We start from the raw sequence: 57671 nt of genomic DNA on the forward strand, positions 1-57671 counted from the left end.
TCTGCCACGTGCGCCTTGCCCGCTTCCAGCAGGATGTCGCCGGCAGAATCCAGGCTGAGTGTGTTGCCTGCGCTCAGGTTGCCCTGCACTACGTGGATGTCGCCCGTGGTACTGGTCAGGTTGACGTTGCCGCCGCCCTGGATGGTCGAACCTCGCGAAACCATGCTGCTGCCGTCTGCACTGCTGTCGGCGGTCTTGAAGCCGATGCCTGCCTCGGCCCGGAACAGCTCGCCGCTGCCGGCACGGCCGGACAGCGCCGAGATCGCACTGGCCGCTTGATACGCGTTGGCGCCGGCGGCCATGCCCTGCATCTTCTGCAGGCGGTCATCGGACTGACGGGCCGCGTCCACGTTGTTGATCAGGTCGATCAGCGGCGACTTCACCCGTGCGAACACGCCGATCTTCAGGTCCTTGTCGCTTTGCGAGTAATGACCGCTTTCATCGGCGGTCAGCAGCTCGATCTCGGCGGCAGTGATGTTCACGTCCTTGGCGGCCACTACGTTGCTGGCCGTCTGCGTGTACTTGCCGCCAGCCGTCAGGTTCACGCTGCCGCCCAGGCTGCCGATGCTGCTGGCCACCTGGGACACCTGCGCGCTGTCGTCCTGGTGCTGCTCGCGGTGCCAGCCGGAGAACTTTTCGGTATCAGAAATCTGCACCGAGCCGATCGCCTTGCTGTCCGACGTATTGGCGTTGCTGACCGTGTCCTGCCCGCTACGCACCAGCAGATCACCGGCAGCACGGATGTTCACGTCCTTCTCGGCGGCGATGTTGGCCGCGGTCAGGCTGATGTTGCCTTCGGTGGTGGCCATGCGCACGCCACCTCCCACCGACAACTGAGTGCCGGTGATGGTGTCGCTGCTGCCGCTGCCGTCGCTCTGCGAGTTGTTGGTGCCAAACGGCAGGCCACTGGTGTTGTTGGCCAGGCCCCAGCCCTTGCCCCGGCTGCTGCTGTCGCTGCGCTCGGTGTTGTGGGCAACGTCGAACACGATGTCCTTGGTGGCCAGCAGCACGGCATTGCCCTCGGCCGACATCTGCGTGCCCTGGCTGAGGATCGAGCCTCCGTTGGCAATCAGCGTAAGATCGCCACCGGCAGCCAGCTGGCTGACACGCGCGTCACTGGTCGAATGGCTCTGCTCGCTGTTGGACCGCTGGCTGCCGGCGGTCACCACGGTCGACGTGGTGGCTGCACGCAGGCCGGAGGCCGCACCTTCAGCGGTGCGGGTGATCCGCCCCATCGCCGAGCCACTGTCGGCCATGCCGTCGGTGGTCGAGTCGCGGGCGCTGCGGTAGGCCTTGGTCGGGTCGTAGGTCACGCCCACCGAGAAGCCGCTGGACTTGCTCGCCTGGCTGGATTGGCTGTCCGTGGTATCCTGCCGCGCCAGCAGCGCGATGTCCTTGCCCACCAGCGTCAGGTTCTCGCCAGCGGCGACGTCCGAAGCGGCAATGGTCAGCTGGTTGCCGGCATTGATCAGCACATTACCTTCGCGTGAGGCGATGGCCGAGCCGACCTGGGTGGTGGACTGCTCGGCGCTGGTGCTGCTGTTCTTCGCGCTGCTGTAGCCCACCGACGCCACGCCATTGCCAAAGCCTCCGGTAATGCCGGACTTCTTTTTGCTTTCGCTGGACTCACTGCTGTGATGGTCTTCGGCGGCCGTGATCAGTACGTTGTTGGCCGCCCCCAGAATCACGTTGCCAGTGGCATCGACCACCGCACCGACTGCGGTCAGGTCGCGACCGGCAGTGATGTTGATGCTCTCGCCCTGAATCGCCGTGCCGATGGCATAGCTGTCGCTGTTGTCGACGCTGCGCGTGGTGGTGGTGCTGGAGAGCGTCTTCTTTTTCTTCTCGTAGCTGTCCAGGCTGTAGTCGTGCGTCTCGTTGGCCGAGAGCAGGTTGACGTCGCGACCAGCGGCTACGCTGACTGCGCCATCGCTGCTGTCGATCAGCGCGGCCGTCAGGTTCACGTCGCGGCCAGCGCTCAGCAGCAGATTGTCCCCTGCCTGCAGCGTGCTGCCCCGCACCGTCTCATCACTCTGGCTGACCTGCAGCGAGCTGCGCTTGCCCGCATTGGCGAAGTCGCGGCTCTCACTGTCCACCAATGCCTGGCTGTTGATGTCACCACCGGCCTGCAGCGCCAGTCCACCACCGGCCTTGATCTGCGCGGCGGCCAGGTTGATGTCCTTGCCAGCAGCCAGCACTACATCGCCACCACCCTGTACCGACGTGGCAGCGTGCGTTGTCTTGCTGCTGCGCTGGTGGTTGCGGTCGTCGAAGGTGGCATCGCGGCGCTCGTCCAGCGCAATCGCGCCGACATCCAGATTCCCACCTGCCGCCAACTGGGTAAGACCATCGGTGCCGGCATTGCGGATCTGCGCGGCCTGCAGGCTGATGTCACCGCCGGCCACCACCGACAACATGCCGTCGCCGCTGGGGTTGGTCACATACAGGCCGGCGACGCGATCGATGCGGTTGGTCTCGAATTGGTAGGTACCACCGCCCCGCTGTGTTTCCACCGTGGAGGTCACCGTGACATTGCCCGCCGCCTGCACCGAGAGCGCATCGGTCGCCGTCACGGATGCACCGGCAATGCGGATGTCCTTGTCCGACGCCAACCCGACGTATTGGCCTGAGATGCTGCCGCCCAGGTGTTCGATGTTGCCGGCATCGATGGTCACCAGCTTGCGGCCAGCGATGTCACCGGTGTTGACCAGGCCATTGGCCAGTTTGATATCGACATTGGCACCGGCCAGCAGTGCGCCCTGCCCATCCAGGTCACCCGGGCGCAGGCGCAGGTAGACCTGCGGCACCAGTGCGGTGGTGGTACTGCCGTCGGCCAGGGTCACGGTCTGCTCGACGAGCCAGACAATGTCACTGGTCAGCTGCGCCATCTGCGCCTCGGTTAGCGCCACGCCCGGGCGCAGGCCCCATTCGCTGGCCACGGTAGCGCCGGCTTCCAGCAGCGCGCGGTACTGCGCCTCATCGCTGGCGTAACCATCAAGGAAGCGGCGGCCGGTCAGCTCGCCGATCTGCTCGCGCACCAGCTTCTGTTCGTAGTAGCCGTCACCCAGCCGCTTCTGCACGGTATCGGGCGAGTAGCCCATCTGCCCCAGTAGGTGGTCCGAGCTCAGCCACGTCTTGTGGTCGGTGAAGCGCGGATCGGTTTCAACCAGATAATTGCCACCGTTGCGGTTGACGTTGAACAGGCTGGCCGTGGGTGCGCGGGTATCCGGCGCGCCCATCGCGATGCGGTCCGACGAGCCGCCGGCGGCGGCGACCACGCGCGAACCGGATGCGGCGCCATTGCCGGCGATGCCCCCGACCGTGCCGCCCTGCTGCGTGCCGGCGGCAACGGCCGCCTGCGCCAGCGCGCGTTCCGCCCCCGTCCCTACGCTGTGGCCCGGTCCCTGCGCACCGTTATGGCCAGGGCCGTCCGGCAGCGTCTTCGGCCCCTGCACGTTGAGGTTGGCCATTGCCGCGCCATCCTGCACGTTGGGTGCGTTGCGCCCCTGGTTGAGGTTGCTGAGATCGCCAACGTCGATGGTCAGGGTGCCGCCGCTGGTGATGCTGCCGCCGATCTTCCCGGTCACTTCGGAGATCGCCGGGTTGCTCCAGGTGACGAGGTCGCCGGAGAAGGTGTGCCCCACGTTGTTGAAAGCATGGGTGCGATACAGCGTCGCAGCCAGGTTCTCCACCTTGGCGGTGCCACCCAGGCCAACGATGTCGAGATTGCCGCCGGCGGCAATGCTGCCGTAGTGATTGCGCAGATCATCGGTACGCAATCGCATTGCACCACCGGAGCGGATGACCGCATCGGCGCCTACGCCTGGCCCCAGAACATCCTCGGTCACCGTCTGCGTGGCGATGCGGTACTGCTCGTTGCTGCTGACGTTGTTGCCGCCGGAACCGCGCGGATTGGTCAGGTGCTGGTCCGGGGCATAGTCCTTGTAGGTCCACAGCTGCACGCAGTTGGTGGTGCAGGTGCCATAGGCCGGTGAATAGGTCAGCTTGTCATCGACATAGCGGAATGCCGGCGAATCCGGGTGCAGATGGGTCAGCTCGGCAAAGGGATCGTCGGCGCCACTGCCGGCCTGGTCCGGGTTGGCCTGGTTGTCCTGGCGCCCTACGTAGTACAGCACCACGGTGCCATCCTGCAGGTTGAGGCGCGAACGCTCACCCAGCGCGGCATACAGGCCACCACGTCCAAAGAAGTACGCGCTGGTCTGCGCGGTAAGGCGCACCACCGCCCGGTGTACGGTGAAGCCGTCGGGGGTGATGTGCGGCGTATCTTCCAGGATATCGGCCGGGTTGAGGTAATAGACCTCCTGGGCGATGTAGTGGCTGGTACTGCGGATGTTCTCGGTGCCGTTCTTGCCGTTGCGCCACCATGCCGGCCGATCCATGCGCACCGGCGCGTTCACCGTGGTGGTCTGGGTGATGACCACGTTCTCACGGATGTTGTTGATCACGCCCGCATCGATCGCCAGGTTGCCGCTCACATCAATGATCGAACCGATGTTGTCGATCCTGCCGGCCGTGCCCGCAGCAATGCGATCAGCCCCGAGCGATCCACCGATGGCCGCATCGCCGCCGCTGTAGATCAGGCCCTTGCCGGTGTTCTGCAGTTCGCGCACGCCCAGGTCCAGGCGCTCGCGCGCGGCCACGGTGCCGACGCGGGTGGCACCGTTGGCATCCTCGGCATGGTTCTTCAGCACGCCGGCCGAGATCGCCACGTGGTCGCCATAGATACGGCCGGTGCCAAGGTTGTCCAGCACGTCGGCTTCGAGGTGGGTCACCTTGCCGTCGATCAGGCCGCGATTGGTCAGCTGGCCGCGTGCATTGAGATGGGTGATGCCTTCGCTGGAGATCTCGCCGTTGGCCGCGTTGGTGATGTTCTGCGCGTTGAGATCGAGGTTGCCGCCACGCAGTACGCCCTGGTTGTCCAGGTCGCCGGACAGATGCAGGGCCAGCGTGCCGTTGGCCACCCATTCACCGCGGTTGCTCAGGCCCTGCTGCAGGGTCAGGCTCAAGTCGCGCTGGGCGTGTACCTGGCCGTCCTCGCTGAGCGCGCGTGCCACCAGGGTCTGGCTGCCATCGGCCCGCAGCAGGCCGCCACTGTTGGCAACGCTGTCGGCACTGCTGTCGAGGTTGCCGCCGGTGGTGATGACACCCCCGTTGTTCTGCAGCTGGCCGTTGACCTGCAACCGCGCGCCGCCATCGGTGACGATCTGTCCCTGGCTGTTGTCCAACCACTGCGTTCCGAACTGCAGCTGGCCTGCCTGCAGGCCGCGGGTGCCATCGCCGCCGCGGGTATTACGGTTGTCGACGCTGGCTGCGGTGAGGGTCAGCAACTGGCCGGCGGCGATCGCGCCGGCAGTGTTGTCCAGGTGCCCGCTCAGGGTCAGGTCGAGATTGCGCCCGGCCTGCACGCGCCCGGCGCCGTTGGCCAGCGTCGTCGCCTGCAGCGACAGGCCCGCCGCGCTGGCAAGCGTACCGCCGGCGCTGTTGTCGGCACTGGCCAGCACCAGCCGCGCATCGCCCTGTGCGTTCAGCGTGCCACCTCGGTTGTCCAGCGCACCAGCGTCCAGCTGCAGTGTGCCCGCCGCCAACAGGCCACCACTGCTGGCGGTGTCCCGGTTGTCGATGGTCTGCGCTGCGGTATCGATCAGCAGATCGGCGGCCGACTGCACCCGGCCGCCCTGGTTGAGCAGCGCGCCACTGTGCACGGTCAGCGCACCCTTCTGCGTACCCAGCGTACCTGCGCTGTTGTCCAGCCGCTGGCCGCGGGTATCGACGGTCAGCTGCCCCCCCAGCAGCGTGCCGCGTTGGTTGTCGAGGCCAGTGGCCTTCAGTTGCAGCAGCTCGCCGGCCTGCATCGCGCCATCGCTGTTGTCCACGCCTGCAACCGTGGTCAGCAGCAGGTCCTTGCCTGCCACCACCGTGCCGTGCCGGTTGTCGAGGCTGGCAGCGTCCAGCGTCATCGAACCAGTGCTGGACAGCAGGCCCTGGCTGCCATTGTCGAGACGACCGTCGATGCCCAGCACCAGTTCGCTGCCGCCGGCATGGACAGTACCGCCGAGGTTGTCGAGGCTGGCGGCATTGATCGTGCCCGCGCCACCCAGCAGGATGCGCCCGCTCTGGTTTTCCAGTGCCTCGCCGATGGCCAGGGTGGAACGGCGGCTGCCGGCGCCCTGCAGGGTGCCCTGCGCATTGATCAGCTGCCGCGCGGAAACGTCGAGCACGCCATTGCTGGCCAGCGACCCGCCGCGATTGTCCAGCAGCCCCTGCACCCGCAGGCGCAGCGCTTCTTCGCCGGTGGCAGTGAGCGCACCGCCGGCGGTGGTCAGGCTGTCGGCAGTGACGTCGATGCGGCGCGCCGAGGTGGTCGCCTTCGACAGGTCAAGCGTTTTGCCCTCCAGCACCAACGTGCCATTGCTGAGCACGCTGCCACCCGCACCCAGCAGGGTCTGTGCGAGCACCTGCAACTGGCCGCTGCCGGCGTGCTGGATCTTGCCTGCGCTGTTGTCCAGCGTCTGCGCCTGCAGCGTCAGGTCACCATTGCTGGCCAGCGTACCGCCGGCATTGCCCAGCGTGGTGGCATGGATGCGGCTGGCACCCTCGCCACTTGCGATGATGCGGCCGCCGGTGTTGTCCAGCGTTCCGGCCTCGAGGTCGAAGCGATCAGCCCCCAGCGTTGCGTCGCGATGGTCTACCTCATCCGCGCGCAGGGTCAGCGTCGCCGCAGAGACCAGCGTGCCCTTGCTTCCATCCAGGCGGGCCGTGGTGATATCCAGGCCCTGGTTGCCGGCCTGGCGGATGGCACCGGCGGTATTGTCCAGCTGTGCGGCAGTGAGGATCAGCCGGTTGGCATTGCTGGCGATGGTGCCTTCATGGTTGTCCAGCGTACCGTTGACCTGCAACGTGCTGTCGGCTGCACCGGCAGCACTGAGCGTGCCCTTGCGGTTGAGCAGTTCACCGGCCTGCACGTCCAGCGCGCCGTTGCCAGCAATCGTGCCGCCGCTGTTGTCCACGGCCTGCGCCACGCGCAGCTGCAGTGCGTCGCTGCCGGTGGCGCTGAGGTTGCCGCCGGCGTTGTCCAGGCGCTCGGCATTGATCGCGATGCGCTCGGCCTGGGTGGTGCTGCCGGCACCCAGTACCAGCTCGCCCCCCTCAAGCGTCAGCGCCGACTGGCTGAGAATCCGGCCCGCCGCGCCCTGCAGCGCATCGGCACGGATCTGCAGCGTGCCACTGCCCGCGTGCTCGATTGCACCGCTGCGGTTGTCCAGCCGCGCCGCCTGCAGCAGCACGTCGCCCGTGCCGGCCAGGCGGCCGCCGTTGCTGTTGTCCAACAGTTCGCGGGCCTGCACCTGCAACAAGCCGCTGCCCGCCGCAAGCACCTTGCCGCCCTGGTTGAGCAGGCTGCCGACGTGCAGCTGCAACTGGCCGTTGCCAGAGATCGCACCGGCGCTGTTGTCCAGATCGTCGCGCACGGTCAGTGTCGCGCCCTGGCTACCGGCCGACTGCAGCGTGCCCTTCTGGTTGTCGATGCGGCCCGCATCGATGCGCAGGCCCGCATTGCCAAGCACCTGCCCGCCTTGGTTGTCGAAGGTGCCACCTAACTCCAGCGCCAACTCGGAATTGCCGAGCGACACGATCTGGCCACCGGCGTTGCGCAGGCCGTCGGCCTGGATCTGCACGCTCTGCGCCGAGGTGATGCCGCCACTCACATCCAGCTGGCCACCGGTCAGCGACAGGTCGCCGTTGCTGAGCAGGCGGCCTTCGCTGCCTCGCAGCGTATCGGCGTGTACACGCAACGCGCCGTTGCCGGCCTGCTGCAGCAGGCCCTTGCTGTTGTCCAGCGTGGTCGCTGTCAGGTGCAGCTCGCCATTGCCGGCCACGGTGCCACCGGCACTGTTGTCCAGCGTACCGGCGCGCAGCGCGCTGCCCTGGTTGCCCAGCGACAGCAGGCTGCCGCCGCGGTTGTCCAGCGTGCCGGCGACGATCTGGAACTGCGCTGCGGTGAGCGTGCCATTGCGCACGTCCGCATTGCCCACCGTCCAGTCCAGGCGACCGAGCGTGCTCAGGCGACCGCCGGCACCGGTCCAGTCGCCCGTGGTCAGCAACAGGCCGCCGTTACCGGCGTGCTCGATGCGGCCACCGGCGTTGAAGACCCGACCTGCCCCCAGCGTCAGGCGCTCGGCATTGGTCGCCAGCAGGCCGCCCTCGTTGTTGAACGCGCCTTGCACTGTCCAGGCCGACTCGGCACTCCCGGCATGGCGCAGCTCGCCTGCCCGGTTGTCCAGCGACTGTGTCTGCAGCTGCAGCGCACCGGCCACACTCAGCGCGCCATTCTGGTTGGACAGCGTGCCCAGCTGCAGCGCAGCGTCACCGTGCACCTGCAGTGTGCCGCCATCGTTGTTCAGATCGCCCGTGGCGCGCAGCGAGGCCACACCAAGGCGGCCTCCGCTGTTGTCCAGACCATTGCCCGCAACCAGCGAAACACGACCGCCGTTGCTGATGCTGCCGCCGTCGTTGTCGAGCGTGCCGGCGATGTCCAGCACACCGGCTGCCAACGGAACAGCCGGCGTCACCGGCGTACCGCCGCCAGTGCCGGTACCCGGTGTATCCGGAGTACCCGTACCGGGCGTGCCGGTTCCGGGCGCACCGGTACCTGGCGTTCCGCCGCTTCCCGGCGAGGTGCCACTGCCGGGGGTACCGCCGGAGCCGCCCGACGCCACCGCATCCAGCGCACCGATCAGGCCTTCGCTGCGATTGCTCACGCTGCCCGCGTTGAGGCTCAACGCCTGCACGCCGGTCTGCTCGATGGCGCCGCCATGGTTGCGCAGGGCCTGTGCCTGCAGCTGCAGGCGCTGTGCATTGAGCTTGCCGCCACTGTTGTCCAGCGTGCCACCGGAGGTGATCGCAGCTTCACGCGTGGCAGCGATGGTGCCGGCATTGGCCAGATCGCCGCTCGCCTGCACGCGCACGTTCTGCAGTGACTGCAGCGCGCCGGTGTTCTCCAGCCGGCCATCCACCGTGACCACGAGTTCGCCGGCCTGGGCACCGATGCTGCCGGCATTGCGCACGCCCACACCGTGTTCATTGCCGACCAGCCAGATCTTGTTGGCGAACATGCCACCCAGCGCGCCCACATCCAGTGCAAAGGTCGGCGCATCGCCGCTGGCCGCCGCAGCGTTGACCTGGCTGTGGTCGGCACTGACCACGTTGTTGCCGAGGGTCGCCTGCAGCTGGTTGGCCCAGATGCCGGCGTTGACCTTCAGCGATCGGGTGATCAGGTCGGTGTAGTCGGCGCGGCTGGCATCGAGGCCATCGCCGTTGACCTCGATTGCCCCACCACTGACCCGATAACCTTCCAGCGAACCGCTGCCGCTGAACACCGGCGTGCCGGTGGTGAGCGTGACGCGGCTGGCATTGAGGAAACCACCACCGTTGACCTGGATACCGGCCGGATTGGCGATGATGACCTCGGCGCGCTGTCCGGCCACTTCCACATAGCCATTGAGTCGGCTGGCCGGGCCGTTGACCTCGTTGAGGATGACCCGTGCGCTGCCGGTGGCCAACCATGGATTGCCCTGCACCCAACCGCCCAACTGCGTCTGCACCTGGCCACGCGCGTTGTTGAGGATCACGCCCTCACGGCCGACATCGAACTGCGAGTAGCGGTTGCGTGAGACACCACCGGCCGACGGCGTGGTGATGTTGACCATCGGCACACCGTTCGGCGCGGTCACCACCGTGGGGCGCTCACGGCCGGGCGCGTTGGGATCGGAGACGATGTGGCCGACCGATTGCGCTACAGCTACGGGCGCCAGGCTGACCCATCCCAACGCGCACATCAGCGCGAAGCCGAGCGGCGACACGGCCGCCGTCTGCCGGCCGGCGACCTGGCCGACCAGGCCGCCACCGCCTTTCACCAGTTCCGAAGCGACCTGCCACACGCGCAGCGCGCGGTTGAAAACCAGGCGATAGATGCTGTTCATTTCACGAATCCTTGTGCCAGATCAGTAGCGCCACGCCAGGCTGAAGCCGAAGGTGGTGTAGTCAGTCGGGAAGTTGGAGGGCTTACGCAGGGCCGAGCCCACGAAGCCGTCCCAGGAAAGCTGCTGCCAGCCGCCGCGCAGGCCCAATGCCATTCCGGCCAGATCCCGGCCGGATTGCCATTGCGCCGATGGCCCGCCGATGCGGCCGTAGTCGGCGGCGACGTAGAACTCCTGGCCGCCGCCGATGCCCAGCGACAGGTCGTTGCGCAGCGACCAGCCGCGCTCACCGCTGAGCGAGCTTTCGCCATCGAAGCCACGCACCGTGTAGCGGCCGCCGATCGCAAAGCGATCCTGGGGCGACAATGGTGTGCGGTTCCACTGCGCGCGCCAGGCAGCGGTGTAGCGCAGGCGCTGCTTGCCCAGCTGGAACGGCACGCTCAACTGCGCGTCAGCCGTGATCACCTTCATCCGCGAGGTGCCTTCCAACGGCAGGGTTGGATCCCACGCCTGGGCCATCTCTTCCGGGGAGCGCAGTGCATGGAAGGCGCCGGTGCCGCGCCGGTATGCCAGCGTGGCATCAAGCGTAGCCGCGCCGATGAACTGCTTGTGGGTCAGGCCGAGCTCCCAGCCCGAGGTACGGCGACGCTGTACCTCGATCTCGGTATCGTCGATGTAGTTCTTCGACGTGCGCTGCCAACCGCGACCGTAGATGCCCAGCTTGGTCTTGGCATTGCGCAGCAGCAGGCGATCCACGCGTGCCTCGGCGTTGCCGCTGCGGCCGCTGTAGTCATAGCTTTCGTACGCGCCCACCACGGTCTGGCTGTAGTCGTAGGCACTGGCCGTGGCGCCGAACAGCCAGTAGCCGTAGGGCACGTCGTAGTGCGCGGTCCAGCTGTTGGTGTCCTTGCCTTTGCCATTGAACACCCCGCGCCCCGCGCTGACGTAGAACAGCTCGTTCAGGCCCAGCGGGTTGTCCAACGACAGCGTGGCGTTGGCCTGCAGCTTGCCGGTGCCCTGGCTGCCTGCATCGTCCAGGGTCAGGCTGGCACGCACCGGCGAACGCTGTTTCCAGTCGATGTTCAGGTCGCTCTGCCCGGGCGCGGCGCCTTCGCCGTCTGCAGGTGCGATCTTGATGTCAGCAGTGACAGTGGGCACGCGCTGCAGGTTCTCCAGCCCCTGCTCGATGTCGCGCAGGTTCAACAGGCCGCCACTGCGGATCGGCAGCGCATTGGCGATGGCCGGATGCCGCCCATCCGCCTCGGTGAACACCGCCTCGCGGAATCGCCCGGGCACCACCGACAGTGTCAGCGTGCCGGTATTCAGATCCTGCGGTGCCGACAGCACACGGGTGGTGACATAGCCTCGCGCGATGATCGCGTTCTGCACGCGCTTCATCACCACGTTGATGCCTTCAGTGCCCAGGCAGCGGCCGCTGGCGGGATCTTCGCGCGGATCGGCTGCGGCCAATGCCCACTGGAAGCCCTTGGCACCCTCCCCCTCCAGCACGATGCGGTCGATGCGCACGCAGGGCTGCTCCTGCGTTGGCAGACGCTCCCCCTGTTCACCCTGGCTGCTCTCCAGGCGTACATCGGGCCGGCTTTCCTGCTGCTCGCGCAGCACGCGTTCTCGTTCCTGCTGGCGCAGCAGCTCGTGCGCGCCCGGGTCACCCACCTGCTGGGCAGCAACACTGAAGGCCATGCCCAGAAGCACCAACCCTCCACCACTGCGGCGCGCACCGCGCACAGACATCTTCCTTGCTTGCACAATCAATTCCACGTGTTGATGCCACGCGTCAGCGGTCCTGCTCCCGAAAAGGAGAAGGGCCAACCCAATGGCTTGAATCGAGGTTCGCCGGGGGTATGCAACGGCATGCCACTGCGCCCGACGCGAAGTGGCGCATAGGCTATCGGCCGCCCGGAGGATTTCTATAGGGCAATTTTCAAATGCCCAGGACTACGGGACAGAACACCGCAGGCAGAGATCCAGAGTATGCGTACGCACGCGCCACGTCGCAAAGCAACGGCGTTCAGCACAACGCCTTTCGCCCGCCCACGCTACAGTCGGCGCATGACCGTATTCCTGCAGATCGAAGGCACCGCCATCGTTGACATCCCCAGCCTCTATGCGGAGATCAACCGGATATTCATGGCCGACGCGGACTGGCAGCTCGGGCCCAGCCTCGATGCACTGGACGATCTGCTGTACGGCGGCCATGGCGCGCTGGCCGGGCATGAATCCGCCACGGTGGTCTGGCGCGACATCGACCACAGCCGCGAGGCACTGGGATTGGAGACCACGCGCGCGTGGCTGGAAGACAAGCTGCGGCAGCCGGGTACGTTCAATGCCGAAACCATCGGCCGCCAGCTGGACGCCCTGCAACGCGGCGAGGGGCAGACCTACTTCGACATCGTGATGGAGATCTTCGCCAGCCACCCGAACATTGCGCTGCTGCCGGCCTGAGGCCGGCGTCGACACCGATGCGCGCAACCGGTTCTGCGCGCCACCATCTCCGTGCCCACGGGCCGTACCTGCCACGGCACCTGTTCGTATGGGCCGGGTTCCCTCTGGCAATCGAGGCACCCCGGGCCCCTAGCCGTTACCATGGACGTCCCTGTACCCGCTCCGTTGCCGCAGCCTTCCGGCGCGAACGGACGCCCCTGATCCACGAGTCCCATGTCCAAAGACAAGTCCGCCGAACACACCCCGCTGATGAAGCAGTTCTTCGCAGCCAAGTCCGACTATCCGGACCTGCTGCTGTTCTTCCGCATGGGCGACTTCTACGAGCTGTTCTACGACGACGCGCGCAAGGCCGCGCGCCTGCTCGACATCACCCTGACCCAGCGCGGCAGCTCCGGTGGTGCACCGATTCCGATGGCCGGTGTACCGGTACACGCCTACGAGGGTTACCTGGCACGACTGGTCGCGCTGGGCGAATCGGTGGCGATCTGCGAACAGATCGGCGACCCGGCACTGGCCAAGGGGCTGGTCGAACGCAAGGTGGTGCGCATCGTCACCCCCGGCACGGTCACCGACGAAGCGCTGCTGGATGAGCGCCGCGACACCCTGCTGATGGCCCTGTCGCGCAACAAGAACGGCTATGGGCTGGCCTGGGCCGACCTGGCCGGCGGCCGCTTCCTGGTCAACGAAGTGGACACCGATGACGCGCTGGAGGCCGAACTCGCGCGTTTGGAACCGGCCGAACTGCTGGTGCCGGATGAGGAGAACTGGCCGGAGTTCCTGCGCCAGCGCAGCGGGGTGCGTCGCCGCGCACCGTGGCTGTTCGACGCCGACAGTGGCCGCCGCCAGCTGCTGAACTTCTTCAAGCTGCATGACCTGAGCGGCTTCGGCATCGACGACAAGCCGCGCGCCACCGCCGCTGCCGGCGCCCTGCTCGGCTATGTCGAGGAAACCCAGAAACAGCGCCTGCCGCACCTGACCTCCATCTCGATGGAAACCGCCGGCGAAGCGATCGCGATGAACGCGGCAACGCGGCGCCATCTGGAGCTGGACACCCGCGTCGACGGCGATACCCGCAATACCCTGCTCGGCGTGCTCGACAGCACGGTGACGCCGATGGGCGGCCGCCTGCTGCGCCGCTGGCTGCATCGGCCGCTGCGCCTGCGCGAGGTGCTGGTGCAGCGCCACCACGCGGTGGAAACACTGATCGACCGTGGCGCGGACGCAGATATCCGCGAACAGTTCCGCCGCCTCGGCGACCTTGAACGCATCCTCACCCGCGTTGCCCTGCGCTCGGCACGGCCGCGCGACTTCTCCACCCTGCGCGATGGCCTCGGCCTGCTGCCGGCCGTACGTGAGGTGCTGGCACCACTGGATTCACCGCGCCTGCAGACCCTGCACGCCGCGCTCGGCGAACACGACGAATGCGCCCACCTGCTGGCCAGCGCGATCGCCGACATGCCGCCGCTCAAGCTCAGCGATGGTGGCGTGCTGGCCGATGGCTTCGACGCCGAGCTGGATGAGCTGCGCCGCCTGTCGACCCACGCCGACCAGTTCCTGGTCGACCTGGAACAGCGCGAGCGCGAGAGCAGCGGCATCGCCACCCTGAAGGTCGGCTACAACCGTGTGCATGGCTACTACATCGAAATCAGCAAGGGCCAGTCCGACCGTGCGCCGGTGCACTACACCCGCCGGCAGACACTGACCAACGCCGAGCGCTACATCACCGAAGAACTGAAGGCATTCGAGGACAAGGTACTGTCCGCCCGCGACCGTTCGCTGTCGCGCGAAAAGTACCTTTACGAGCAGCTGCTGGACACGCTGGGCACCCAGCTGGAGCCGCTCAAGCAGTGTGCTGCCGCACTCAGCGAACTGGACGTGCTGGCCGCCTTCGCCGAACGTGCGCAGGCGCTGGACTGGGCGCGCCCGGAACTGCAGGCCGAGCCGTGCCTGAAGATCGAGCGCGGCCGCCATCCGGTGGTGGAAGCGGTGCGTGACCAGCCGTTCGAGCCCAACGACCTGGACCTGCACCCGGACCGTCGCATGCTGGTCATTACCGGCCCGAACATGGGCGGTAAATCGACCTACATGCGGCAGAACGCGCTGATCGTGCTGCTGGCCCACATCGGCAGCTTCGTGCCGGCCAGTCGCGCGTTGATCGGCCCGATCGACCGCATCCTGACCCGCATCGGCGCCGGTGATGACCTTGCCCGCGGGCAGTCGACCTTCATGGTCGAGATGGCCGAAACCAGCTACATCCTGCATCACGCCACTGCGCATTCGCTGGTGCTGATGGACGAGATCGGCCGCGGCACGTCCACCTACGACGGCCTGGCCCTGGCCGACGCGGTGGCGCGCCACCTCGCCTACGAAAACCGCTGTTACACGCTGTTTGCGACCCATTACTTCGAACTGACCGCGCTGGCCGACGAACAGCACGAAGGCGGCCGCAGCGGCATCGCCAACGTGCATCTGGATGCCGTCGAGCACGGCGAAGCGCTGGTGTTCATGCATGCAGTGAAGGACGGTCCGGCCAACCGCAGCTTTGGCCTGCAGGTGGCTGCCCTGGCCGGCCTGCCGCGTGCCACCGTGGCACAGGCGCGCCGACGCCTGGCCGAGCTGGAACAGCGCGGCGGCGAAAGCCATGCCGCCGAACTCGCCCCGCAGGCGCTGGATGCCCCGCAGCAGTTCGGGCTGTTTGCCGCTCCGCCGAACAAGGCGCAGGAGGCGCTGGCCGCGATCGACCCGGACGAGCTGACCCCTAAGCAGGCACTGGAAGCGCTGTACCGGTTGAAGGCGCTGCTGTAAGGCAGGCCGCATGTTCCGCCGGCCCTGCCCGGCGGACGCCCGCCATGAAGCCTTCGCATTGCCGTCGTGTACACGGCGTTATGCTCGGGCGGTTCGTCCTTCACAGACCGGAGACCGCCATGAACACCGAATCCCTCGCTGCATCCCTCTTCCAGCAGCTGCAGCGGGGCCAAGGCCTGCAGCAGGTGTCGCAGCAGCTCGGCCTGGACAGCAGCCAGGCCACCCAGGCCGTCGGCAGCGCCCTGCCCCTGCTGCTCGGCGCAATGGGCCAGAACGCCAGTGAGCCGCAGGGTGCGCAGTCCCTCCTCAATGCCCTGCAGCGCGACCACCTTGGCTCGGCCGGCGGCGGTGGTGGCGGTTTCGACCTCGGCAGCATCCTCGGCGCGGTGATGGGCGGTGGCGGCGGCAACGCCACCAACGGTGCCGGCATCCTCGGCCACGTGTTCGGTGGGCAGACCTCGCAGGCGGCCGAAGCGCTGGGCCAGAAGACCGGCCTGGACAGCGGCAAGTCCAGCCAGCTGCTGGCAATCCTTGCCCCCATCGTCATGTCGTTCCTGGCCCAGCGGTTTGCCCAGAGCGGCAACGCCGGCCAGCTCAGCCAGGCCCTGGGCCAGGAAGCACAGCAATCCGGCGGCGGCATCGGCAGCCTGCTCGGCGGTGCGCTCGACCAGGACGGCGATGGCCAGTTCGGCGCCAGCGATCTGTTCAAGCTCGGCGCGGGCCTGCTCAAGCGCTGATCGCGCACAACGGTGCAAGCGCTGCCGGCCATAGGCAGCCACTATCGCATCGGTTGAATCAATCGAATTTACCCATCATTAGGCGATGCCTATGGTGGGTAAGCGATCTGATTCCCTCATTCGCCAGCCCACAGGTAGAGACCCATGAAAAGCGAAGCGAAGTGCCCGTTCAACCATGCCGTCGTCGGTGATGCGACGACCAACCGCGACTGGTGGCCGAACCAGCTGCGCGTGGACCTGCTCAACCAGCACTCCACACGCTCCAATCCCCTTGATGCGGGCTTCGACTACGCCAAGGCCTTCAACGGGCTGGACTACAGCGCCCTGAAGGCCGACCTGAAGGCGTTGATGACCGACTCGCAGGACTGGTGGCCAGCCGACTTCGGCCACTACGGCGGCCTGTTCATCCGCATGGCGTGGCACAGCGCCGGCACCTACCGCATCGACGATGGCCGTGGTGGCGGTGGCCGCGGCCAGCAGCGCTTCGCTCCGCTCAACAGCTGGCCCGACAACGTCAGCCTGGACAAGGCACGGCGCCTGCTGTGGCCGATCAAGCAGAAATATGGCCAGGCCATTTCCTGGGCCGACCTGCTGATCCTGACCGGCAACGTCGCACTGGAGTCGATGGGCTTCAAGACGCTCGGCTTTGCCGGCGGCCGTCCCGATACCTGGGAGCCGGACCAGGACGTGTACTGGGGCCGCGAGACCACCTGGCTCGGCGGCGACGTGCGTTACAAGCACGGCTCGGAGGGCGTGCAAGAGAACCACGGCGTGCTGGTGTCCGATGACGACGCTGATGGCGATGTGCACTCGCGCAAACTGGAAAACCCGCTGGCCGCGGTGCAGATGGGCCTGATCTATGTGAACCCGGAAGGCCCGGATGGCAATCCCGATCCGGTGCTGGCCGCGCATGACATCCGCGACACCTTCGGCCGCATGGCGATGGACGATGAGGAAACCGTCGCCCTGATCGCCGGTGGCCACAGCTTCGGCAAGACCCACGGTGCAGGCCCGGCCGACAACGTCGGCAAGGAACCGGAAGCAGCGGGCCTGGAAAGCCAGGGCCTGGGCTGGGCCAACAGCTTCGGCAGCGGCAAGGGTGGCGACACCATCACCAGCGGCCTGGAAGTCACCTGGACCCGCACCCCCGCGCAGTGGAGCCATGACTTCTTCGAGATCCTGTTCGGCAACGAATGGGAGCTGAGCAAGAGCCCGGCCGGCGCCCACCAGTGGGTCGCCAAGAATGCGGATGCGGTGATTCCCGATGCGCACGATCCGTCGAAAAAGCACCGCGCGACGATGCTGACCACCGACCTGTCGCTGCGCATGGACCCGGCCTACGAAAAGATCTCGCGGAAATTCCTTGCTGATCCGCAGGCGTTCGCCGATGCCTTCGCCCGCGCCTGGTTCAAGTTGACCCATCGCGACATGGGCCCACGTGCGCGCTATCTCGGCCCGGAGATTCCAGCCGAGGAATTCATCTGGCAGGACCCGGTGCCGGAAGCCAGGCACCCGTTGATCGACGCCAAGGACATCGCCGCGCTGAAGCAGAAGATCGCAGCGACCGGCCTGAGCGTGGCCGAGCTGGTGTCCACGGCGTGGGCCTCGGCCTCGACCTTCCGCGGTTCGGACAAGCGCGGTGGCGCCAATGGTGCACGCGTGCGCTTGGCACCGCAGAAGGACTGGGCGGTGAACCAGCCGCAACAGCTGGCCAAGGTGCTGGCCGCGCTGGAAAAGGTCCAGGCCGAGTTCAACGGCACGGGCAGCAAGCAGGTGTCGCTGGCCGACCTGATCGTGCTGGCCGGTGGCGTCGGCATCGAGCAGGCGGCAAAGGCCGGCGGCCATGACCTGAGTGTGCCGTTCACCCCGGGCCGCACCGATGCCAGCCAGGAACAGACCGACGTCGAATCGTTCGCGGTGCTGGAACCGGCTGCCGATGGTTTCCGCAACTACCTCAAGGGCGCTTACAGCGTGCCGGGTGAGGCGTTGTTGATCGACAAGGCGCAGCTGCTGACCCTCACCGCACCGGAAATGACCGCGCTGGTCGGTGGCCTGCGCGTGCTCGGCACCAACGTCGATGGCGGCAGGCACGGCGTGTTCACCAACCGCCCCGGCACGTTGAGCAACGACTTCTTCGTCAACCTGCTGGACATGGGGACGACCTGGAAGGCGACCGGCCGCGAAAGCTACGAAGGCCGCGACCGCAACGATGGCGCTGCGCGCTGGACCGGCACCCGTGCGGATCTGGTGTTCGGTTCCAACGCCGTGCTGCGCGCGTTGGCCGAGGTGTATGCCAGTGCCGATGGCGAGAAGAAGTTCGTGCAGGATTTCATCGCCGCCTGGACGCGGGTGATGGAACTGGACCGCTACGACCTGCACGGTTGACCGTATATGGTAGGTGCCCACCTTGGTTGGCACTTGGCAAAGCGCCCACCAGGGTGGGCGACTACCAAAGCGCTACCGCGGGGTCATGACTTGGTAGATGCCAACCTTGGTTGGCACCGGACACAACGCCCACCAAGGTGGGCGACTACCGAGGCGCCCCTTCCTTCAACCGCTCCAGGATCGGCGCGAACAGCGGCGCCTGCATCGAACGCGGCGGCTGCGCTGCTTCGCCCTTTTCGATAGCCTGCCAGTACGATCCCGGCAGCGGCTTGTCGCCCAGTTCGTAGTCCATGCCATCCCAACCGTCTTCGCGGAATGCGTAGAACGCCCAGTGCACCTTCTGCTGCTCGGCCACGTCCAGCACGTCGCGCAGGTAGCGGCCGCAGTCCGGCCAGCGGCGCATGCAGCCGAACTCACCGATCACCATCCGGTTGGCACCAATGCCATGTGTCTTCGCCCAGTCCATCGGCTGCTGCAGGTAGCTGCGTACGCGCGCGGCGTCCCAGCGCTCGCTGCGGTCGCCAAACGGCACTTCGGCGGGATAGCGGTACGGTTTGCTGCGCTTCTGGTTCGGCGCACTGGTGGCCGCGTACGGCTCGTACATGTGCACGCTGTAAAGCAGCTTCGTGTCCTGCAGGGTCGCCGGCCAGTAATCGAAGGCATCGGCCGCTGCGTACCAGCCAGCGTCGAGCATCAGCGGCATGTCTGCATCGACCGCGCGCACACTGGCCACCAGTTCCGTGTACAGCTGGCGCAGATCGCGCGGTCCGCCCTGCACGCCCGCATACCACTTCAGCATGTCCTCGCGGGAGGCGTGTTCGGCCAGCGTGGTGCCGTATTCCGGCGCCGGCTCGTTGATCAGGTTGTAGCCGGCCAGCGCCGGATGCCCTTTCAGCGCGGCGGCAAGATCACGCCAGAAGCGCTGCGCAGGTGCGTGGTTGTCGAAGGACTGCCACAGGCGCTGGTCGACCACGTCACCGTTCTTCTGTTTCCAGCGCAGTAGCGGCAGTGACAGCGGCACCAGCACCACCTTCAATCCCACGGCATTGGCGTCATCCAGCGCGCGACGCAGCGTAGCCACGTCGGCATCGATCAGTCCTTGATAGTGGTCGGCATCGCCCATCAGGAAATCGCGGCCGCCGGCACTGCGCCACTTGTCCGGGGTCAGTCGTACCCAGGTGGCGCCGGTGTCACGCAGGCCCTGGAAGTAGGCACGGTCGGGCGGCGTTTCGTTGAAGCTGTTGCCACCGCGCTGCGGGGTATCCCAGAAGGTGATGTCGGCGGCGAACACCGGGACGGCGGCGGACAGGGCCAGGCACAGCAGGCTGCGGCGCAGGAACATGGTGAGCTTCCATGAGGAGGACGATCCAACGTGCGGGGCGCAAGCGGAACGGTGGCTGAGCGTGTAGGCGGCACAGCGCCCACCAAGGTGGACGGCTACCGGAGCGCGAGCCGGTTCAGTCCGGTCACTGCGTCATAGCGCGTCGAGATCACCCAGGGCGCGGATCAACCGTCGCGCGCGCTTGTCCGGCTTGTGCTCCGGCGCCTGGTAGCCATCACGCGCGGCAATGCGCAGCGCACGCTGTTCGGCGCGGCGCGCCTTGGAGGCCTCGCTCTCGGCATACAGCTGCTGCGCCACCGGCGCCGGACCGCGCTGGTCGCTCAGGCCCAGCACCTGGATCTCGAAGTGTTCTTCACCGCGATCGACCAGCAGCTGCTCTCCCACGCGTACTGCGCGTGAGGATTTCGGGCGCTGCCCGGCCACGGATACCTTGCCGGTCTCGATCGCCTGTTTGGCCAGGTTGCGGGTCTTGAAGAAGCGGGCCGCCCACAACCAGATGTCCAGACGAACGCTGGGCGCCAACGGGGAAAGCTCGGACATCGGTAGGGACTACTCCGTTCGCTTGTTCAGGGGACGCGGATTGTCGGGGTCGGTGCGGCAGCCGCTACCCCCGATCAATGCCGGTGTGCCGGCCGCCAGGTCCTGGCGCTGGCTGCCGACCAGGCACTCGGGGCGGTCGGTCGGCCGCACCTGGGTATCGCCGAGCCGGTCACCTGACGAACATGCGGCCAGCGCCGCTGCGATCAAGGGCGCCACGATCATCCGCATCGCCTGTTGTGGTTGATGCATTGCCACATCCTGCAAACCGGCTTGATGCTAGTGTGCGCCTCCCGGGAATCGATCACCACTCCATGGCCAAAGCGCCGCTTGACCTGACCTCCGGCCCGATAGGCCGCAACCTGCTGCTGTTCGCGCTGCCGATCCTGGCAGGCAACATCGCGCAGTCGCTGAACGGCTCGGTGAACGCGGTATGGGTGGGGCGCTTCCTTGGCGAAGCGGCACTGACCGCGACCGCGAACGCCAACAACATCATGTTCTTCCTGATCGGTTCGGTGTTCGGCTTCGGCATGGCCTCGACCATCCTGATCGGCCAGGCCATCGGTGCGCGCGACATCGCCCAGGCACGACGCGTGGTCGGCACCAGCGCCACGTTCTTCATCGGCCTGTCCGTGATCATCGCCATCGCCGGCTGGTTCCTGGCCCACCCGCTGCTGGCGGCGATGGGCACGCCTGCCGCCTCGCTGCCGTTGGCCGAGGCCTACCTGCGCATCATCTTCCTGGCGATGCCGACGCTGTACGCCTTCGCCTTCCTCAGTGCGGCGCTGCGTGGTGCCGGCGATTCGCGCACGCCGTTCCGCTTCCTGCTGGTCTCGGTGGTGCTGGACATCGCCCTGAACCCGGTGCTGATCTTCGGCATGGGGCCGTTCCCGGAACTGGGCATCGCCGGCTCGGCCTGGGCCACGCTGGTGTCGCAGACGCTGTCGCTGGCCGGCCTGCTGCTGTACATGCGGCACAAGCGGCACACGCTGTGGCTGGGCCGCGTCGACATGCACCTGTTCAAGCTGGACATGACCATCCTGCGTGCGCTGGTGGTCAAGGGCGTGCCGATGGGCCTGCAGATGGTGCTGATCTCGCTGTCGGTGATCATGCTGATGACGATGGTCAACCAGTACGGCACCGACACCGGCGCGGCCTACGGTGCGTCGCTGCAGCTGTGGAACTACGTGCAGATGCCGGCGATGGCGATCGGTGCGGCATGTTCGTCGATGGCCGCGCAGAATGTCGGTGCGCAGCGCTGGGATCGCGTGCGCGGTACCGCGCGCCAAGGCATCGCGTTCAACTTCCTGCTGACCGGCGCGTTGATCCTGCCGCTGGTGCTGCTGGACCAGTACTCGCTGGCCTTGTTCCTGCCGCAGGGCAGCGAATCGCTGCAGATCGCGCGGCACCTGAACCACATCGTGATCGGTTCGTTCCTGTTCTTCGGCGTCAGCTTCGTGATCTCCGGCGTGGTGCGCTCTACCGGCGCGGTGCTGCCGCCGCTGCTGATCCTGGCCGCGTCGCTGTGGGGCGTGCGCGTGCCGTTCGCCGAATTCCTGCAGCCGTACTGGGGTGCCGATGCGATCTGGTGGAGTTTCCCGGCCGGCTCGCTGGTGTCGATGCTGCTGTCGCTGGCGTATTACCGCTGGGGTGGCTGGCGCAAGGCGAGGATGATCAGTACACCGGTGCATGCCGAAGAACTCGCCACGCCATCGGAGATTCCCGCCTGTCCGCCCTCGCCGGTGGCCGACCCGGATGCGGCGCTGGAAACCAGCCCACCGCGTTGAACATGCACCGGTAGTGCCGGCGGCTGGCCGGCAACTCCATGGACGTCGCAGACATCGCGCAGTTGTTGGCCAGCGGCCGGCACTACCGCTTTTTCTTTTTCGCGTTGTGCCTGGCAGCGGCGCGCAGTAGTGCTTTCAGCGCCGTAGCGTTGGGCATTTCGCCTTCGTGGATGTCGATCGCGCGGCGCGTACCGCCTTCCAGGCTGGCGTTGAACAAGCGCTTCGGGTCCGGCAACGCTGCGCCGTGGGCGAAGGTCAGCTTCACCGCCTGCTTGTAGGTTTCGCCGGTGCACAGGATGCCGTTGTGTTCCCACACCGGTGTGCCGCGCCACTTCCAGGTTTCCTCCACGTCCGGCAGCGCCTCGTGGATCAGCGCGCGGACGCGGGCAAGGATGTCACCGCGCCAATCAGCAAGCTCGGCAATGCGGGCGTCAATCAGGGCGGCAGCGGAGAGAGCAGCATCTGCGGGATCGGACTTCTGCGTGGCCATCGCTTGGTCTCGTACGGGGAAAGAACCTGGGAGATCACATGCGTTCGCCGGGCAGCTCGCTGGCCTGCCGCACCCAGTCGAGGAACCTCGCCTCGTCCAGTACCCCATCCTCAAGAATATGCAGGTAGCGCGTGTCAGCGCTCTTGGATGGTTCGGGCGGAACAGGCTGCAACAGCGCACCGCGGAAGAACGCGACCTTGATGTAGCGGGTGAAGCAATGGAAGCTGAGGAACCAGCCCTCACCGGCGGCGATGCCGTACATCGGCGAGTTCCATTTCACTGCTTTGTGCACGCCGGGCACGGCCTGTTCGATCAGTGCATCAAGACGTGCACCGACAGCCCGCTTCCAGTCCGGCATGGCGGCGATATACGCCTGCACAGGCGCATCGCCCTCACCCTTGGCGATCTGCGGGTTACCACCGGACAGCAGCTTGGGCGCAGCACTGTTGGCAGATCGCTTGGCGGGCATCGCAGGGGCCATGGGGGTCGAAGGCCCGAGCGTACGCCGCTGCCCGGCAGCGGTCACGGCGCACTGCGCCATGGCCTCAGAGGCTGCTGCGGAACTGCCGCCAGGTGGGCAGCTTGCGGGCGCCGCGCAGGAACCACATCAGGGTGGCCATCACCAGGCCGAACATCACGCCTGCCACCACCCCGGCAAGCAACAGCAGTTCCAGCGCCGGGGCCCTGCCCTGCCACAGCAACAGCCACATCAGTACCGTCCAGAAGACGCCAAACAGCAGGCCCTGCAGCAGCGCATTGGTCAGGAAACCGGCCAGTATCGGCGGCGGCAGCGCGATACCCAGCCGCCACAGCATGCGGTGCAGCAAGGGTGCCGCTTCCCTCCGTGGCACCCCGGAACGGTCCAGGAAGCGCAACGCCACCTGGATGTCCGCCGGATATCGATGGTCGGTCTCATCCATCCATTGAAACTAACGAGGCGGCACCACAAACGCAAACGGCCGCCCGAAGGCGGCCGTCGCGGCAACAACCGAAGTTGTTTATCAGCCCTTGGTCGCCAGGCGGGCAGCCTTGGCGGCAGCAGCAGCAGCCAGATCTTCCTTGATGCGGGCAGCCTTGCCTTCCAGGCCACGCAGGTAGTACAGCTTGCCGGCGCGGACCTTACCACGACGCTTCACTTCGACCGAGTCGATGATGGCGCTGTGGGTCTGGAACACGCGCTCGACGCCGTAACCGTGCGAGATCTTGCGCACGGTGAACGAGGAGTTCAGGCCGCCGTTCTTGGTCGCGATGACAACGCCTTCATAGGCCTGCACGCGCTCGCGGGTACCTTCCTTCACCTTCACGTTGACGACAACGGTGTCGCCCTGGCTGAACTGCGGCAGTTCACGGGTGATCTGGGCGGATTCGAATTCCGCGACGATGGACTTGTTCAGCTTGCTCATGGGTTACACCGATTCATTGTTCGGGTGGGCGTGTCATTCGACAGCGTGGGCTCATGCAGTCACCGGACTGTGCTGCACGTTTGTTTTGGGTACTGCGCACCGGCCGAGGCCGGCGGTAATTGGCCATGATAGCCGATAAAGCAGGGCTGGCGCTAGGCCTTGCCCTTTTCCGCCGGGACCTGGCGGGCCAGGGCCAGCAGCTTGCGGTCGGCCTTGCCCAGCGCCTGTTCATCCAGCAGGTCCGGGCGCCGCTGTGCGGTACGGATCAACGACTGCTGCCGGCGCCAGGCGGCGATGGCGGCATGGTTGCCCGAGCGCAGCACGTCCGGCACGTCACCCAGCGGATGCTGGGCCGGCTGGCTGTAATGCGGGCAGTCGAGCAGGCCGAGGTCGCCCTCGAAACTGTCCTGCGCCGCGGATTCGGCGTCATTCAAGGCGCCTTCCTGCAGCCGGGCCACCGCGTCGATGATCACCGCCGCCCCCAGCTCGCCGCCGGACAGCACATAGTCGCCGAGGGAAATCTCCTCATCGACATTGGCGGCCAGGAAACGCTCGTCGATGCCTTCATAGCGGCCGCAGAGCAGGACCATGCGCGGCAATGCCGCCAGTTCCCGCACCTTGGCCTGGGTCAACGGCGCGCCCTGCGGGCTGAGATGGATCACCCGCGCAGGCGTCGGATCGGCCTCACGGATCGCCTGCAGGCAGGCCTGCAGCGGTTCGATCAGCATCACCATGCCCGGGCCACCGCCGAACGGACGATCGTCTACCCGGCGGTAGTTGCCCTCGGCGTAGTCACGGGGATTCCAGCCATGCAGGCTGAACAATCCCTTTTCCTGCGCACGGCCGACCACGCCCAGCCCAGCGGACTGGGCGAGGAAATCGGGGAACAGGGTGATGACGTCGAAACGCATGCTCACACTCAGAACTCGGGGTCCCAGTCGACCACGACCAGATTGGCCTCGAAGTCGACGGATTTGACGAACTCCGGCACGACGAACGGAATCATCCGCTCGCGATCACCGCGTACGACCACCACATCGTTGGCGCCGGTACTGAACAGGTGCGAGACCTGGCCGAGGGCAACGCCTTCGACGGTCTTCACATCCAGGCCTTCCAGATCGACCCAGTAATACTCGTCGGCATTCGGCGGCGGCAGCGCACTGCGGGCCACGAAGACCTCGGTGCCATGCATCGCCTCGACAGTGTCGCGATCCTCGATGCCCGGAAAACGGGCCACAAGGTGCTTGCCGGTATCCCGGCCACGGGCGCCTTCAAGCGTCGATTCCTGCCCGTTGGGGCTGCGCAGGATCCACGGTTGGTAACGGAAAATAGCGGAACGCGGCTCGGTCCAGGACTCGAGCTTTATTTCGCCGCGCACACCAAAAGCGCCGACAACCCTGCCAAGCAGGATGCGGCGCTCGTTATCTTTCATCTGCGTTCAATCAGATGGGCCGCACCAGGGCGCGGCCCGTCAGGATCAGGCCGCAGCGGCCTGGGACTTGCTCGCTTCCTTGATCAGGTTGCGAACTTTCTCGGTCGGCTGGGCGCCGTTCTTGACCCAATGGTCAACGCGGGCCAGGTCCAGCTCGATACGCTTCTCGCCGCCCTGTGCAACCGGGTTGTAGAAGCCAACGCGCTCGATGTTGCGGCCGTCGCGGGCGCTGCGGACGTCGGTGACGATGATGTGGTAGAACGGACGCTTCTTGGCGCCGCCGCGGGTCAGTCGAATCTTGACCATGGTGGTTTTTTCCTATTGCCCAGTCGCCAGGATGGCGCGGTAAGCGGGCGATTATAGCGGCAGAGTTCGGCCGAGCCAACCCCGGGCGTCTACCCCGGGGTCAGATCCCTTTTACCGAGCAAAAGGGATCTGACCCGAACGGTTCCATTCAGGAAAGCGACTGCCAGGGCACTCGGGCCAACACCGCCCTGCCCTGTTCAGCCAGGGCCTGCGAACCCGGCAGCGCCTGACCATTGATGGCATCCAGCGCCCACAAACCGCTGGCGTTGCAGGCGAAAGCCGCGCGCATACCGGCCAGCTCATCCAGCCGCAACGGCCGGGTCTGCTGCGGTCCCACCCAGCCTGCCCGCAGCAGTGCCTCAGCGGTTCCCCGCAGCGCAGGCGCCTGCGGCCAGATCAGGTGTTCACCGTCATGCACGGCCAGGTTCCAGGTCGTGCCCTCGCTTATCTGCCCATTGGCGGTCACGAACAGCGCATCGTCGAAACCCGCTGCCAACGCGGCACGGCGCCGGGCGAACAGGCCAAACGTACCGACATGCTTGATCTGCGGCAGCTCTCGCTGCCATGTCGCGCTGCGTACGCGTTTCGGCGCGGTCAGCGCGACCGGCGCGGAGACGGCAACCAGTACATCCACCGGCACGCTTGCCAGCGGCGCGCGGAAATCGAAACGGCGCGAGAACACGGTGACCCGCATCGATGCGTCGACCTGGCCGGCCTGTTGCAGCGCCTGCGCCATCCACGCCTGCACCTGCGCGATATCGAGCGCGCTGCCGAACAACTCCTGGGTTGCCTGCGCCAGCCGCTGCAGATGCAGATCAAGCCCCTGCACCGCGCGGCCGCGCACCTGCAACGAGGTGAAGTGGCCGTAGTTGGTCAGCGCCGGCAGCAGGTCTTCGGCCCGCGCCGTTGCGCCGTTGCAGGTCACCGTCATCGCAGCAGCGCCTGCGCCTGTTCCCATATGCCACGCAGAACGTCAGCGGCCGGCGCTGCCGGTGCCATCCACGCCGACTGCCCGGCCCAGGCCTGCATCGCAGCAAGCCGGTTTTCCTGCGTGGCCTGCTTGCGCATCGGTCCAGTCAGGCCACGCTGCACCGGGTACGGGCGCGGCGCGGGTGCGCCCTCGGCAGCAGCTGCACGCACGTAGGCAGTGGCCAGGCCACGGCCCAGGCGACCACTGAAAGCGCGGGTCGGCCAGGTGTCTTCGGGTTCGCTGCGGGCCAACGCATCGGCCAATGCCGGCGCCACCGCTGCTTCGGGTGTGCGCAGGAAGGCCGTGCCGATCTGCACGGCGCTGGCCCCGAGCATCAAGGCAGCAGCAATGCCGCGACCATCGCCGATTCCGCCCGCAGCGATCACCGGAATACTCAGGTTGTCCGCCAGCCGTGGCAGCAGTGCGAACAGGCCGACCAGCTGCTGTTCTGCACGTATCGGATCGAAGGCGCCGCGATGGCCGCCGGCTTCGGCGCCCTGCGCGACCACCGCGTCAGCACCCGCGTCCTGCGCAGCGCGCGCTTCGGCCAGCGTCGTAGCGCAGGCAATCCAGGCGATGCCCGCATCCTTCAACTGCTGCACATGACGCGGCGACAGCACGCCCATGATGGTCGAGGCCACCGCCGGCCGTGCCGCCAGCAGCGCACTGAACTGCTCCTCGAAATCGGCAGGCGTGGCATCCGCTGCGCTGGCCGCAACCTCCGGCCCCCACTGGCCGAGAAACGCACGCGTGCTGGCCTCGGCGGCCACATCGCGCACCGGCGCGGGATCGGGCAACCACAGGTTCACCTGCGCCGGCCCGCTGGAAGCGGCCCGGAAGTCCTGCATCCAGCGACCGATATCAGCCGCCGGCGACAACACGGCCCCCATCGCGCCCATGCTGCCGGCGTTGGCCAGCGCGGCGGAAAGCGGAACCGGACAGGCACCGGCCATCGGTGCCAGCAGGATCGGCAGCTGCAATGAAAAACGCCGACAGAAATCGTCGGCGCGTTCGAGAATCGGCGAAAGGCTCACGCGACGCACCTGTGGGAGGAGTCGCTGCCAGCATACGCCAGACACTGTGGACGGGAGCGTCGCCCCGGGCGATCCGCTCCCGCCTGGCTCAGCGTGCAGACACCGCGTAGGTGCGGACCAGCTGGCTGTCCATTTCTTCGTTGAACTTGAACGTCACATAGCGCGCGTCATCAGCGGCAAACTCTTCCTCGGCGCTGGCGCGACCGATCTCGGTGCCCTCGGCATCCAGCGCACGCGCCACCAGCTTGCCCTTGAACGCCTTGTCGGCCACCACGTACACCGCCGCGTCCTTGGAGCCCATGCCACGGCTCTTGCCGAGGGTGACGGTGAGGCCCTGCGCGGCCAGGCCCGGATCAGCCTGCAGCGTCACGTTCATGCGCTTGTCCACGCCCTCGCCCAGTCCGGCGACGAAATCGGCGGCGGTACCACTGATGGCACTACCGGCCTTCTGCGACACGGAGGTGTCGTCCTTGCAGGCAACCAGGCCCAGGGCCAGCGCCATCACCACGATCGACTTGTTCATGCACATTCCTTTGATTGATTCCGCGGGTTGTTCAAGCGTTCGATACAGCGCGCGCTCAGCGGAACGGCATGCCACGGCCGCCCATGGCGCCCATCATGCCCTTCATGCTGCGCATCATGCCCTTCATGCCGCCACCGGCCATCTTGCTCATCATCTTTTCCATCTGCATGTACTGCTTCATGAGCTTGTTGACGTCGGCCGGGGTCACGCCCGAGCCCTTGGCGATGCGGGCGCGACGCGAGCCATTGAGCAGGTTCGGGTTGCGCCGTTCCTTCTTGGTCATCGAGCCGATGATGGCGATCATGCGCGGCACTTCCTTGCCCTGGCTGACCTGCTGCTTGAGGTGCTCGGGAATCTGGCCCAGGCCCGGCAGCTTGTCCATCAGGCCGCCGATGCCACCCATGTTCTGCATCTGCTCGAGCTGGTCGCGCATGTCGTTCAGATCGAACTTCTTGCCCTTGGCGACCTTCTCGGCCAGCTTCTGCGCCTTGTCCTTGTCAACCTGCTGCTCGACCTGCTCGACCAGCGACAGCACATCGCCCATGTCGAGGATGCGGCTGGCGATACGGTCCGGGTGGAACACGTCCAGGCCTTCCGGCTTTTCGCTGACACCGACGAACTTGATCGGCTTGCCGGTGATGTAGCGCACGCTCAGCGCGGCGCCGCCACGGGCATCACCGTCGGTCTTGGTCAGGACCACGCCGGTCAGCGGGAGCGCATCACCGAAGGCCTTGGCGGTATTGGCCGCGTCCTGGCCGGTCATGGCATCGACCACGAACAGCGTTTCAGCCGGGTTGACCGCAGCGTGCAGGGCCTTGATCTCGGCCATCATCGCTTCGTCGATGGCCAGGCGGCCGGCGGTATCGACCAGCAACACGTCGACGAACGACTTGCGCGCGTCATCGATGGCGGCGCGGACGATGGCCTCCGGCTTCTGCTCGGCGCTGGACGGGAAGAACAGCACGCCCACCTGGTCGGCCAGCGTCTTCAGCTGCTCGATCGCCGCCGGACGGTAGACGTCGGCCGAGACCACCATCACCTTCTTCTTGCGCTTTTCCTTCAGGTGCTTGGCCAGCTTGCCGACCGTGGTGGTCTTGCCGGCGCCCTGCAGGCCCGCCATCAGGATGATGGCCGGCGCGGGAACGTTGAGGTTCAGGTCGCTGGCTTCGGCGCCCATCACCGCGGTCAGCTCGTCGCGCACGACCTTGATCAGGGCCTGGCCCGGGGTCAGCGACTTCAGCACTTCCTGGCCGACCGCACGCACCTTGATGCGCTCGATCAGGGCCTGCACCACCGGCAGCGCGACGTCGGCTTCGAGCAGCGCGATGCGGACCTCGCGGGTCGCCTCGCGGATGTTCTCTTCGGTCAGGCGGCCACGGCCGCGCAGGCGCTCGATGGTGCCGGAAAGGCGCTGGGTCAGGGACTCGAACATGCGGCGCAACCTGTCTGAAAGCGGGGGACAATAAGGCCCACAGTATAACGGGTCCATCGCGCTCCCCGGACTGCGACGCCACGCCCGTCGCCAGCACCGCGGGGGTATGCGAAACTTCAACGATGACAATCGTTCTCATCGCCGTCCTGCTCTACCTGGCCGCCAGCGCCCTGCTGGTGCGTGCCCTTGGTCGCAACGACGGGGTGACCTCGCCCGCGTGGCTGTGGCCTGCGCTGCCGGCGATGCTGCTGCATGGCGGTTATCACGTGCTGGTGGCGATGCGCACGACCGGCGGCCCGGACATGCACTTTTTCGCCGCGCTGTCGCTGGTCGGCCTGGGAATGGCGTGGCTGACCTCGCTGGTGGGCGCGCGCGGGCGCATGTCCACCCTGGGCGTGGTGGTGTTCCCGCTGGCCGCGCTGCTGCTGGTGGTCTACCACGGCTACGGCCATGAACCGAGCAAGCTGCTGGGCTGGCGCCTGGCAAGCCACGCCTGGCTGGCACTGCTGGCCTACGCCACGCTGAGCATCGCCGCGCTGCTGGCGATCATGCTGTGGCTGCAGGAACGTGCGCTGCGGCGCCGTGAATTCCGTCCGTGGCTGCGTGCGCTGCCGCCGATGGCCGATCTGGAATCGCTGCTGTTCAGGGTGATCACCGTCGGCTTCGCCCTGCTGACCCTGACCCTGGTTACCGGCGTGCTGTTCGTCGACGACCTGCTGGCGCAGAAGCTGGTGCACAAGACGGTGCTGAGCGTGCTGTCGTGGATCGTGTTCGGCGTGCTGCTGATCGGCCGCCGCCGCTATGGCTGGCGCGGCACGAAGGCAGTGCATTGGACGCTGACGGCGATGCTGTTGCTGCTGCTCGCGTTCTTCGGCAGCCAGTTCGTGATCGAGCTGGTGTTCGGGCATTCGCGATAGAGGCGTGCCGACCAACGGTCGGCACCCACCCCAACATCACCTGGTAGTGCCGGCCGCCGGCCGGCAATCGGAGCACAGTAGATCCACGCCATGCGTGGATGCCCCAGCTCAAGGCAGCGGTTGGGCCAGGATCCTGCGCACCGAGCGACCACTGTTGGTGAGGATGTCATCGACCTGCCAGCAGCCCTCGCCCTTGCGCACCATCGGCACGCGGGTCACGTACGCCTTGCCCCAGACCGGATAACGCATTTCGACCTGGCCGGCCGTGGCTGAGGCCTGCTTCCAGTTGTAGCGCACCGGGCTGTCGATCTCCCCGTCCTGCGCATCCAGCCACGGATCGGAATCGATCGTGCAGATGCCCTCTTCGCGCACCTGGCAGGCACGCTCGCCGTGCAGCGCCTTGGCAAACGCCGCACTGACCAGTGCCTGCGGCGGCTCCAGCAGGTCGCCCTTGCCGGTGGTCGCTTCGAAGAAGGCCCGCGCCACGTCAGCCGGTTGCTGGCAGGCCGGCGCGGCCTGCACGGTGGGGGCCAGCAGCAGGCCGATGATCACCCACATCCCTGTCTTCCGCATGTTCCAATTCCCTGGTGGTAGTGCCGGCCGCTGGCCGGCAACGCGTGATTCCATGGGGTTGCCGGCCAGCGGCTGGCACCCCCGATATCGGCGGATTACAACCCGTACCGTTCGATCGCGTCCAGATGCGGCTGGCGGTCCTGGTCGCAGGCCTCGGCCAGGCGCAGCCAGCAGTGTGGATGTGCCCAATCCGCCGTGGCCTGCTGCAGGAAGCGGTGCAATGCCAGCGGCGCATGGTCCTGCGGCTGGGCGACGGTGAACAACAGGCCCGGCAACGTCCCGTCCTCCGCGTCCGGATCGGTCACGGTGTAGTCCGCACGGCTGTGCGACCACACCTTCCAGCCCTGTGCCTCGGCTGCCTCCACGAAAGCGTTCCATGCCTCCTCGCCCGGGTGCGCGCCGTCGACCAGCCAGCTGCGCGCGAAACCACCCCGCTCCAGCACATGCACCTGCGCATAGGTCGGAATGAAGTGCTCGCGCTCCGCTTCGTCCTCTGGTGCGGGGTGTACCAGGCCGGCGTCGAACACCACCCAGTCCCCCACCTGCTGCGCGCGGTTGGCCGGTGCGTTCTCGACGATGCGCGCGGTCACCGGGCCGCTGCGGCGGGCGTAGTACTCCATCGGCTCGCCGCCTTCTTCGCTGCGGATGATCACCCAGCCCCAGGGCTCTTCGACCACGCCCTGCTGGCTGGACAGTTCCATGCCGATCGCTGCCGCCGAGCGGCGCACCGCATCCCAGTCGCGCGCCGCACTGGCCGCACTCATGTGGTCCCAGTGTGCGCCGTTTGGCTCTTCCAGCAGTTCCACCAGCTGCGCGTAACAGGCCTGCGCCTCGCTGAAGCGGCCGGTCTCCATGTACATCCGGGCAAGCGTCCCGCGTGCGCCATTCGAGCCCGGCGACAACGCCAGCAACGCCTGCACGGCCTGTTCCAGTGCCGGCCAGTCGGACGCGCGCCGTGCGCGCTGCACCTCGCACCAGTGCGCGAACACCGGCACGCTGTCGCGGTAGGTCGCGGCCAGCCTGCGCAGGCCGTCATCATCGCCCTGCTCGGCCAGCCAACGCATCAGCGTGTAGGCCGCCGCGCCATCTTCCTGCGCGTGGCCGCGCACGAAATCCCACAGCAGCGCCTGCGCTTCGGTCTTCGCGCCACAGGCATGCAGCGCCGAGGCGGCAACTTCGGCCAGTGCGCCGTCGTCGGGCCGCTCGGCGTGCGCCTGCAGCAGCCACTGTGCTTCACGCTCGGGATCGCGCGACTGGTTCTGTTCGCCCTGCGCTTCCAGCCACGCCAGCAGCTCAGCGGCAGGCACCGGCAGCGGCGCCATCTGCGGCAGCGCTTCGATGCGTGCCGCCAGACCGGCCACCAGCGCGGCAGCGCCACGATCCTGCCGCAGCTGCGCCAGGTGGGTACGGGCCAGTCCAAGCTGGCGCTGCGCCACCCAGCGCGCACCACGCTGCAGGGCCAGTTCAAGGCTCAACGCAGCAACCTCGATCACCAGGCGATGCGCGCCGACAGCGGCGAAGTGCTCGATGATCGTGTTGAAGCGCGTCCCCAGATCCCATGTATTGCGGGCGGCATCACGGCTGCACAGTGTCGAAGCGGTATTGGCCCACAACCGCCAGTGATTCGGCGTCAGCTCGCTCCAGGGCACCAACTGCTGCAGCGCCTCTTCATCGCGCCCCAGCTGGGCCAGTGCCCAGGCCTTGGACAGCCGGCGCGGCACCGTGCAGTTGGCAGGCTCGTATTCGCCCGCAGCGGCCACTTCGGCTTCGCGCTTCTCGATCAGCGCCAGCGCTTCCTGCGCACGGCCGCTGGCCAGCAGGATCTTGATCTGCATTTCAGGGAAGCTGTCGAACACTTCCTTGCCGCGCGCCTGGATCGCCGCCGCCTGCACCTGCAGGTAATCCAGCGCATCCTGGCCGCGGCCGTCGTCCAGCAGCGCGTCTGCCTTCTCGCAGCTCAGGCACTGGAAGCAGGCCCAGCTCGGGTCGATGCGGCCCAGCGTCTCGTCGCAGACCTCGATGCGTTCGGGCACCCAGCCCGGACCATCGATGTTGCCGTAGCAGGCGGCGAGATCCTGGGTGACGCAGATCGACTGCGGGCAGTCCAGGGTATCGGCACGGTGTGCGCGCTCGAACAGCGCCACCGACTCGCCCAGCGCGCTTTCACCTTCCACGCGGTTGCCGACGCGGTTGCGCAGCGCCCAATGGCCGACATAGACGTCGACCCAGGGGTTGTCCAGCGCCTTGCCCAGCGCGCGCGCTTCGGGAAGCAGTGCATCGACGCGGTCGACCTGAAGTTCACTGACTTCATCGGCAAGGCGGGTCAGCAGGTGGGCGTTCTGTGCCTGCCCGGCCTGGCGCAGGTCTTCCTGCAGTTTTTCGACCCAGTTCCAGATATCCATGGGGGTAATGCTCCTGTCTAGCGAAGGCTGGATGAGAAGGGGCGGTGCTCAGCGCAGCATCTGCTGCAGGGCACCGGCAATATCAGTGAATGCACCATTGAGATCGGGGCCCGGCGTCGCCGCACTCCGCTGCAGCGGCCGGCCCTGCGCGGACACGATGATCTTCAGCGAGCGCAGCAGGCGCGCAGCCGACGCGGCCTGCGGGTGGCCATCGCGCTGGGCCTGCAGCAAGGCCTGCACGGCTGGATTGTCCAGGTTGAGGTAGAGCCGCGACGGCGCACGCGCCTCGATGCGCGCGGTGAACTGGCGCGCCAGCCGCAATGCAGCCATCGATACGCGCTTGTCGTTCTCGTCGTCTTCCAGGCGCTGTTTCAGTTCGGCTTCGCGGTCGGGCACGACCACCACCGGCAGCGCCTCGGGGCTGAACCGCGCCGGCAGCAGCTGTTCGCCGTCGCCCAGGTGTTCGCGCAGCCAGGCCAACTGTGTATCGTCAAGGCTGTCGTCGGTGCGGAACAGTGCCCGATTGCCCTGCTCGGTACCGAGTTCGACCAACCGCAAACCCTTGGCCTGGGCCCAGCGGCGCAGGAAAGGCACCACGGCATAGCGGTGGCCATGCGCGACCGGCACGCCCATCGCACGGAACAGCATTTCCTCGAAGCCGCCACCGTTGTCGAGGATCACATGCACCGCGCCGCGCGCCGGCAACGCGCTGGCCGGCAGGTCACCCTGCGAGGTCGGCACGCGCACGTGTTCCAGCAGCAGGTCGAACAGGCGCTCATCGCACAGCGCCGCGCCCAGCAGGGCTTCGTTGTGGCGGCTGAGCACGCGCCGCCAGGCTTCGGGCTGCTGCCGCGCGACGTCGGCCAGGCCATCGATCAGCGCTTCCAGCAGGGCGTGCTGTACGGCGCGATAGTGGTCATCGCGCTGCAGGTCCTCGCGGCTGGCGGTCGGGGTCAGCTTCGACGATTCGATCACCCCGCCGATGAAGCCGGCCCACGGCGGCAGCAGGTCGCGCGCATCGTCGTCCAGCAGCATGCCACGCACGAACACCGAGAGGTTGCGGTTGTCGCTGGTGCCGTAGGTGGCACCGTCCTGCACCCAGAGCATGCCGACGGCGTCACTGCTGCCATCGGACTGCAGCGGCATCGTCACGATGGGCTCGAAATCGTGCTCGAAGCGGGCCGCGAACTGCTGCGCGTGGCGGCGTGCCTGCACCGGATGCAGTGCGACGTCACCCTGCCCGCGCCACGGCGGTGGTTCGGGATTGATCGCGGCCGTCGCCGCACCGATGAAGATCGGCTCGGACAGCAACGCGCAGTAGCGACCCAGCACCTCGTGCAGGCGCGCTTCGTTGGCCAGCGGCAGGAAGTCCGGATGCAGCTCCAGCTCGACCTCGGTGCCGATCGCGCGTGCCGGCACTTCGCTGACGGTGTACTGCTCGGCGTTGCTGGACACGTACAGGTGGCCCAGCTCTGGTGACTGGTAGGAGGTGGTACGCACGCTGACACGGCGCGCCAGCACGAAGGCCGACAGGAAGCCCAGGCCGAACATGCCGATCAGGCCTTCATTGTCCTCGCCGTCCTGGCGCAGGCCGCGGGTGTAACCGACACCGACCGTGGCCAGGTAATCGTGGATTTCCTGCCGGGTCAGGCCGGCACCGGTATCGGTGATGCGCAGCACGCCAGCGGCGACATCGACCTGCACGTCGATGCGCGACACACTCTGGGTGCCGGGCTGCTCGATACGGCGACGGATGATCGAATCGTGCGCGTTCTGCACCAGCTCACGCAGCGCCACCATCGGGGTGGAATACAGGTGCTTGCCCAGCACCGTCATCAATCCATTGAGATCGACCCCGGCGCGGCGGATTTCGGCGGCGGGGGTGCTGAACATCGGGTCCTGCATGTAATCGATTACTCCTTGCCACGGAAAGGCGCCAGGGGGCGCCTTCGTCGAGCCGGGAAAACTAGCACAGGCAGGCTGACCGCTGCTGTGCCGTCGGCCGAATCTGCGGTTCCGCGCACGGACCCGCCCCCGGTCACGCCGCGTCGATGGCCTCGGACAGGCGTTCGACCGCGATCACTTCCATCCCCTTCACCGAGCCGCCCTTGGGTGCATTGGCCTTGGGCACGATGGCGCGCTTGAAGCCGTGGGTCGCGGCTTCGCGCAGGCGATCCTCGCCGTTGGGCACCGGCCGGATCTCACCGGACAGGCCGACTTCACCGAACGCGATGGTCTTCTCGGCCAGCGGACGGTCCTGCAGCGAGGACAGCACCGCCAGCAGCACCGGCAGGTCGGCGGCGGTCTCCTGCACGCGGATGCCACCGACGACGTTCACGAATACGTCCTGGTCGCCCACCATTACGCCGCCATGCCGATGCAGCACCGCCAGCAGCATGGCCAGACGGTTCTGCTCCAGCCCCACCGCCACGCGGCGCGGATTGGACAGCGGCGAGGCGTCGACCAGCGCCTGCACTTCCACCAGCAGCGGCCGGGTGCCCTCGCGGGTGACCATCACGCAGCTGCCCGGCTGGTGCGTGCTGGCACCGGACAGGAAGATCGCCGACGGATTGGAGACTTCCTTCAGGCCCTTGTCGCCCATCGCGAACACGCCCAGCTCGTTGACCGCACCAAAGCGGTTCTTGAAGGCGCGCAGCAGGCGGAAGCGGCTGCCGCTCTCGCCTTCGAAATACAGCACGGCATCGACCATGTGTTCCAGCACGCGCGGGCCGGCGATGCCGCCTTCCTTGGTTACATGGCCGACCAGGAACACCGCGGTTCCGGTTTCCTTGGCGAAGCGCACCAGCCGCGCAGCGCTCTCGCGCACCTGGCTGACCGAACCGGGTGCGGCAGTCAGCGTCTCGGTCCACAGCGTCTGTACCGAGTCGGCCACGATCAGCCGCGGCCCACTCTTGGTGGCGTGCTGCAGGATGGATTCGACACCGGTCTCGGCCAGCGCGTTGACGCCCTCCAGCGGCAGCTCCAGCCGGTGTGCACGACCGGCCACCTGGGCCAGTGATTCTTCACCGGTGACGTAGAGCACCGGCAGCACCGCGGCCATCTTCGCCACCGCCTGCAGCAGCAGGGTGGATTTGCCGATGCCCGGGTCGCCACCGACCAGCACCACCGCGCCTTCGACCAGGCCGCCACCGAGCACGCGGTCGAATTCACCGATGCCGGTGCTGACCCGGTTGTGCTCGGTCTGCGCCACGTCCTTCAGCGCGGTGATCTTCGGCGGGTCGATCTTGCCGGCCCAGCCTGCACGGCGCGAGGCAGGCGCCTTGGCCGCCGCAGCACTCTCAAGGACGATTTCCGACAGCGCGTTCCAGGCATTGCACTCGGTGCACTGGCCTTGCCACTTGCTGTATTCGGCGCCGCATTCATTGCAGACATACGCGGTGCGGGCTTTGGCCATCGGGAATTTCCTGCAGGGGCAACGAGCGTGGCAGGATAGCCGAGCCGGGTCGCAGCTGCTGCGACCACTCAAGTCCCACCCGCCGGTGCCGATAGCGGTGGCGGGCGTGCGCCTTGCGGGCGCCCCTCCCCTTTCCTCTGGATTCAACATGACTGGTAGTTACAGTCAGGGCCTGGTCGCCATATCGCTGCTGGTGGCGATCCTGGCGTCGTATACCGCACTTGACATGGCCGGCCGCCTGGCCACGGCCGAGGGCCGGGTCGCCCGCTGGTGGCTGGCCGGCGGTGCCGCCGCAATGGGCCTGGGCATCTGGTCGATGCACTTCATCGCGATGCTGGCGTTCGAGCTGCCGATTCCAGTCGGATACGACCTGGCGATCACCCTGTATTCGCTGGCCGTGTCGATCGGCGCGTCGGCCTATGCGCTGTGGCTGGTGTCACGACCCAGCCTGCCGCTGCCGCGGCTGGCCGCCGGTGCGGTGCTGATGGGACTGGGTATCGCGGCGATGCACTACCTGGGCATGGCCGCGATGCGGATGCAGCCCGGCATCGATTACCACCCCGGCTGGTTTGCCGCGTCGATCGCGGTGGCCATCGGTGCCGCCGGCGCAGCGCTGTGGATCGCCTTCCGGCTGCGCGTCGAGCAACGCAATACGGTGCGCCTGCGGATACTGGCGTCGCTGGTGATGGGCCTGGCCATCGTCGGCATGCATTACACCGGCATGGCCGCCGCCCGTTTCCCGGCAGGCAGCGTCTGCGGCGCCGTCGGCAGCGGCGGCATCGATCCCCGCTGGCTGGCAGTGCTGGTGATCGTGACCACCCTGGCCACGCTGGGCATCGCCCTGGTTGCCTCGCTGTTCGACCGCCAGATGCGCGTGCGCACCGGTCTTCTGGCCGATTCCCTGGCGCACGCCAATGACAGGCTGATCCAGGCGGCACTGCACGATCCGCTGACCCAGCTGCCGAACCGCATGCTGCTGCAGGATCGGATCGAACAGGCCATCGAAAAGGCGCAACGCCGCCAGCAGTCGGTGGCGGTGATGTTCTGCGACCTGGATGGCTTCAAGGCCGTCAACGATGCCTATGGCCACCAGCTGGGTGACCGCCTGCTGGTCGCGGTGGCCCAGCGCCTGGGCGCGCAGCTGCGCCCGCAGGACACCCTCGCCCGCCTCGGCGGCGACGAGTTCGTGATCGTGCTGGCCATCGATGCACCTGATGATGCGGCGGTGGTCGCCGAGCGGGTGATCGCCGCGGCCGGCGAACCGTTCGTGCTGGACGCGGCGGAGCTGCAGGTCACCGCCAGCCTGGGCATTGCCCTGTATCCGGACGATGCCAGCGACGAACGCGAGTTGATGGCACATGCCGATGCGGCGATGTACCACACCAAGGAAACCGGCCGGAACGGCTACACCTTCTTCATTCCCTCGATGCAGCTCAGTGCCAACCGTCAGCTGCGGCTGCTGCAGGACCTGCGCAAGGCGATCGCGCGCAACGAACTGCTGCTGCACTACCAGCCGAAATTCCCGGCGGCCGATGCACCGGCCACCGGCGCCGAGGCGCTGCTGCGCTGGCAGCACCCGGAACTGGGCCTGCTGGCGCCGGACGTGTTCATTCCCATCGCCGAGCGCAGCGGCCTGATCCTGCCGATCGGCGACTGGGTGCTGGACCAGGCGTGCGCGCAGCTGCGCGCCTGGCATGACGGCGGACACAGCCATTGGACGATGGCGGTGAACCTGTCGCCGCTGCAGTTCGCCTCGCCGGCCCTGCTGGAGAGTGTGCGTTCGGTCCTGCAGCGTCACCGCATCGACCCGGCGCGGCTGACCCTGGAGATCACCGAAACCACGGCGATGAAGGATGTCGAGGCCAGCCTGGCGATCCTCAACGATCTGACCGCGATGGGCGTGCACATCGCCATCGATGATTTCGGTACCGGCTATTCCAGCCTGCTGTACCTCAAGCGCATGCCGGCCACCGAGCTGAAGATCGACCGGGCGTTCGTGCATGACCTTGAACGCAATGACGAAGATTCCGCCATCGTGTCCTCGATCATCGCGCTGGGCCGTACCCTGCAGCTGCAGGTGGTGGCCGAGGGCGTGGAGACCCAGGCCCAGCGCGATTACCTGAGCGAGCTGGGCTGCGACCAGCTGCAGGGTTACCACCTGGGGCGGCCGATGGAGGCCGAGGAATTCCTGCGCAAGGTGGGTTAGAGGCAACCGCATCCACGCATGGCGTGGATCTACTGTGCGGGGACTTCGCGGTGACTGGTAGATCCACGCCATGCGTGGATGCGTTCCCCGCGATCGCGCAACAAACAAAAAGGCCGCCCGGGGGCGGCCTTTCTGCGTGGCAACGTCGCGAAGACGTCAGTGCATCATGTGCACGTTCATGTTGTGCATGACCCACAGGGTACCGGCCACGATGATGCCGATCACCACCACGGTGAAGGCCGCAGCGTTGACGTTCCAGCGGCTCTCCGACGACCGGTCCAGGTGCAGGAAGAACACCAGGTGGACCAGCATCTGCAGCACCGCGGTGATGGCGATCACCACACCGTTGACGGTGCGCGAGAAATCACCCGACATCACCATGTAGAACGGGATGACGGTCAGCACCACCGCCAGCACGAAGCCGATCAGGTACGACTTGACGGTGCCGTGGCTTTCGCCGCCGGCGGCGTGGTCGTGTGCATGGTTGTCATGTGCCATTACAGCGCTCCATTGAGGTAGACGACGGAGAACACGCCGATCCAGATCAGGTCCAGGAAGTGCCAGAACAGGCTCAGGCACGCCATGCGGGTCTTGTTGGTCGGGGTCAGGCCGTACTTCTTCAGCTGCACGAACATCACCAGCAGCCACAGCAGGCCCGCGCTGACGTGCAGGCCGTGGGTACCGACCAGGGCGAAGAACGCCGACAGGAAGGCACTGCGGTCCGGACCGTAGCCCTGATGGATCAGGTGCTGGAATTCATAGACTTCCATGCACATGAAGCCGAAGCCCAGCAGCCAGGTGATGCCCAGCCACAGGAACATCTGGCCGACCTGCTTGCGGTGCATGGAGATCATGCCCAGGCCGAAGGTCAGCGACGAGGTCAGCAGCAGCGCGGTTTCCCACGCCACGAACGGCAGCTCGAACAGGTCCTTCGCGCCGGGGCCGCCATCAGTGCCGCCGGCCAGCACCACGTAGGTGGCAAACAGCGAGGCGAAGATGAGGCAGTCGCTCATCAGGTACACCCAGAAACCGAAGACGGTGTTGCCGCCGGTGTCGTGGTGCTCGTGGTCGTCATGGCCATGGGCCGCCGCGTGTGCGGCGTGCCCGTGGTTCACGGTCGAGGTATTGGTGCTCATGCCTTCAGCTCCGACTTCACCAGGCCCTGGGCTTCCAGGTGCTTGCGGTGTTCGTTCTCGATGCGTTCCACCTCGGCAGCCGGGACCCAGTAGTCCACGTCCTGGTCGAAGGTGCGGTAGATGAACGTGGCGATCATGCCGACGAAGCCGATGATGGCCAGCCACCAGATGTGCCAGATCATCGCAAAGCCGAACACCATGCTGAAGGCGCCGATGACAACGCCGGTGCCGGTGTTGCGCGGCATGTGGATGTCGGTGTACTTGGCCGGCTTCGGCCAGGCTTCACCACGCTGCTTGCGCTCCCAGAAATCGTCCAGCTCGGTGACTTCCGGCAGGGTGCCGAAGTTGTAGAAAGCCGGCGGCGAAGAGGTTTCCCACTCCAGCGTACGGGCATCCCACGGGTCGCCGGTCAGGTCGGCAGTCTTCTTGCGGTCGCGGATCGACACGGCCACCTGGATGATCTGGCACAGGATGCCGGCACCCACGATGAAGGCGCCCACAGCGGCCACCAGCAGGAACGGCTCGTAGGCCGGGTTGACGGTGCTCTGCAGACGACGGGTCATGCCCATGAAGCCCAGCACGTACATCGGCATGAAGGTCACATAGAAGCCGATGAACCAGCACCAGAACGCGCACTTGCCCCAGAACTCGTTGAGGCGGAAGCCGAACATCTTCGGCCACCAGTAGGTGATGCCGGCGAACATGCCGAACACCACGCCGCCGATGATGACGTTGTGGAAGTGGGCGATCAGGAACAGGCTGTTGTGCAGCACGAAGTCGATGGCCGGGATCGCCAGCATCACGCCGGTCATGCCGCCGATGGTGAAGGTGACCATGAAGCCGATGGTCCACAGCACGGGCGTGGTGAACTGCACGCGACCGCGGAACATGGTGAACAGCCAGTTGAAGATCTTCACGCCGGTGGGGATGGAGATGATCATCGTCGTGATGCCGAAGAAGGCATTGACGTTGGCACCCGAGCCCATGGTGAAGAAGTGGTGCAGCCACACGATGAACGACAGCACGCCGATGCAGGCGGTGGCGTAGACCATGCCCTTGTAGCCGAACAGGGCCTTGCGCGAGAAGGTCGCGATGACCTCGGAGAACACGCCGAAGGCCGGCAGCACCAGGATATAGACTTCCGGGTGACCCCAGATCCAGATCAGGTTGATGTACAGCATGGCGTTGCCGCCACCGTCATTGGTGAAGAAGTGCGTACCCAGGTAACGGTCCAGGGTCAGCAGCACCAGGGTGATGGTCAGCACCGGGAAGGCGGCGACGATCAGCACGTTGGTCACCAGAGCGGTCCAGGTGAAGACCGGCATCTGCATGAGCTTCATGCTCGGGGTGCGCATCTTGAGGATGGTGATGAAGAAGTTGATACCACTCAACGTGGTACCCAGACCCGCCACCTGTAGTCCCCATATGTAGTAGTCCATACCTACATTGTTGCTGTACTCGATGCCCGACAATGGCGGGAACGCCAGCCAGCCGGTGGCGGCGAATTCACCGATCCACAGCGACAGCATGATCAGCACCGCACCGGACACGAACAGCCAGAAGCTGAGCGAGTTGACGAACGGGAACGCGACGTCGCGCGCACCGATCTGCAGCGGCACGGCCAGGTTCATCAGGCCGGTGATCAGCGGCATCGCCACGAAGAAGATCATGATCACGCCGTGGGCGGTGAAGATCTGGTCGTAGTGGTGCGGAGGCAGGTAACCCTCGGACCCGCCGACGGCGATGGCCTGCTGGGTACGCATCATGATCGCGTCGGAGAAACCGCGCAGCAGCATGACGAAGGCGACGATGATGTACATCACGCCGATCTTCTTGTGATCCACCGAGGTGAACCACTCCTTCCACAGATAGCCCCACAGCTTGAACTTGGTGATCAGGGCGACGACGCCCAGGCCACCAAGGATCGCGCCGACCAGGGTGGTCAGCACGATCGGATCGTGGGGGATCGACTCAAGAGAGAGTTTTCCCAACATGTTCATTCTCCCGAACCCGCGTGGCCGGCATGGCCTGCGTGTTCGTGTTCGGTGGCATCCAGGTTCTCGCCGGATTCCTTGGACTCATGGGCGTCGCTCGGGGCATGGCCCTCGTGCGCTTCATGGCTGGCAGCGTCGGCAGCAGCGGCACCGGCGTGGGAATGCTTCATGCCGTAGTGCTTGTTGTCGCCCATGTGCTTGGCGATGACCCAATCGAACAGGTTCTCTTCAACCTTGCCGAAGTAGGTGACCGGGTACCACTCGGAATTCTTCGCTTCGCCCAGCGCCTTGAACGAGGCCTTGTCCAGGCTCTGCTCGCCGGCACGGACCTGGTCCAGCCACTGGCGGTACTGCGCATCGGTGACCGAGTAGGCAGTGAAATGCATCTTGGCGAAGCCTGCACCGCTGTAGTGCGAGGACATGCCCGGGAATTCACCGGTCTCGTTGGCGATCAGGTGGAGCTTGGTCTCCATCGCCGCCATCGAATAGATCATGCTGCCCAGATGCGGGATGAAGAACGCATTCATCACCGTATCGGAGGTGATCTCGAAGTTCAGCGGGGTGTTGACCGGGAACTTGATCTCGTTGACGACCGCGATCTTCTCTTCCGGATAGATGAACAGCCACTTCCAGTCCAGCGAGATCGCCTGGATGGTGACCGGCTTGACGTCCGATTCCAGGGGCTTGTACGGATCCAGCGCGTGCGAGGACCGCCAGGTCAGCACCGCCAGGACCAGCACGATCATGCAGGGGATCGACCACACCACCACCTCGATCGCCGTCGAGTGGGACCACTTCGGCTCGTAGCGGGCCTTGGTGTTGGAGGCGCGATACTTCCACGCGAAGGTCAGGGTCATGATGATGACCGGGATGACGACCAGCAGCATGAGCACGGTGGCCGTGATCAGCAGTGTCTTTTCATCCTGGCCGATCTGGCCCTTCGGACTGAGGATGGCCACGGCATCGCAGCCGGTGAGCATCACCAGCAATGCGAGCAGCAAGCCCGGGCGCAACCAGCGCCCAAGGGTTTTCAACGGAATCATCGGTCGATCCAATTGCGAGGGAATGCCGTTCCCCGTCCTGCCCGCACCGGCCAAAGCCGGGCCCACCCGTCAAGAAGACAGGCAGGTAAGGTGGGGTCGAGTCAGCCTTTCAATTTTAGGCCGTCACCCACCATTTAAGAAAGGCATTGACAATGATCAGGCGCAGGAAAGGCCCGGATCTGGCTGCGACACGTTGTCGCACCGCGCCATCGTGGCGGGCAGAACGCGCGGGGACGGCAGCGTAGCATCGGTCTCGGCGACGACGAGGCCCCTCGTTCGGCAAAGTCGACTGAACAGGTTCAGCAAGTCTTGAGCTCCCTTTCTTCGAGGAACCCGGCATGGACAGACCCTTCAGCGTTGAACGCATCGACCACGTCGTACTGCGGGTACGCGAGCTGGCCCGCAGCGAAGCCTTCTACGGCCAGGTGTTGGGGTGCGTGGCGGTGCGGCGGCGCGAACACCTGGGCCTGGTGCACCTGCGTGCGGGTACGTCGATGATCGATCTGATCAGCCTGGATGGCACGCTCGGTCGCCACGGCGGTAGCGGGCCGGGCAGCGAAGGGCGCAACGTCGACCACCTGTGCCTGCGCGTCGAACCCTTCGACGAGGCCGCGCTGGTCGCCCACCTTGCGGCCCACGGCGTGCCGGTACTGGGGCCAGCCGAGGTCAACTTCGGCGCCGAGGGCGATGGATTGTCTTTGTACTTCAAGGATCCGGACGGCAACACGGTGGAACTGAAGGGGCCTGCGAACGGAGCCAGTCGATGAAGCGAGCACTGCCCCGGGCCCGAGCCCTGCCTCCGCTATCAGCCCTGGAACCGCACCGGCACGCGCAGGGTGATCTGCTTGAGCGTGGTCAACGGCCGCGCGGGGGTGACGTGCCATTTCAGCGCAGCCTCACGTGCGGCGCGATCCAGCGCAGGATGTCCGCTGCTGCGGTCCACGGTCACATCGAGCACGCGCCCCTCGGCTGACAGGGTGATCGACAGCTCAACGCTGCCTTCGGGCACCGTCTCGCCGTCACCACGCGGATAACGCGGCGGCTGCCGGCGCGCCATCGCCGCCAGCTGCGCGCCCAGCGCCTGTTCGGGGTTCAGCTGGGGCGGCGGCGGGCTCATGGCGATCGGCGATGGTGCGTTCACGGTCACCGGCGGTGGTGCGGCAGCCACAGGCGCTTTGAACACGACAGTTACCTGCCTGCGCTCGCCGCCCGTGAGCACCTTCGACGCGCTGTGCCAGGCGCGCGCGCCCTGCCGCGCGGCCTCATCCAGCACGGCGTTGCCACTACTGCTTTCAATCAGCACCGAGGTAACCACGCCGCTCTGCCAGACATCCACCTGCAGGGTCACCATGCTGTCGGCCTGCACCGGCGCGCGCAGCGGGATGCCGTGGCGCAGGTCCTTGAACCCGGCAGCGGGCAGGTCGACCAGCACCTGCCCATACTCGGCCGGCGGCGACGACGGCGGCAAGGGTGGCGACGTACGCAATGCCAAGCCCTTGCGATCAACCAGCATGCCCGCTGGCGGCATCGCGCGTTGCGCCTGCCTGACGGTGTCCGCTTTCGAGGTTGCCGGCGGTGAAGGCTCCGAGACCACCGGGCCCGCCGGGTCTGCAGCGGTGCCGGTGGCGTCCGGAGCCTCGCCTTTGCCTGCCTTTGCCTGCCGATCATCATCGCCCAGCAGCAGCGTCGCGCGCGCCTTCAGGATCTCCATGCGATCTTCGGAGGCGCTGGCCAGCAGCGTCGAGAGCATGAACACGTCGCTGCCAAGCAGCAGTGTATTGACGTCGAACCGGGCCGGATCAGCCGAGGCGGTCTTGTCGCTGCGGTCGATCAGTCCGGCAATCACCAGCGCACCCAGCGCGAGTTCTTCGTCCGTGTCGACCATCGTCGACGCGTAGGCATTCCACAGGCGCTCCTCCAGCGGTGCATAGGCGAACAACACCTCCTGCGTGCCGTGGACGCGCCACAGGCGCTCTTCCAGTGCCGCGTCGCCCTCTCGGTCGAATGGCTTGCGCGGCGACCACCGTGAGCGGATCGCCAGCTCCTGCAGATCCGTCGCCAGCAGGCGCATCGCAACCGAGGTGCTCGATGGCGAGAGTTTCCACATCTGCTGCAGCAGCTCGACCTGCTTCAGCTCCAGCTCGCGCGCTTCCTCCGCCGTCAGCCGGTCCACCATCGCGCCCGCATCGCTGGCCAGACCCGCCGTCCTTTGCGTACGGCGGCCGGAGCGGGCAGCAAGGGTCTCGATCGTCTCGTTGTACGCCGCACGCAAGCGCTCGTACTCCGTGCGGTCTTCGCGCAGCGCTGGACCATTGCGCGCCCACAGATCCAGCTCCTGCATCAGCGCCTGCGTGCGCGGCAGATCGCCACGGGCAGCGGCACGCGCTGTTTCGTGCACCTTGTTGAGCATTTCCCGCTCGAAATGGCCGCGCGAATACCAGCGCGGAACCGTCGTGCGATCCTCGCCGACCACGACCGAGCGCGCTCCTTGCATGCTCCCTGCGCCCGCAGCCCCATCCCCGGAAATACCGGTGACAACAAAGATGACGAACGAGAGGAAACCGAACATCACTGCCGCGATCAGATAGTCCACGGCCCGGTCCTGCACCGCTACGCGCAGGAACGACAGCACCGACACCGCACCGCCGATCAGCAACGCAGCACGCAACGCCGCCCTGCCGTCGCTCAACACACCGCTCGACAGCACTCGTCCGAGCCAGCCGATCGAGCCGTAGACCAGCACCCCGAGGTCGCCCCAGAACGGCGCCATCCCGAGCAGCGCCAGCAACAGCACGGCCAGTACACCCAGCAGCTTCATGGGCGCTTGCTCATGATCAGCATCGGCACGAACAGGATGAACAGCAGGATCGCGATCGCCAGCATGGCCATCTGCACGGCCAGCCCCACGCCATCCCAGATGCCTGGATCCACCAGCGCGCTGTAGCGACGATAGGCCGGCATGCCCCAGCCCATCACCCAGCCCAGCAGCAGCGTGCCGATCACCGCCATCGTCACCCGCGACATCACCCCGGGAACACCGCTTGCCGCCGACGCCTGTGCGGCCACCGGCTGCGCCTGGTTACTGCGTGCGGCAGTGCGTCCGCGCTGCTTGCGGGCCTTGGCCGGCTTCTGTCGCGAGCGGGTCTGTGCCGCGCGTGCGCTGCCAGCCAGCAGTTCGACGCGGGCGCAGGCGGCACACGGCATGCCGACAAAATGCTGGTGGGCCGCATCCTTGCCACACGTCACCAATTGCCCGGCGTTGCGCCGCGCGTAGTCCAGCAGCAGCGTGGCCCATTCCTGCGCCGAAGGCCGCCGCCGCGCCTGCGTCGAAAACGCACGATCAAACATGTCGCGCAGTGCCGGCGGGAACATCTCATGCCCACTGACCGGCGAGGGCAACATCCGCGGATGCGGTTTGCCGCGCGCATACGGGTACAGGTTGGCGGCGATGCGCGCCGGCAGGTCGCTGGGCACCGTCGCCCCCTGCGGCCGGCCCGCATACGGATGCAGGCCGGAATTGAGCAGCTGGAATACCATCACCGCCAGCGCGAAGCGATCCTGCGCCTCCTCCTGGCCCGGCTTCACCCCCGGCTGCTGGAACTCGAACGCCAGATAATCGGTGGTGACCTGCCCGGCCGGGAAGCGCTCGCCCTTGCCCTGGATGCTGAAACCATCGCAATCGAGCATCGCGATGAACAAGGTGCTGCGATAGAACCGCACGTTCAGCGGCTTGAGGTCGACCACATAGTGCTGCCGACGGTGCAGCGCAGCCAGCATCACCGCCAGGTTGGCGGCCAGCGTCATCTTCGCGCCCAGGCCGGTAGGCAGGCCCTCGGCACGCGCCTGCCGCTCCTGCAGCACATGCTCCAGATCGCTGGTGGCCGACAGATCCAGGATCGGCATGGTGAAGCCGATGAAACGCCCGCTGCGGTCCCGCAGCAGGGTCAGCGGCCAAGCAATCTGCACTTGGTCGGCGCCCTGCCCTTCCATCGGCGGCAGGTCCGGCTGCAGCTCCAGCATCGCCTGCAGCTTGCGCTCGTAGATGCGCGCGTCCTTGTCCGAGTGGTAGAGCTTGGCCACTTCGCGCGGCCGCTCCTTGAGGGTGAACACACTGCCCGCACCGCCACTCTTGAGCAGCCGCTCCAGGGTCAGCGGTCTGCGCTGTGCGTCGTAGACCTTTTCGCCGCTGCGCCCGGGCATGTGCTCAGACCGGCAACGCAACCAGCAACGTCTTGTCGTCGCCGGTGATCTGATCGGTGCGCGGGTCGGCCAGCGTCGCGTGCAACGCCTGGCTGCCGTGGGTCTCATCGACGCCGGCCAGATAACGGATCACCGGTGCGATGAACGGTTGGAACAGGCTGTCGCCCGCGCGCGACATCGCAAACGGCTGCACGCCATCGGACATCAGCACCAGTGCGTCGATGGCCCCTTCGAAGCGGGTCAGGCGCAGCTGCTCGCGCCAGTTGCCACCGGTCACGAACCAGGTTTCGTTGGCGTACTCGCCGTTGGCAGGCAGGGATACCGCATCGGGCGACTCATTGCTGAAGGCACAGGCGGCGACGCCGTCGCCGACATGGAAGAACCAGCCGCCATCGCGTGTGGCGACAACCCCTACCAGCGTGCAGGCATGGTCGGAGAGCTTCAGGCCCTGGCTCAGCGCAAGCATTGCCAGCTGACCGCGCGCATCGTCGACGGCGGTTTCAATGATGGTGCGCAGCGCTTCCACCGGCAGCGCCAGTGGATCGGCACCGAGCTGGGCAGATCCGGTAACCGACGCCGCCACGCTGCTGGATACATGCCGGGCGCCCACATCGCTGTGCGATGCGGAGCCTGCGCCATCGCAGACCACCGCGACCAATGTCTGCCCCACCTGCACCGACGCATACGCGTCCTGGCAGGGCTGCCCGCGGTCCAGATGGGACCGTCCCGTGGCCGATGCGGCCATCACGCGCCAGGCCATGGTCAGACCGGCACTTGCGACCAGCTGTCGGTAGCCGGCAGTTGCACCTGCCCGCCGGGCGTCGAATTGGAGACCACCCGCATGCTCGCGCTCAGCCACAGGAACAGCTCCTTGAACTGCAGGCCCTGCAGGCGCTTCACGCCGCGCTCGCCATTACGGCTGAACTGACCCAGCACGCTCATGTCGGCATTGCCGACGGCGATCGGGAACACCGCCACCTTGTTCTGCTGCTCGGCCTCGCGGCACTGCTCGGCCACCGCTTCCCATGCATCGGTAGGCTGGCCGTCGGACATCAGGAACAGCCACGGCCGGGTGTAGGCGACGCCGGCCTGGCGGAAGCGCGCCTTCTCGTCTTCGATTTCCTGCAGTGCCAGTTCCACCGCCGCGCCAGTCGGCGTGGTGCCGTTGGCCGACAGCGTGGGTGCAGCGAAATCCATCGCGTCGCACCAGTCACCACTGATGGCGGCGTTGTCCATACCGCCGTACTCGACCAGCAGCACGCGCACGCGCTTGGCCGCGATCACATCGGCCTTCAGTTCCTGCTCCAGCAGCTTCAGGCCCGCGTTCAACTGCTCGATGGGGCCACCGCTCATGCTGCCGGAGCAGTCCAGCACCAGGATCAGCGGCGTGCGCTGTTCACTGTTGTCGACCAGGGAAACATCGGGAATTGCAGCAATGGACATGATGGAAAGCCTCCGTGCGGGTGGACCGGTGCAGGTGATCTGCGCGGCCGATTATAGGGGGAACTGAAGGGCCAAGGGGCGAGGTTCGGCGGGGAGGCGTGCAGCCCAAACAAAAAGCCCCGACCAAGGCCGGGGCTCTTCATTACAACTGGTGCCGGAAATAGGAATCGAACCTACGACCTACGCATTACGAACCCAGCCTAGCACTAGTGAATCGCCCCGGGTTCCATGGAGGCCAGTTGGTTTAAGTCGGGCCGCCACCGCTGCGACTTGACTGGCGAATTGCCGGTAGTAGTTTGCCTCAGCCTCGGCGGGCGGGAGATAGCCGATGGGCCCCCGCAGCCGATGATGGTTGAACCAAGACACCCATTCGAGCGTGGCCAGTTCCAAGGGCTCCTTAGTCTTCCAGGGTGCCCGGCGATGGATCAATTCAGCCTTGTAGAGGGCGTTGATCGTCTCGGCCAGCGCATTGTCATAGCTGTCGCCTTTGCTTCCCACAGAGGGCTCCACGCCGGCTCCGGCTAACCGTTCGCTATAACGGATGGACACATATTGCGACCCACGGTCGGAGTGATGCATCAGGCTGTTGTCGCTGTCTGGCTGCCGCGCGTACAAGGCTTGCTCCGGCGCATCAAGGACGAAGTCGGTCCGCATCGAGCTGCTGACACGCCAACCGGCGATTCGCCTGGCGAAGACGTCGATCACGAAAGCAACATATTTCCATCCCTGCCACGTCGAGACGTAGGTGAAGTCCGAGACCCAGAGCTGGTTAGAACGTTCGGCGCGGAATTGCCGGTTGACCTTGTCCTGCGGATACGCTGCTTTGCAGTCGCTGATTGTCGTCCGCACGACCTTGCCCCGCACTACGCCGCGTAGTCCCAGGCGACGCATCAACCGTTCGATCGTGCAGCATGCTACCACCGTCCCCTGGCGAGCCAGTTGACGCCAGACCTTGGCGGCACCGTAGACCTGCATGTTGGTCCGCCAGACGCGCTCGATCTGAGGCGCCAAAGCCTCGTCACTATGAGCACGTGAACAACGCCGTTGTGGATCGCGCCGAAGCGCCGCATAGCGTCGATATCCGGATCGGAAAATCTGCAAACCTTGCAGATTGGCTCGACCCCGAATCTGTCGCGGTGCTCATCAATCAGGCCCCTCAAGACTTGAGTCGGCGGTCGAGCTCTGCCTTGGCGAAAAACGCGCTCGCCACTTTCAGGATCTCGTTGGCCCGACGCAGCTCCTTGACCTCGCGCTCCAGTTCCTTGACACGCTCCGCTTCGGACGTCGTGACGCCTTCACGTACGCCAGTGTCGATCTCTCTGCGCTTGACCCAGGTCAGCGGCGTCTGCGGAACACAGCCGATCTTCGGAGCGATCGGCTCCACTGCCAGCCACAGCGATGCGTGCTCCCCGCGATGCTCCTGCACCATGCGCACTGCCCACTCGCGGACTTCAGGTGAGAACTTGTTCGACTTTTTCAAGGCTCCATCTTCTCAACGGTTGGAGCCTCCACGGAACCCGGGAAGATTCAGTCGGATCGCCGCGCCGGCGAGTATCGTGACCGTCTGTGCTCTGGCAACCACATAACGGAGAGGCCGGTGGGCCGCCGATGTGCAGCGCCCTCGCCTGACCGCTCAATCGCCAAGTACCCCACTGAAACCCAGGTAGACGCCTGTGCCCTCGCGATTGGTGGAGGCGCCACCTTCCACGCTCCAGCGGCCACTGTCCGCAGTCCGCCTCAGACTTATGCCGACCGCGGCCTGGCTCCGATATCCACCAACACCTGCGTAGTAGGTCGTCCGTCCGGCCACGAAAGGCGCCGCCTTGAGAGCGATGGCAGTGGCAATGCCCGCATGCATGTCGCGCTCCAAGCGACGCACGTCCCCCCGAAGGTTCCACGCGTCGTTCTGGATCGCGGCGATGCGACCGTCGGTATAGGAGTTTGCGGTGGTCACTGCCTCGCTCAAACCTGACTTCAGCTGCCCGACATTGACTGCATCGGTGGGAGCAACCCCCGCGCCAACATTATGCAAGGCGGTCTGACCGCTGCCATCCGGATTGAACGTCAGACTGTTGGTGTTGTTACTGCCATCGGCATTCTTGTCGTACTGCACTCCGCCAGTTGTAAAGCCCTTCAACTGGGATACGTTGACTGCATCGGTATCAGACACGCCGGCCGCGACGTTGGCAACCCTGCGTTCATTCCCTGCAGATCCAACCGAGACGGTATTCGCCTGGTTTGCCACGGAACCGGCGCCCAAGGCGACGGAATTGCTGGCCGACGCATTGGCAGAGCTACCAAGTGCCGTGCTGTTGCTGCCCGATGCTACGGCGCCGGCACCGCCCGCCGAAGCATTTGCGCCGCTTGCCATGGGCGCTGCAGTATTTCCTTGGTTCACCTGGAAGAGCCCGGCAGCACCATTCTTTACGTCATTCACGTCGCTCTCGACGGCGGTGATTCGATTGTCGTACTGGACGACGCTGCCAGCGATCTGGTTGATGCGCGTATCGGTGTACGTATTTGCCTGTGTGACAGCCTCACCGATGGCAGTAGTGACGCCCGACTGCAACTGAGCGACGTTGACCGCATCGTCAGCGGCCGCGCCAGCAGCAAGGCCCCCTAGCGTGCGGCCGCCAACTTGGACCTGCCCGGTCGAATTGCTGTTGCCGACATAGGCAGCGTTGTAGCCGCTTTGGGCGCCCACCGTCGTTGCCGAGCCCGAGCCGAGGGCGACGGAATTGGCATGGTCCGCGATGGAGCCACGGCCGACCGCTACAGCGTTCCCTGCCCGACTTACGGCGTTGTAGCCCACTGCGGTGGAACCTACCGCCTGGGCATGGGCGTCCTCATCGGCCAACCCACTATCATTGCTGCGTATGTAACGCAGGCCGCGTCCATGCTGGGCGACATACGCCACATCATTCTGCCCAGCGATGCTGTACAACTGCGAACCGTTGACTGCGTCGGTGGATGACGCAGACACCGCCCCCTGGGCCAGGTTGGTCAACCGGGTACCACCGGTCAGGCCGCCGTCGGTACTGGCCGGCCCGGCCAGTACCGCCCGGGTATAGTCCACTTCGCCCGGATCGACAGCGCCGTTGGCGTTCAGATCATTCCAGTCGTACTTCAGGCCACGCTGGTCGGCCTGCGTAGCGCTGGTGGAGACAGCCTTGAGCTGCGCCACATTGACCGCATCGTTATCGCCTGCGCCTGCAGCGACGCCGGTGACACGGCGGCTGCCGACGTTGACCTCGCCGGTCGCAGCCCCGCCCACCAAGTAGGCCGCATTGCCCAGCGTGCTGCCGTTGGCCACAGAACCGGCACCCAGCGCCACACTTCCGGCATGGCCAGCCTGGCTGTTCCGACCGATTGCCACCGCATCGGCAGCCGAACCGATCGCGTTGTAGCCAATCGCCGTCGAGCCGGCCGCCTGTGCGTGTGCATCGTCCTCGGCCAAGCCGGTTTCGTTGGTGCGCGAATAGCGCGAACCACGGCCGTTCTGAACCAGATAAGCCGAATCACTGGGACCGATCGCGCTGGTAAGGTTGGTGATCGCCGTTTCACTTGTGGTCACGCGACCATCGAGAATGCTAATGCTCCCCTCCGCCGTGGTTACACGGGTGCCCAGCGTGGTCACGTCCTGGTTGGTCTGGAACAACTGCGAACCGTTGACTGCRTCGGTGCTTGCGGTGCTTAGATCGCCCGGCGCCACGTTCACTAGTTTGCTCGGAACACCTCCACGGTTGGCACTGTAGCCCCCGGCACCGCCGTTGGCAGCCGCATCCCATAGCAGGGCATTCTGTTCCAGCGTCGTCAGGGCCTGGTTGGTAACACTGAGTTGGCTGAAATTGACCGCATCGGTGGGCGCCGTGCCGGCGGCCACATTGGTGACCGTAGTCCCCGCCGCACCGTCAAGGGAGATCCTGTCGCGCGCGATGCTGTCGTATGTCGCCGCCGGGTTTGTCACCTCGCCAGCTGCATTGATTGAGAATCCAGCCGATTGCAACTGCCCGACGTTGGCGGCATCGGTTGCGGCGGTTCCAGCCGCCACGCCAATGATCTTGTTGGCCGTACCGGACATGGTCCCCCCACTAAACAGGCTGAGTTGCCCGTGCAGGTAGGCCACGGGCGAGCCAGCGGCGACACCGTCGCCGAAGACTTCCAACCCTCCCCGGGAAAAGAAGCCGTTCTGATTTATTACCATTCTGGTGTTACCGGTGATTCCCGCTGACGTCGCATTTCCCAGAGCCAAAGTACAGGCAGAGCTTGTGAAAGGACTGACCGACGCGGGATCGGACAAGCCTGCACAGGTGCCATCGACAAAATCATTGAACAATGCAACCTGCGCTTGTACTGACATGCAAATGACCAGCGACAAGCCCATCACCAAGGCCCTGTATCGGAAACAGCGAAAGCGATTTTTCACGCTATCACTCTCGCAATTATTCCGCTGCCGAGTATCCATTCCATTCTCCAATGATGATATTTCCTTAGCTTTAAAAAAAACATATTTTTTTGCTAAATAAAATCACTTTAAAAAATATACTTTAATTTTCTCAATACAATAGAACCACCATCTCCGGCAGCGGCCAAGCAGAACCAAATCGTTCAGATACGTTTTCATGAACCTTGCGCTCGCGGAAGCCCTCGCCTGATGAAAATTATCCAGAATCCGGATAAACCATCGCGATAGCTCCCAGAATTTTCCCGGCACTCAACAGAATGCGATTCATGGAACGCCCCCGCGCGAAAAACGCTTCAAATGTCAAAGATTCCACGGAGACAACAGAGAATCAGCCATCGAACCGTGGATGCCGCCTAGAAAATGACTACGAGATAGCTCTGGCTATTGCTACGACTGCTGCTGCGGTAGCTGCTGGGGCTATAGACATTGCTAATGAAAGAATCGAAATTTCCCGCCAAAAAGGAAGCATGTTTTATCGCCGGGAATACGTCGGCACCATCAACTTGACTTGTCACCCAGCGCTCTGCGGCGGAGAGCGGGCTCGTGGCCGACCATCAGGCACAGCGGGGGGATGCCTGTTTGCTTCCAGGCAGGATTCGCCGCCCCCTGCCGGCGAAGACACGCCTCCGCCTCTCCCGACCGGCGTACGAAAAGCACCTTTGATATGGGCCGAATAGCACATGGCGCGATTAGGCCGCAGGCAACGTTTCGGCCGCGTGATGAAATCCAGTTGCGTCACCCCGATCCCACCGGCACTTCGAACAGGTTGAAAATTCCCAAACCGGTGACGGTCATCGTCGTTGCGATCGGCGCGAGGCTGGCGGCGACACTTCTGGCCAGAGGTGTGACCATACATGCGGTGGCCCTCAACAGCGCCCTGCCGTCGGAAGCGGTAATGGCTGTCGGTTGTCTTGTGATATGCCCGCCGCATCGGAACCAGAAGCCGGGCATTACGAAGGACACCAAACAGGCGGTCCCGTCCCATCGCTATCCCCGATGCCTGCAGTGCCGGCCTGATCAGACCGTGGAGCTTGCGGGTGCCGATGCGTGGCTGACGGGCCCAATAGCCACGGTAATCCCCCCGCTTTTAGCAGTCGCCAAAAGTGGAACTATGCTGCCAGTGCAAGTTGACCAGACGTTCATCTGTTGAGAGCCTGCATTGGCGTGATGCCGCCGAGCGCCATGTTTGGACGCTCGTGGTTGTAAGTCCATAGCCAACGAGTGGCGATGTCCTGGACCTGTTCGATGTCATTGAACAGGTTGCTGGCAAGCCAAGCGTAACGCACGGTCCGGTTGTAGCGCTCGATGTAGGCGTTCTGCTGAGGATTGCCTGGCTGGGTGTAGAGCAGCGCGATATCGTGCCGCTCGGCCCATGCTTGCAGCGCTCCGCTGATGTACTCGGCCCGTTGTCGCAGCGTATGGCGCGGGGCTTTCCGCGCCATTGAATGACCTGTTCCAAGCTGCGGATGACGCGCGCCGCAGGCAAGGAGATGTCGACCTCCATCGCTGGTCCTTGGCGGTTGAAGTCATCCAGTACGTTGAGCATCCGGAAACTGCGTCCATCAGCCAGCTGATCGTGCATGAAATCCATCGACCAGGTCTGGTTGGCCGCCTCAGGCACCGTCAAAGGCTCCGGCACTTCCCAGACGATGCGCTTGCGCGGCTTAATGCGCAGATTCAGCTCCAGCTCGCGATAGATCCGATACACGCGCTTGTGGTTCCAAGCGAAGCCCTTCACGTTGCGCAGATGCAGGAAGCACAGCCCAAAGCCCCAATCGCGGTAGGCGCTGGTCAGCCTGAGCAACCAGTCGGCGATCATCGCGTTTTCCTGGCTGGCCTTGGCCTGATAGCGGTAGCAGGTCTGACTCACCTCGAACGTTCTGCACGCATGAACGATGCTGGTGATGCCTCCCTGGACCGCCTGCTGGGCCATCTCGCGACGCTGAGATGGCCTCACCATTTTTTTGCTAGCGCTTCCTTCAGCAGATCGGCACTGAGCTGCGCATCGGCATACATCTTCTTCAGCCGTCGGTTCTCGTCCTGAAGCTCTTTGAGCTGGGACACCATGGACGCATCCATGCCGCCGAATTTGCTGCGCCACTTGTAGAACGTCGCTGAGCTGATGCCATGCTGCCGGCAAAGGTCAGGGACAGGCGTCCCGGCCTCGGCCTGCTTGAGTACGGCGATGATCTGACTGTCGGTGAATCGTGACTTCTTCATGGGATCTCCTCGGGTTAGGCTACGAGAAAATTCCACTTCTGGCTGCGGCTAACCTGCGGGGGGACTACCGTGGATCAAGACGCCTAAGCGAGAGCGTCGAACAGGCTCTTGAAAAGTCCTGCGATTTCGCCACCTTGGCTCCACAAAAACCAGATTGCGGCTACCAGAGAAACCGCATGAACATCGCGCTTCTTTACCCGAAACACGCAATAAGATTCGGACCTTTATTCCAGGGAATTACTGGATTCTGCTGCTCCACTGTGCCTCATGAAGAAAATCCTCAGTTTATAAATTTGTCAGGCGCAAGCCTGACACCTTGCACTCGCCTATTAGGGGATCACATCCGTCGAAGAATCCATGGACGATGCATAATCCTTCATTGCATCCCACGCAGAACGCGCAGCTTCGCCGACCATTTTGCCCCAAGTGTAGGTCATGCCATCACCACCCGAAACCAATTCAACTTCAAAAGCGCTCAGTTCTTTCATCGTGAGTTCCTCTCTTACTTCGGTTCCATGTGGCTGGTGCCGTTAAAGCCATCCAGCGCTCCGCCTACGAAGTCTGGAATCTCGTTGCGCTCGTAATACACAAAAGCAGCCACGGCAAGGAGTGCGGGCTCTTCCCACGCAACACGCAAATTGTCGCAAACAGAACCACAGTACGGTGAGCAACCATGCTTTGTTTCCGGAGCCGCGCTTCAACGTTAGCGGCATTGAAGCCAGTCCATCTCCCCGATTCAGGCCGTTCTTACGGACACGAATCATCCGCAATCATCTGCACGGAAGCCCAGCCAACAATCGGCTGCGAGCAAATCCCTCACCAATCAATGAGTTCCAACGCCCACCAAACAAAAAGCCCCGACCAAGGTCGGGGCTTTTTTGCTGTATCTGGTGCCGGAAATAGGAATCGAACCTACGACCTACGCATTACGAATGCGCCGCTCTACCAACTGAGCTATTCCGGCTGAGCAGGCGATTTTACGGTCGCCCCACCCCTGCGGTCAATGCGGTCGTGACGATTACCGTAAAACGCCCACCCGCCCGGCCCCTCAGCCCACCATCACCCGGTTGCCGCACTCCCGACCCGCCGCGAAATCGGCCAGATTGCCCAGCGTGATCGCCGAGATCTCCTGCAGCGCCTCCACGGTGAAGAAGCCCTGGTGGCCGGTCACCAGCACGTTGGGAAAGGTCATCAGGCGCTGGAAGGCCTCGTCGTCGATGATCTCGCCGGACAGGTCCTGGAAGAACAGCGCGCTTTCCTGCTCGTAGACGTCGATGGCCAGGTGACCCAGCCGGCGCGACTTCAGCGCGCGGATCACCGCATGGGTATCGACCAGCCCGCCACGCGAGGTGTTGACCAGCATCGCGCCGGGCTTCATCCGCGCCAGTGAGGCGTCGTCGATCAGATGCTGGGTATCCGGGGTCAGCGGGCAATGCAGAGAGACAATGTCCGAGCGGGACAGCAGCTCGTCCAGTTCAACCATCGCGCCGATCTCCGCGAAGGCCGGCGATGGATACGGATCGTGCCCCAGCACGGTGCAGCCCATGCCGCGGAAGATGCGCGCGGTGGTCAGCCCGATCTTGCCGGTACCGACGATGCCCACGGTTTTGCCATGCAGGGTGCGGCCGAGCAGGCCATCGAGCATGAAGTTGCCCTCGCGCACGCGGTTGTAGGCGCGATGGGTCTGCCGGTTGAGGGTCATCACCAGCGCCAGTGCATGCTCGGCCACGGCTTCGGGCGAGTAGGCCGGCACGCGGGCGACGAACAGGCCGAGCACGTTCGCGGTGGCCAGATCCACATTATTGAAGCCGGCGCAGCGCAGCAGCACCGCGCGCACACCCAGTGCGTGCAGGGCCTGCAGCACCGGTGCATCAAGCCGGTCGTTGACGAACACGCAGACGGCGGCGCAGTCCTGTGCCAGTGCGGCGGTGTGCACGTCCAGCGCGGCGTCGAAGTACACGAACTGGAACGGCTGCCCTGCCCCTTCACGCGCGTTGGCTTCCTCGAGAAAGCGGC

39 protein-coding genes, 1 tRNA gene, 3 pseudogenes and 1 other annotated feature (1 of these 44 running past the window's edge) are annotated in these 57671 nt (G+C 65.6%); of the genes and pseudogenes, 8 read left to right on the forward strand and 35 right to left on the reverse strand.

Translation table 11 applies throughout. The annotated features are described in order from the left end of the window. Both AC1DKR_RS03930 and AC1DKR_RS03935 read right to left on the reverse strand, forming a co-directional pair. A partial coding sequence (locus tag AC1DKR_RS03930) for a hemagglutinin repeat-containing protein (protein ID WP_478031230.1) occupies positions 1–9998 on the reverse strand: 9998 nt, incomplete at its 3' end. 21 nt (positions 9999–10019) lie between these two features. Beyond that, positions 10020–11696: a ShlB/FhaC/HecB family hemolysin secretion/activation protein gene (locus AC1DKR_RS03935; protein ID WP_478031791.1), complete on the reverse strand. Its 1677-nt coding sequence runs from the start codon at positions 11694–11696 to the stop codon at positions 10020–10022. 369 nt (positions 11697–12065) lie between these two features. Here AC1DKR_RS03935 and AC1DKR_RS03940 point away from each other — a divergent pair, with 369 nt between their 5' ends. The 4 genes from AC1DKR_RS03940 to katG all read left to right on the forward strand — a co-directional run bounded on the left by AC1DKR_RS03940 (position 12066) and on the right by katG (position 18385). Next, entirely contained in the window at positions 12066–12458 is a 393-nt protein-coding gene (locus AC1DKR_RS03940; protein ID WP_428703332.1) for a barstar family protein, read from the forward strand. A gap of 213 nt (positions 12459–12671) precedes the next feature. Continuing rightward, positions 12672–15263 (forward strand): DNA mismatch repair protein MutS, encoded by a 2592-nt coding sequence (mutS, locus tag AC1DKR_RS03945; protein ID WP_099783279.1) that lies wholly within the window; start codon positions 12672–12674, stop codon positions 15261–15263. 119 nt (positions 15264–15382) lie between these two features. Further along, the gene (locus AC1DKR_RS03950) at positions 15383–16000 is read left to right on the forward strand and encodes a DUF937 domain-containing protein (protein ID WP_428703333.1); all 618 of its coding nucleotides are present in this window, start codon (positions 15383–15385) and stop codon (positions 15998–16000) included. 144 nt (positions 16001–16144) lie between these two features. After that, complete coding sequence (katG, locus tag AC1DKR_RS03955; protein WP_478031233.1) at positions 16145–18385, forward strand: catalase/peroxidase HPI; 2241 nt, start codon at positions 16145–16147, stop codon at positions 18383–18385. 145 nt (positions 18386–18530) lie between these two features. Here the strand turns inward: katG and AC1DKR_RS03960 are convergent, their stop codons facing one another. The 3 genes from AC1DKR_RS03960 to AC1DKR_RS03970 all read right to left on the reverse strand — a co-directional run bounded on the left by AC1DKR_RS03960 (position 18531) and on the right by AC1DKR_RS03970 (position 20516). Then, positions 18531–19727, reverse strand: a complete 1197-nt coding sequence (locus tag AC1DKR_RS03960) for a glycoside hydrolase family 5 protein (protein ID WP_478031236.1) — start codon at positions 19725–19727, stop codon at positions 18531–18533. A gap of 132 nt (positions 19728–19859) precedes the next feature. Further along, positions 19860–20267 carry an RNA-binding S4 domain-containing protein gene (locus AC1DKR_RS03965; protein ID WP_363730569.1) on the reverse strand — a complete coding sequence of 136 codons (408 nt, stop codon included), beginning with the start codon at positions 20265–20267 and terminating at the stop codon, positions 19860–19862. 9 nt (positions 20268–20276) lie between these two features. Continuing rightward, a complete protein-coding gene (locus AC1DKR_RS03970) occupies positions 20277–20516 on the reverse strand; it encodes a hypothetical protein (RefSeq protein WP_478031239.1) in 240 nt (79 codons plus the stop codon). A 62-nt stretch (positions 20517–20578) separates the two neighbouring features. On the opposite strand from AC1DKR_RS03970, the gene AC1DKR_RS03975 reads away from it, so the two are divergent. Beyond that, complete coding sequence (locus AC1DKR_RS03975; protein WP_363730566.1) at positions 20579–22051, forward strand: MATE family efflux transporter; 1473 nt, start codon at positions 20579–20581, stop codon at positions 22049–22051. Positions 22052–22133: 82 nt separating this feature from the next. Here the strand turns inward: AC1DKR_RS03975 and AC1DKR_RS03980 are convergent, their stop codons facing one another. From AC1DKR_RS03980 to ffh, 11 genes are all read right to left on the reverse strand, one after another. Next, a complete protein-coding gene (locus AC1DKR_RS03980) occupies positions 22134–22541 on the reverse strand; it encodes a DUF1801 domain-containing protein (protein ID WP_336025951.1) in 408 nt (135 codons plus the stop codon). Between the two features lie 34 nt (positions 22542–22575). Next, entirely contained in the window at positions 22576–23010 is a 435-nt protein-coding gene (locus AC1DKR_RS03985; RefSeq protein WP_478031241.1) for a DUF1801 domain-containing protein, read from the reverse strand. A 76-nt stretch (positions 23011–23086) separates the two neighbouring features. Continuing rightward, positions 23087–23461 (reverse strand): DUF6404 family protein, encoded by a 375-nt coding sequence (locus AC1DKR_RS03990; protein ID WP_312107546.1) that lies wholly within the window; start codon positions 23459–23461, stop codon positions 23087–23089. An 81-nt stretch (positions 23462–23542) separates the two neighbouring features. Next, a complete protein-coding gene (gene rplS / locus AC1DKR_RS03995) occupies positions 23543–23944 on the reverse strand; it encodes a 50S ribosomal protein L19 (RefSeq protein WP_223494549.1) in 402 nt (133 codons plus the stop codon). A 152-nt stretch (positions 23945–24096) separates the two neighbouring features. Next, positions 24097–24855: a tRNA (guanosine(37)-N1)-methyltransferase TrmD gene (gene trmD, locus AC1DKR_RS04000; RefSeq protein ID WP_312107544.1), complete on the reverse strand. Its 759-nt coding sequence runs from the start codon at positions 24853–24855 to the stop codon at positions 24097–24099. Positions 24856–24863: 8 nt separating this feature from the next. Continuing rightward, positions 24864–25376, reverse strand: a complete 513-nt coding sequence (rimM, locus tag AC1DKR_RS04005; RefSeq protein WP_312786069.1) for a ribosome maturation factor RimM — start codon at positions 25374–25376, stop codon at positions 24864–24866. Positions 25377–25421: 45 nt separating this feature from the next. Then, positions 25422–25682, reverse strand: a complete 261-nt coding sequence (gene rpsP, locus AC1DKR_RS04010) for a 30S ribosomal protein S16 (RefSeq protein WP_025873821.1) — start codon at positions 25680–25682, stop codon at positions 25422–25424. A 148-nt stretch (positions 25683–25830) separates the two neighbouring features. Beyond that, positions 25831–26613 (reverse strand): aminotransferase class IV family protein, encoded by a 783-nt coding sequence (locus tag AC1DKR_RS04015; protein ID WP_478031244.1) that lies wholly within the window; start codon positions 26611–26613, stop codon positions 25831–25833. Continuing rightward, positions 26610–27686 (reverse strand): NAD(P)H-dependent flavin oxidoreductase, encoded by a 1077-nt coding sequence (locus tag AC1DKR_RS04020; RefSeq protein WP_478031246.1) that lies wholly within the window; start codon positions 27684–27686, stop codon positions 26610–26612. The genes AC1DKR_RS04015 and AC1DKR_RS04020 overlap by 4 nt, the downstream gene beginning before the upstream one ends. A gap of 88 nt (positions 27687–27774) precedes the next feature. Next, the gene (locus AC1DKR_RS04025) at positions 27775–28209 is read right to left on the reverse strand and encodes a hypothetical protein (RefSeq protein WP_025873823.1); all 435 of its coding nucleotides are present in this window, start codon (positions 28207–28209) and stop codon (positions 27775–27777) included. 55 nt (positions 28210–28264) lie between these two features. Continuing rightward, positions 28265–29641, reverse strand: coding sequence for a signal recognition particle protein (gene ffh / locus AC1DKR_RS04030; RefSeq protein ID WP_025873824.1), 1377 nt, complete (start codon positions 29639–29641; stop codon positions 28265–28267). A gap of 122 nt (positions 29642–29763) precedes the next feature. Here ffh and AC1DKR_RS04035 point away from each other — a divergent pair, with 122 nt between their 5' ends. Next, positions 29764–30558, forward strand: coding sequence for a cytochrome C assembly family protein (locus AC1DKR_RS04035; protein WP_312111422.1), 795 nt, complete (start codon positions 29764–29766; stop codon positions 30556–30558). A gap of 108 nt (positions 30559–30666) precedes the next feature. Here the strand turns inward: AC1DKR_RS04035 and AC1DKR_RS04040 are convergent, their stop codons facing one another. From AC1DKR_RS04040 to radA, 4 genes are all read right to left on the reverse strand, one after another. Continuing rightward, on the reverse strand, positions 30667–31131 hold the full coding sequence (locus AC1DKR_RS04040; protein WP_442243804.1) for a YqhG/Tai3 family protein: 465 nt from the start codon (positions 31129–31131) through the stop codon (positions 30667–30669). Between the two features lie 95 nt (positions 31132–31226). Continuing rightward, on the reverse strand, positions 31227–33533 hold the full coding sequence (locus tag AC1DKR_RS04045; protein ID WP_478031249.1) for a tetratricopeptide repeat protein: 2307 nt from the start codon (positions 33531–33533) through the stop codon (positions 31227–31229). 48 nt (positions 33534–33581) lie between these two features. Next, positions 33582–35438 (reverse strand): ATP-binding protein, encoded by a 1857-nt coding sequence (locus tag AC1DKR_RS04050; RefSeq protein ID WP_478031251.1) that lies wholly within the window; start codon positions 35436–35438, stop codon positions 33582–33584. Between the two features lie 133 nt (positions 35439–35571). Further along, complete coding sequence (gene radA, locus AC1DKR_RS04055; protein ID WP_089239626.1) at positions 35572–36948, reverse strand: DNA repair protein RadA; 1377 nt, start codon at positions 36946–36948, stop codon at positions 35572–35574. A 148-nt stretch (positions 36949–37096) separates the two neighbouring features. On the opposite strand from radA, the gene AC1DKR_RS04060 reads away from it, so the two are divergent. After that, complete coding sequence (locus tag AC1DKR_RS04060; protein WP_478031253.1) at positions 37097–39154, forward strand: putative bifunctional diguanylate cyclase/phosphodiesterase; 2058 nt, start codon at positions 37097–37099, stop codon at positions 39152–39154. A gap of 156 nt (positions 39155–39310) precedes the next feature. Here the strand turns inward: AC1DKR_RS04060 and cyoD are convergent, their stop codons facing one another. The 4 genes from cyoD to cyoA are packed head-to-tail and all read right to left on the reverse strand — an operon-like array spanning position 39311 to position 43327. After that, positions 39311–39652, reverse strand: a complete 342-nt coding sequence (gene cyoD / locus AC1DKR_RS04065; protein ID WP_478031255.1) for a cytochrome o ubiquinol oxidase subunit IV — start codon at positions 39650–39652, stop codon at positions 39311–39313. Next, a complete protein-coding gene (gene cyoC, locus AC1DKR_RS04070; protein WP_176021359.1) occupies positions 39652–40290 on the reverse strand; it encodes a cytochrome o ubiquinol oxidase subunit III in 639 nt (212 codons plus the stop codon). Before cyoC ends, cyoD begins: the two co-directional genes overlap by 1 nt. Further along, entirely contained in the window at positions 40287–42284 is a 1998-nt protein-coding gene (gene cyoB, locus AC1DKR_RS04075; RefSeq protein WP_089239620.1) for a cytochrome o ubiquinol oxidase subunit I, read from the reverse strand. The genes cyoC and cyoB overlap by 4 nt, the downstream gene beginning before the upstream one ends. A 2-nt stretch (positions 42285–42286) precedes the next feature. After that, complete coding sequence (gene cyoA, locus AC1DKR_RS04080) at positions 42287–43327, reverse strand: ubiquinol oxidase subunit II (RefSeq protein ID WP_312109752.1); 1041 nt, start codon at positions 43325–43327, stop codon at positions 42287–42289. A gap of 338 nt (positions 43328–43665) precedes the next feature. Here cyoA and AC1DKR_RS04085 point away from each other — a divergent pair, with 338 nt between their 5' ends. Next, positions 43666–44094 (forward strand): VOC family protein, encoded by a 429-nt coding sequence (locus AC1DKR_RS04085; protein WP_478031258.1) that lies wholly within the window; start codon positions 43666–43668, stop codon positions 44092–44094. Positions 44095–44132: 38 nt separating this feature from the next. On the opposite strand, the gene AC1DKR_RS04090 is transcribed toward AC1DKR_RS04085, so the two are convergent. The 11 genes and pseudogenes from AC1DKR_RS04090 to AC1DKR_RS04140 form a co-directional block, all read right to left on the reverse strand. After that, entirely contained in the window at positions 44133–46145 is a 2013-nt protein-coding gene (locus AC1DKR_RS04090) for an energy transducer TonB family protein (RefSeq protein ID WP_478031261.1), read from the reverse strand. Beyond that, positions 46142–47527, reverse strand: a complete 1386-nt coding sequence (locus tag AC1DKR_RS04095; protein ID WP_478031263.1) for a hypothetical protein — start codon at positions 47525–47527, stop codon at positions 46142–46144. The genes AC1DKR_RS04090 and AC1DKR_RS04095 overlap by 4 nt, the downstream gene beginning before the upstream one ends. A 4-nt stretch (positions 47528–47531) precedes the next feature. Then, complete coding sequence (locus tag AC1DKR_RS04100; protein WP_478031265.1) at positions 47532–48287, reverse strand: PP2C family serine/threonine-protein phosphatase; 756 nt, start codon at positions 48285–48287, stop codon at positions 47532–47534. Positions 48288–48289: 2 nt separating this feature from the next. After that, positions 48290–48970 carry a vWA domain-containing protein gene (locus AC1DKR_RS04105; protein ID WP_089239608.1) on the reverse strand — a complete coding sequence of 227 codons (681 nt, stop codon included), beginning with the start codon at positions 48968–48970 and terminating at the stop codon, positions 48290–48292. Positions 48971–49231: 261 nt separating this feature from the next. Then, a pseudogene (locus AC1DKR_RS04110) lies at positions 49232–50450 on the reverse strand (IS3 family transposase); the annotation flags it as partial. Next, positions 50058–50172 (reverse strand) — a sequence feature (AL1L pseudoknot). It overlaps the preceding pseudogene by 115 nt. Before the next feature lie 153 nt (positions 50451–50603). After that, positions 50604–53348 (reverse strand): hypothetical protein, encoded by a 2745-nt coding sequence (locus AC1DKR_RS04115; protein WP_478031267.1) that lies wholly within the window; start codon positions 53346–53348, stop codon positions 50604–50606. Positions 53349–54315: 967 nt separating this feature from the next. Next, positions 54316–54492: pseudogene (locus AC1DKR_RS04120) on the reverse strand (IS3 family transposase); the annotation flags it as partial. 82 nt (positions 54493–54574) lie between these two features. After that, a pseudogene (locus tag AC1DKR_RS04125) lies at positions 54575–55655 on the reverse strand (IS3 family transposase). 329 nt (positions 55656–55984) lie between these two features. Next, positions 55985–56143: a hypothetical protein gene (locus tag AC1DKR_RS04130; RefSeq protein WP_478031269.1), complete on the reverse strand. Its 159-nt coding sequence runs from the start codon at positions 56141–56143 to the stop codon at positions 55985–55987. A gap of 400 nt (positions 56144–56543) precedes the next feature. Then, a tRNA-Thr gene (locus AC1DKR_RS04135) sits at positions 56544–56619 on the reverse strand. An 84-nt stretch (positions 56620–56703) separates the two neighbouring features. Beyond that, positions 56704–57671, reverse strand: partial view of a 2-hydroxyacid dehydrogenase gene (locus tag AC1DKR_RS04140; RefSeq protein WP_478031271.1) — the 3' portion only. The gene runs 37 nt beyond the window's last position; only the last 968 of its 1005 coding nucleotides appear in the window; its start codon lies beyond the right edge, outside the window; the stop codon is at positions 56704–56706.

It is taken from the genome of Stenotrophomonas sp. 01N47, assembly GCF_056399165.1.

What these genes read in the sequence shown, in the direction of transcription:
- katG (WP_478031233.1), top strand. Translation starts at nt 16,145, where the DNA reads ATGAAAAGCGAAGCGAAGTGCCCGTTCAACCATGCCGTCGTCGGTGAT.
- AC1DKR_RS04050 (WP_478031251.1), bottom strand. Translation starts at nt 35,438, where the DNA reads ATGCAGGACCCGATGTTCAGCACCCCCGCCGCCGAAATCCGCCGCGCC.
- radA (WP_089239626.1), bottom strand. Translation starts at nt 36,948, where the DNA reads ATGGCCAAAGCCCGCACCGCGTATGTCTGCAATGAATGCGGCGCCGAA.
- AC1DKR_RS04040 (WP_442243804.1), bottom strand. Translation starts at nt 31,131, where the DNA reads ATGCGGAAGACAGGGATGTGGGTGATCATCGGCCTGCTGCTGGCCCCC.
- AC1DKR_RS04100 (WP_478031265.1), bottom strand. Translation starts at nt 48,287, where the DNA reads ATGGCCTGGCGCGTGATGGCCGCATCGGCCACGGGACGGTCCCATCTG.
- mutS (WP_099783279.1), top strand. Translation starts at nt 12,672, where the DNA reads ATGTCCAAAGACAAGTCCGCCGAACACACCCCGCTGATGAAGCAGTTC.
- cyoB (WP_089239620.1), bottom strand. Translation starts at nt 42,284, where the DNA reads ATGTTGGGAAAACTCTCTCTTGAGTCGATCCCCCACGATCCGATCGTG.
- AC1DKR_RS03965 (WP_363730569.1), bottom strand. Translation starts at nt 20,267, where the DNA reads ATGTCCGAGCTTTCCCCGTTGGCGCCCAGCGTTCGTCTGGACATCTGG.
- ffh (WP_025873824.1), bottom strand. Translation starts at nt 29,641, where the DNA reads ATGTTCGAGTCCCTGACCCAGCGCCTTTCCGGCACCATCGAGCGCCTG.
- cyoA (WP_312109752.1), bottom strand. Translation starts at nt 43,327, where the DNA reads ATGATTCCGTTGAAAACCCTTGGGCGCTGGTTGCGCCCGGGCTTGCTG.
- AC1DKR_RS03950 (WP_428703333.1), top strand. Translation starts at nt 15,383, where the DNA reads ATGAACACCGAATCCCTCGCTGCATCCCTCTTCCAGCAGCTGCAGCGG.
- cyoC (WP_176021359.1), bottom strand. Translation starts at nt 40,290, where the DNA reads ATGAGCACCAATACCTCGACCGTGAACCACGGGCACGCCGCACACGCG.
- AC1DKR_RS04015 (WP_478031244.1), bottom strand. Translation starts at nt 26,613, where the DNA reads ATGACGGTGACCTGCAACGGCGCAACGGCGCGGGCCGAAGACCTGCTG.
- AC1DKR_RS04045 (WP_478031249.1), bottom strand. Translation starts at nt 33,533, where the DNA reads ATGGATATCTGGAACTGGGTCGAAAAACTGCAGGAAGACCTGCGCCAG.
- AC1DKR_RS04060 (WP_478031253.1), top strand. Translation starts at nt 37,097, where the DNA reads ATGACTGGTAGTTACAGTCAGGGCCTGGTCGCCATATCGCTGCTGGTG.
- trmD (WP_312107544.1), bottom strand. Translation starts at nt 24,855, where the DNA reads ATGCGTTTCGACGTCATCACCCTGTTCCCCGATTTCCTCGCCCAGTCC.
- AC1DKR_RS03990 (WP_312107546.1), bottom strand. Translation starts at nt 23,461, where the DNA reads ATGGATGAGACCGACCATCGATATCCGGCGGACATCCAGGTGGCGTTG.
- AC1DKR_RS03970 (WP_478031239.1), bottom strand. Translation starts at nt 20,516, where the DNA reads ATGCATCAACCACAACAGGCGATGCGGATGATCGTGGCGCCCTTGATC.
- AC1DKR_RS04105 (WP_089239608.1), bottom strand. Translation starts at nt 48,970, where the DNA reads ATGTCCATTGCTGCAATTCCCGATGTTTCCCTGGTCGACAACAGTGAA.
- rpsP (WP_025873821.1), bottom strand. Translation starts at nt 25,682, where the DNA reads ATGGTCAAGATTCGACTGACCCGCGGCGGCGCCAAGAAGCGTCCGTTC.
- AC1DKR_RS04090 (WP_478031261.1), bottom strand. Translation starts at nt 46,145, where the DNA reads ATGAAGCTGCTGGGTGTACTGGCCGTGCTGTTGCTGGCGCTGCTCGGG.
- AC1DKR_RS03980 (WP_336025951.1), bottom strand. Translation starts at nt 22,541, where the DNA reads ATGGCCACGCAGAAGTCCGATCCCGCAGATGCTGCTCTCTCCGCTGCC.
- AC1DKR_RS03935 (WP_478031791.1), bottom strand. Translation starts at nt 11,696, where the DNA reads ATGGCCTTCAGTGTTGCTGCCCAGCAGGTGGGTGACCCGGGCGCGCAC.
- AC1DKR_RS04025 (WP_025873823.1), bottom strand. Translation starts at nt 28,209, where the DNA reads ATGAACAAGTCGATCGTGGTGATGGCGCTGGCCCTGGGCCTGGTTGCC.
- rimM (WP_312786069.1), bottom strand. Translation starts at nt 25,376, where the DNA reads ATGAAAGATAACGAGCGCCGCATCCTGCTTGGCAGGGTTGTCGGCGCT.
- cyoD (WP_478031255.1), bottom strand. Translation starts at nt 39,652, where the DNA reads ATGGCACATGACAACCATGCACACGACCACGCCGCCGGCGGCGAAAGC.
- AC1DKR_RS04035 (WP_312111422.1), top strand. Translation starts at nt 29,764, where the DNA reads ATGACAATCGTTCTCATCGCCGTCCTGCTCTACCTGGCCGCCAGCGCC.
- rplS (WP_223494549.1), bottom strand. Translation starts at nt 23,944, where the DNA reads ATGAGCAAGCTGAACAAGTCCATCGTCGCGGAATTCGAATCCGCCCAG.
- AC1DKR_RS03940 (WP_428703332.1), top strand. Translation starts at nt 12,066, where the DNA reads ATGACCGTATTCCTGCAGATCGAAGGCACCGCCATCGTTGACATCCCC.
- AC1DKR_RS04095 (WP_478031263.1), bottom strand. Translation starts at nt 47,527, where the DNA reads ATGCCCGGGCGCAGCGGCGAAAAGGTCTACGACGCACAGCGCAGACCG.
- AC1DKR_RS03960 (WP_478031236.1), bottom strand. Translation starts at nt 19,727, where the DNA reads ATGTTCCTGCGCCGCAGCCTGCTGTGCCTGGCCCTGTCCGCCGCCGTC.
- AC1DKR_RS04085 (WP_478031258.1), top strand. Translation starts at nt 43,666, where the DNA reads ATGGACAGACCCTTCAGCGTTGAACGCATCGACCACGTCGTACTGCGG.
- AC1DKR_RS03975 (WP_363730566.1), top strand. Translation starts at nt 20,579, where the DNA reads ATGGCCAAAGCGCCGCTTGACCTGACCTCCGGCCCGATAGGCCGCAAC.
- AC1DKR_RS04130 (WP_478031269.1), bottom strand. Translation starts at nt 56,143, where the DNA reads ATGAAAGAACTGAGCGCTTTTGAAGTTGAATTGGTTTCGGGTGGTGAT.
- AC1DKR_RS03985 (WP_478031241.1), bottom strand. Translation starts at nt 23,010, where the DNA reads ATGCCCGCCAAGCGATCTGCCAACAGTGCTGCGCCCAAGCTGCTGTCC.